This is a genomic window from Streptomyces sp. NPDC056296 (genome assembly GCF_042268605.1).
Lineage (GTDB): Bacteria > Actinomycetota > Actinomycetes > Streptomycetales > Streptomycetaceae > Streptomyces.
On sequence record NZ_JBHJRX010000034.1, the window covers coordinates 50,824 to 95,917 of the forward strand.

Here is a 45,094-nt window from a genome sequence, read left to right on the forward strand (position 1 = left end):
TACGCCTTCTGATCCACAAAAACGTTTGGGGGTCCCTGCCGTCCTGGGGCCCCCACTCTCGGCAGCAGGGTGATCCGATGCAACGCGTCTGCTTTCTTCTCAAGGTCCGCTCCGGGACGGTCGCCGAATACCGCGAGCGCCACAGGGACGTGTGGGCCGACATGCTCGCCGCGCTCTCCGAAGCCGGCTGGCGCAACTACTCCCTCTTCCTGCGGGAGGACGGCCTACTCGTCGGCTATCTCGAGACCGACGACTTCGAGGCGGCCCGGGCTGCCATGGACGCGACCGAGGTGAACGCGCGTTGGCAGGCCGAGATGGCGCAGTTCTTCGAAGCCCTGGACGGGCAGGCCCCCGACGCCGCCATGCGTCCCCTCACCGAGGTCTTCCACCTGGCGTGAACCGGAGTTCCGGCTTCGTAGGACGAACGCTTCCCCGGACCGGCTCGATGGGCGGGGACAGAGCAGCAGGAGACACACATGACGCACTCCACGCCGACGGTCGGCATCAAGGACGTGGCGCGGGAGGCCGGCGTCTCCGTGGGCACGGTTTCCAACGTGCTCAACCAGCCCGGCCGGGTCTCGCAGCGGACGCGACGTCATGTGGAGCAGGTGATCGCGCGGCTGGGTTACGTGCGCAGTGAGTCCGCCCGGCAACTGCGGGCGGGCCGCAGCCGTGTCATGGCGCTGCTCGTCCTCGACATGGGCAATCCGTTCTTCGTCGACCTGGCCCAGGGAGCCGAACGCACGGCACGGGACGCGGGACTGGCCGTCACCCTGTGCAACAGCGCGCAGAGTGTGCGGAAGGAGGCCGAGTACCTCGAACTCTTCGCCGAGCAGCGGGTCCGCGGGGTGCTGGTCACCCCTGCCGACCCGAGTGGGCGCAGCCTGGGCGACTTCCGCCGGCACGGAATTCCCTACGTTCTGGTGGACCGGGTGGCCGACGACGCGGAGGGCTGCTCCGTCTCGGTCGACGACGTCACCGGCGGCGCTCTGGCGATCCGTCACCTCACGGGCGCCGGGCACAACTCCATCGCCTACGTCAGCGGACCGCCGCATCTGAGGCAGGTGCAGGACCGCCGGACCGGGGCGCTGGAGGCCGTCGCCCAGGCAGGCCTGCCCCCCACGGCGTTGCGGGAGATCCCCACCGAACGCCTCGACGTGGCCGCCGGACGTGACGCGGGTGCCAGACTGCTGGGTCTGGCCGAGCGGCCCACCGCCGTCTTCTGCGCCAACGACCTGCTGGCCCTCGGGGTGCTCCAGTTCATGTACACGGCCGGGGTCAAGGTCCCCGACGACCTGGCCATCGTCGGGTACGACGACATCGAGTTCGCCGCCGCGGCGACCGTACCGCTGACCTCGGTCCGACAGCCCGCACGCGCCATGGGCGCCATGGCCGCCGACCTGCTTCTCCAGGAAGCCGGTGACCGGGCGGACGAGCACCGTCACGAGCACGTCGTGCTCCAGCCCGAGCTGGTCGTCCGCGGTTCGAGCCTGCCCGGTCGCTGAGGCCCGCCGCGCGGCCGATATGTTGGTGGAAGGGGAAACCCAGCCCGGGACCGGCGTTCTTCACTCGTTGCCGAACAGAGTTTGTACTCACTGATGACAAACTTATGGACTCGGCGAGCAAAAGGCTCCTATGGTATCCGACGCCCGGTCGTCTTCAGGCATCTCGCGCACACCACGCGTCACCCCCGGGGAGGATGCATGAGTTCACGGTCCCGCTCCAGAAACCGCGGACGGCTGGCCGGTCTGGTCGCCGTCTCGTTCCTGTTCGGCTGCTTCACCTCGGCGCCCGCCGGCGCCGCCGACACCGCCGACGACCTGCCGCCGCAGGAACCCGGCGTCACACTGCGCGTCTTCGACATCGGACAGCCGATGGACGAGATCTGCGTGCTCAAGCCCGGACAGACCCCGAACGTCGACAAGTTGATGCCCGTCATCGACTTCTCCACGGCCGAGGACTTCGGCATCGGTGACAACTTCGTCTCGCAGGTGATCGCGAACATCGAGGTCCCCGAGGACGGGGCCTACGCCTTCCGGCTGACCAGCGACGACGGCTCGCGCCTGACCATCGACGACCGGACGGTCATCGATCACGACGGCCTCCACGCGGCCGAGCCCAAGGACGGCACGGCGACACTGACGGCCGGTCACCACGCCCTGCGCGTCGATCACTTCGACCGCACGAACGACCAGCAGGTGACGCTGGAGTGGAAGCCGCCCGGCGCGGCGGACTTCTCCCTCGTGCCGAACTCCGCCCTGAGCACCGACGCCGACGTCGTACGGGTCACGGCCCCCGGCCGCAAGCAGTGCGAGAGCGGCACCGACACCCCCGGCGACGGACTGCCGCTGGACGGCGTGCACCCCGACTACACGCTGACGGACCTGCGGCCCGACGGCTTCGAGCCCCAGGTCACCGGCATGGACTGGCTCCCGGACGGCCGCATGGCCATCACCACGTGGGGCGGCACCGACAAGACCGAGGGCGAGGTGTACCTCCTCGACAACGTCACCGGCGCGACCGGCCCCGACAAGGTGACGGCGAAGAAGGTCGCGAGCGGCCTCAAGGAGCCCATGGGCATCAAGGCCCTCGACGGGGCCCTGTACGTGTCGCAGAAGCACGAACTCACCGAACTGCGCGACACCGACGGCGACGATGTCACCGACGAGCGGCGCACCGTGGCGACCTGGCCGTACGGGGGCAACTTCCACGAGTTCGCCTTCGGCCTGCTCTACCGCGACGGGCACTTCTACCTCAACCTCTCCGTCGCGATCAACTACGGGGGCGCGACGACGGACCCGCAGCCGGCGCCGAACCGGGGCACCACGATCAAGGTGAACAGGAAGACCGGCAAGGTGACCTACCTTGCCGGAGGCCTGCGCACCCCGAACGGCATCGGCTGGGGCCCCGGCGGCGACCTCTTCGTCGCCGACAACCAGGGCGGCTGACTCCCGGCCTCGAAGCTGGTCCGCATCAAGCCCGACCGCTTCTTCAACCACTACACCAACCCGGCCGGCCCGTTCGACGACCAGCCGGTGACCGAACCCGTGCTGTGGCTGCCGCAGAACGAGATCGCCAACTCCCCCAGCACCCCGATCCTGCTCAAGAAGGGCCCGTACGCCGGCCAGATGCTGTTCGGCGACGTGACCTACGGCGGACTGCAGCGCGCCTTCCTGGAGAAGGTGAAGGGCAAGGACCAGGGCGCGGTCTTCCGCCACACGCAGGGCCTCGAAGCGGGCGTCAACCGCATCACGCAGGGCCCGGACGGCGCGATCTACGCGGGCGGCCTGGGCGCCGGGGGCAACTGGGGCCAGGAGGGCAAGCTGACCCACGGTCTGCAGAAGCTCACCCCTAACGGCGGCAAGGCGTTCGACATCCGGGCCATGCGCGCGAAGCGGGGCGGTTTCGAGCTGGAGTACACCCAGCCGCTGTCCCAGGAGACGGCGGACAAGCTCGCCGAGAGCTACCGGGTCGAGCAGTGGCGCTACGTGCCGACACCGGCGTACGGCGGTCCCAAGGTCGACGAGGAGACCCTCGCCGTGACCTCCGCGCGGCTGTCCGAGGACCGGAAGAAGGTCACGCTGCGGATCGCCGGCCTCAAGCCCGACCGTGTGGTGCACGTCCGCTCACCGCGTCCGTTCAGCTCGGCCGAGGGTGAGACGCTGTGGAGCACCGAGGCCTGGTACACGCTCAACGCCATGCCCGGCAAGCAGCCCCCGACGACGGCGTACGAGGCGGAGGAGGCGAAGCGCTCCGGCGGTGCCGGCGTCAACACCGACCACACGGGCTACTCCGGCAGCGGCTTCGTGGACGGCTACGGCACCCAGGGCGCGGCCACCTCGTTCACGGTCGACGTGGACAGGAAGGGCACCTACGACGTGGCCCTGCGGTACGCGAACGGGCCGAACCCCTTCACCGGCACCAAGACGGTGAGCGTGTACGTGGACGGCCGGAAGGTGAAGCAGTCGAGCCTGCTCAGTACGGGCGGCTGGGACGACTGGTCCACGCGGACCGAGTCGCTGAAGCTGCGCAAGGGCGCCAACACCATCACCTACCGGGTGGACGAGGGCGACACCGGGCACGTCAACCTCGACATGATCAGTGTGCATCCCGAGGGTGAGCGCATCGTCCTGTTCGACGGCGCCGACCGCGCGGCCTGGCAGCAGACGGACGGCCGCACCGCGCAGTGGCCGCTGACGGACGGCGGGATGGAGGTCTGCTGCGGCGACCTGCGCACGAAGCAGGCGTTCGGTGACTTCAAGCTCCACGCCGGGTTCTGGCTGCCCGAGCTGCCCCCGGACGTCACCGGCCAGAACCGGGCCAACAGCGGCATCTACCTTCAGGACCGCTACGAGATCCAGATCCTGGACTCGTTCGGTGACACCACGCCGGCGGACAACGAGGCCGCCGCGATCTACCAGCAGAAGGCAGCCGACGCCAACGCGGCCCGCCCGCCGGGCACCTGGCAGACGTACGACATCACCTTCCGCGCGGCGCGCTTCGACGACCAGGGCGCCAAGACGCAGGACGCGCGCGTCACGGTGGTGTGGAACGGCGTGACCGTCCACAAGGACGTGGCGCTCGTCGGCGCGACCGCAGGGGGCGCTCAGGAGGCGCCGACGGCGGGTGCGCTCCGCCTTCAGGACCACGGCAACAAGGTGCGGTACCGCGATATCTGGATCGAGCCGCTGTCGTAGCGACTCACGAGGCGGTGGCCGACCCGGACGCGCCCGGGCCGGCCACCGCGCGGCCGGCTCACGTCGGCCCGGCTCACGTCGGTGGCGCGAGCGACAGTTGCGCACGCGGCAGAGGCGAGAGCGCCTGCTCCGACCAGATGACCTTTCCGGTCTCGGTGCAGCGGGTTCCCCAGCGGTCGGCCGGCTGGGCCACGAGGAACAGGCCACGGCCTCCCTCGTCGGTCGTGGCCGCGTAGCGCCGTACCTGTGGCACCAGGGAGATCACCGCGGCCACGGCCAGCAGCACCACCAGCACACCGCACGACTGCCCGGCCTCACCACCCGGCGAGTCGGCATGTCAAGCCCGCGTCGCTCCCGCCGCGATCAGCCCCGCATCCGGCGTACGGCGAGCCAGCCGACCGCCGCGCCGACCGCGTACCAGAAGAGGTCCGGTGCGTTGAAGGTCGAACCGAGGACCAGGCGGGCAGCCGTGCTCCGCCGGGAGAGATCGGCCGGCAGGTCACTGAGCTGCAAGAGCTCGACACCCCAACTGACAGCCAGGGCGACTGCGGCGGCCCTCAGTGGCGTCACACGCGGCGCCACCAGGATGACGAGAGCGCACATCAGAAGGGTGTAGAGGGCGTCCCCGCCGTACTTGACCACGCCTCCCGTCGCCACGGCCCTGAGCCCCGTTCCGGCACCGACGATCAGCAAGGCGGCCACCGTAGCCGCCAGACGGATCCGTACCGGATCGCCGACGTCGGTGCGGGTGCTGGAAGTGGAGGCCATCCGGTCATTGTGCTGGAGACGGATCTGAAGCCGGCGGCGGGGCAGGGCTCCCGGCCCCCTGCCCCGAGCCCCGGCCGCTGCGTCTGGGCTCAGCAGGTGGGCACGCCCGGGAGCCAGGTTTCGGCGTCGCCGATGAAGATGTTGGAGACGTAACCGCCGTAGTCGGGCAGGTACGACCACCCGTCGCCGCTGTAGCCGTCGTAGGTCACGAGCTGCCCGTGGACCTGGCACCTCACCCGCACGGTCGTGGGGCCGGACAGGATGGCCACGCGGGTGGAGGTGGTCGTCGCCTGCTGCCGGACGCTCACGTCGGTGCCCCACGTCGGGAACGACGTGGTGCCGTCGGCGTCGGTCCAGAGATAGGTGACGGTCACCCAGCCGTTGTCGTCGAGGCCGACGTTGTAGAAGGTTCCGTCGGCCAGGTCGATGCCGGCCGGATTGGCGACCTTTCGGCCGAACTCGTCCCGGCCGCCGTTGTAGCCGCTCTCGTAGGCCGCCTGCGCCTGGGGCAGGCCCCGTGGCAGGTCCTTCCACTGCTCGCGCTGCGCGGAGGGGTTCCAGTGGTCGTCGTGCGTGTTCCACGGACCGACGTCCCACACCGGTGCCGTCTCGCAGCGGACCGGCCCGCACACCTGCACCGAGTACTGGCCGCTGCCCTTGGGCGACAGGGCCCTTCGCGAGGGGAGCGCCACGAAGTGGTCGTTCTCGCGGATGACGTGGCCGTTGGCCGTGGTGTGCCCGACCAGGCCCTCGCGGGTGGCGTAGACCCGGGCCGAGAAGGCGGAGGCCGCCTTCGGCGCGGGTCCGACGGGGGCGCTTCCCGTGTCGTCCGCTGTCAGCGTCAGGGCTCTCACGACCGCTGTGGCCCCGCCCTCGGCGTTCCACAGGGTGAGCCGGGCCTGGACGTCGACGACGTCGCGCGGCAGTTCCACCGCGGTGCCGGTCACCGCCTGACGCCACTCGGTCCAGGCTCCGTCGGCCGTCCGGCCCCGCACGTCGACCTCGACGCTCGCCGCCTCGGGCACCGTCGCGTCGAGGTCCACGGCGACCCGGTTCACCGGCCGGTCCACGCGGTGCGCCTCCAGCACGGCGGAGGCGTAGCCACCGTCCCGGCCCAGGGAGGCAGGGCTGATGGAGGCGTCCCGCACCCGCAGCGCGCCCGCGTCGTACTCGACGTTGACGTCGTCGGCGCCGGTCGGGGACAGGTCCGGGCGCCAGGATTCCGACGTGGACGAGGAGGCGGCACCGGCGGCCGGGGCCGTGGCCAGTGCCGTCCCGGTGAGGGCGAGGGCGAGCAGGCAGACCGTGCCGCTCAGTGCGCGCGAGGACCGCGTTCTGCGGCGCGCGGCCGAGCTCCCGCGCCGGGTGGAAGGGGTCAGCATGTGGGCACTCCAGGGAGCCGGGCGTCATTGACGCCGATGAGGGTGTCGGAGATGTGACCGCCGTGGTCGGGCAGCCACGACCAGGCGTCGTTGCTGTAGCCGTCGTACTCCACGAGTTCGCCGCGGACCTGGCAGGCCACGCGGACGGACGCAGGTCCGGGCAGGCTCGCCACCCGGGCGGAGTCCGTCGACGGCTGCTGCCGGACGCTCGCGTCCGTGCCCCACGTCGGAGACGGTGAGCCCGTGGCACCGTCGTCGCCGCGCACAGGCTCATGCGGTAGGCCCGGTCCCGGCGGCAGCGGTCCCGGCAGCGCCGGTCGGCGGACGCGTCGCTCCGGGGTGGAGAGGCTTTTCGGACGAACCGGCCAGGGAACACGGTCGCTGACCGCGCACCGCGAGACACAGGAGACCGACGTGGCGGACGACCAGCACGCTCAGCAGGATCCAACCGAGCAGTATCCCCGCCCCGACTTCGCCTCGCAGGACCAGCCGCACCCCGGCTGGACCGGGCCGATGGACCCGCCGCCCGACCACGGTGAGGAGTCCTACCGCGGGTCGGGCCGTCTGGTGGGTCGCAGGACCGTCATCACGGGCGGTGACTCCGGCATCGGCCGAGCGGTGGCTCTGGCCTTCGCGCGCGAGGGTGCCGATGTGCTGTTCACCCACCTCGCACAGGAACAGGACGAGGCGCGGGAGACCTCCCGCCTGGTGGAGGACGCCGGGCGGAAGGCCGTCGCCGTCTCCTGCGACATCCGTGAGGAGGAGAACTGCCGGTCGTTGATCGACCGGGCCGTGGCCGAGTTCGGCGGGATCGACGTCCTGGTGAACAACGCGGCCTACCAGATGGCCCAGCCGGACGGCATCGAGGCGATCACGACGGAGCAGTTCGACCGGGTCCTGCGGACGAACCTCTACGGCATGTTCTGGCTGACGAAGTTCGCCCTGCCGCACATTCCCGAGGGCGGCAGCGTCATCAACACCACCTCGGTCCAGGCGTACAAGCCCAGCCCGCACCTGCTGGACTACGCGACGACCAAGGGCGCGATCGTGACCTTCACCCAAGGGCTCGCCCAGATGGTCGCGGAGCGCGGCATCCGGGTGAACGCGGTGGCCCCGGGGCCGGTGTGGACTCCGCTGATCCCGGCGACGCTGCCGGACACCGCCGAGTTCGGCAAGCAGAGTCCCCTGGGCCGGCCCGCGCAACCGGCCGAGCTGGCACCGGCGTACGTCTATCTCGCCTCGCAGGAGGCCGGGTACATCACAGCGGAGATCCTGAACGCGACCGGTGGCACGCCTCTGCCGTGAACATGGTCCGGTCCGTCCGAGCGAGCAGGGTGCGCCGCGCTCGTACGCCGCGACAGGCGCCGTCGGCCCGCGGTGCGCGGCCACTCCCCCGGACCGTGGGCAGCCCGTTCCGTACCCTGGCGGCATGCGCATGCGCCCCACTCTGAGCTGGACCCCTGCCGAGGACCTGCCGCCGGGCACCACCGATCCGGAGCCGGTCGCCGATGCGCTGCGCACCGGCAGCGTGCTGGTGCTCACCGGGGCGGGCATCTCCACCGAGTCGGGCATCCCCGACTACCGGGGCGAGGGCGGGAGCCTGAGCCGGCACGTTCCGATGACCTACCAGGACTTCACCGCCGATCCCCGGGCTCGACGCCGGTACTGGGCGCGCAGCCACCTCGGCTGGCGCACCTTCGGCCGCGCCCGGCCCAACGCCGGGCACCGGGCCGTCGCCGCGTTCGCACGGCACGGCCTGCTCAAAGGTGTGATCACCCAGAACGTCGACGGCCTGCACCAGGCAGCCGGCAGCGAGGGCGTCGTGGAACTCCACGGAAGCCTGGACCGGGTCGTCTGCCTGTCCTGCGGCGCCTTCAGTCCGCGCCGTGGACTCGCCCGGAGGCTGGAGGATGCCAATCCGGGCTTCGCGCCGGTGGCCGCGGGAATCAACCCGGACGGTGACGCCGACCTCACCGACGAACAGGTCGGGGACTTCCGTGTGCTGCCCTGCACCGTCTGCGGCGGCATCCTCAAACCGGACGTGGTGTTCTTCGGCGAAGCCGTTCCGCCGCGGCGGGTCGAGCACTGCCGCACGCTGGTCCGCGAGTCGGCCTCACTGCTGGTACTGGGCTCCTCGCTGACGGTGATGTCCGGACTCCGGTTCGTCCGCCAGGCGGCCCAGGACGGAAAGCCGGTGCTGATCGTCAACCGGGACCCGACACGGGGCGACCGGCACGCCCTCACCCGGGTGGCGCTCCCGCTGGGAGCCGCCCTCACCACGGTGGCCGAACAGCTGGACATCTCCCTCGACGGCCGGGCGGCGGGCCGGGGGAAGCCGTGACGGCTTGATCACTCCTTGCGAAATACCTAGGCTCCAGGCCATGGAGACGGGGGGACCGGATCACGGTCGGAGTGCTCGGTGGCGTCGGCCGGTCGGGCGGCGTGGGGTCGCGGCCGTGCTGGCCGGGGCGGCAGGGATGGCCGTACTGGGGGTGGTGTTCGTCGTTCTGCCGACTGTGGTGGTCGAGCACGATCTCGCCGGGGCCGGCGTCACCGCTCAGGATCGGCTGAAGGCGGTGAACGATGTCCGTACGACACTTCTGCAGGTACTCGCCGGTCTCGTCGTGCTCTTCGGCGCGTACGCCACGTGGCGCCAGGTGCGGGTGAGTCAGGAAACCCTGCGCGCCACTCAGGAGGGCTACGTCACCGATCGGTTCAGCCGGGCGGTCGACCAACTCGGCGGTGACAAGCTGGATGTACGCATCGGCGGGTTGCACGCCCTGCGGCGGATCGCCGAGCAGTCCGCGCGCGACCGGGACGCCATCATCTCGATCCAGGCCGCGTACCTGCGTACTCATCTGCCCTGGCCGCCCGCCGGAGCCGGATCGCCGGCCGCGGACGTGGCCATCAACGACATGGCACCGCCGGAGACCCGCGTCGCCGACGCCCAGGTGGCGCTGACCGGGCTCGGCAGTCTGTGCCGGCACCGGGAGGAGTCCTGGGTCAATCTCAGCTTCACCGACCTGCGCCGGGCCGACTGCGACGGCCTGTGGTTCCCCGAGGTCAACTTCGACCGCGCCTGCATGGAGGCGGCGGGCCTGTACCACGCCAATCTGACCCAGGCATCCCTGGTCTCGGTCAATCTGCGGCACGCCGATCTCACGACGGCGATTCTCCGGCGGGTCCGTTGCGTCCTGACCGACCTGCGGGGCGCGAAGATGGTCGAAACCGACCTGCGCGACGCCGACTTCACCGAGACCGACCTGCGCGAGACCAACCTGCGCAAGGCCGACGCACGCGGCGCCGTCTTCCACCGCGCCGACCTCCGCTTGACCGACCTGCGCGGCACCGACCTGAGCACCGCCGACCTCGCCGGAGCACGCCTGACCGGTGCCCTGGCCAGCGAGCGCACCCGCTGGCCCGCCGGCTTCGACCACTCGGCCGCCGGAGTCGTCGACACCGAGGACCCCGGCACCGAGCCCTCGCCCCTGCTCCAACCGCCGGGCATGACGTGGCAGGCCCCGCCGCTGCGGTCCGCACCGTGACAACGCCCGTCCCCGGTACCTGACGAGCGGGTACCGCCGAGCCTCCGTCACTGCCCCGCGATGCCGTCGCCGTCACCGGCCACGGCGATGTCCGTACGGGAGCCGACGTTGAGCTTGCGCATGATGCGCGCCACGTGGTGCTCCACGGTCCGGGTGGACAGCACCAGGCTCTCGGCGATGTCGCGGTTGGCTCGACCCTGGACGACGAGCCGGGCCACCTCCTGTTCGCGCGGGGAGAGTTGGTCGCCGTAGCCGAGACGTCCGCGGCGGTGTGTGGTGACGATGTCGTGGCGGCGCAGCAGCCGGTGGCATCGGGCGACGTCCCAGCGCGCGCCGAGCTTCTGGTACTGCTCAATCACCTCGTGGATCGTGCCCACGGCTGCCTGTCGCCGCTCGGACGCGTCCTGTTCCGCCGCCTCCGGGTCAGGCAGCAGGCACCGCCCTCTGGCCTCGGCGGTCCGAGCCGCGTCGAAGGGGCGGCCGAGGCGGCGCCACTCCGCTTCCGCCTCGGCCAGCAGGAGGGCCGCCCGGTCGTGCTCCCGCTCCTCCTCGGCCAGCAGTGCCCGGCACACCGTGAGCGCCACGCGGGCGGCCGGCGCGTCACGTTCGGCGGTGCCCGCGTCGAAGTCCGCGACGATCCGGTGAGCCCGCGCGGTCTGGCCGCTGCCGCACAGGGCCTCGACGGCCGTGGGGACGACCTCGGTGGCCCATACCCAGCCGCCGGTCCGCTCCAGGTGCCGCAGGGCGCCTTCGACGGCGTCGCACGCCTGCCCGGGCCGGCCGGCCTCCAGGTGGACGCGGGCGATGGCCGCGGCGGACGCGGTGACGATGACGCCGGTGTCGTAGCGGGTCGTACGGGCGGCCTCCGCGAGGTCGCGGCGGGCACGGGGGACGTCACCCAGCACGTGCAGGGCGGTCAGCCCGCGCACCAGCATCGCCTCCGCGGTCAGGTCGGGTATCTCCTGGTACAGCCGTGTGGTGTGGTCGGCGTCCTGGTGCAGGCGCTCCCACCGGCCCTCGTGCCAGGCCAGCACCAGGCGCCCGGTCTGCGTGAGCCCCTCCAGGTACGGGCTGCTGGTGTCGGCGAGTCCGGCCGCCGCGCGGAAGAGGAACTCCCTCGCCTTGTCGGCGTGCCCCAGGGCCATCGAGGCGTGCGCCAGGTTGGTCCAGCCCCGGGCGTACTGCGCCGCCTCCATGACCGACCCGGCGGGGCCGCGCAGCGCGTCGGCCGCCGCCCACGCCCGGTGGTCCCCGAGCAGCATCAGCGCGGTGGCGCGGTTCGCGGCCATCGCAGCCCTGGCCACCGGGTCCGTGACCCGCCCGGCTACCGCCTCCGCCCGTTCCAGCCAGGCCACGTGCCGTCGCACCGGCCAGCCCTGGATGGACGGAATGGCGGCGACCAGCATCGCCCGTACCGCGGTCTGCGGGTCCGAGACCTCCAGGTCGGGGATGGCGCGGGCGACCTCGTCGAGGCTGTCGAGTGCGCCCCCGCTCTGGTTGCGCAGGACCACGGCGAGGTGGAGGCGCATCTCCCCGCTCAGCCGGGGCGGCGGCGCGTCCTCGTCCAGCACCCGCCGCACCGCGTTCACCACCTGCTCCCCTGCTCTGGCCAGTTGCGCGGTACGGGCCAGCTTCGCGGCGGTGCGGATACGGCCCCCGGCTCTCGGTTCCTCGGCGACCGCCTGGGTGTAGAGGGTGGTCGCGGCGGTGTAGTCGCCCTCGGCCGCGGCCCGGTCCGCGGCCGCGACGAGGCAGCGCAGGCCCTCCTTCGTGCGGCCCGCCGCCCGGTAGAGCCGGGCCAGTTCCGCAAGCGGCGGCGGTGTGCCGCAGCGCCGCAGTGCCCGTGCGGCCCGCAGACTCAGCCACGCCAGTCTCGGCCCCGGCATGTCGTCCAGCACGGCTTGACGGTCCAGCGGGTGCCGGAACCCCGGGTGCGGTCCGTCGGCGCGGAGCACCGACCGCCGTACCGCCTGGGCGACGGCACGCTCGGTCCGCCCGGGTTCCAGGTCGGCCACCTCGGCCAGGACGTACACGGTGACGGGCAGGTTCAGCACCGCCGCCGCCTCGACGACCCGTTGCGCGTCGTCGGTGAGCGGGCCGCGCCGCTGCGCCAGATCGCGCCTCAGTCGCGCCGGCACCCGGGCGGCGCGCACCGCCCGCACGATGCCCTCGGCCGGTGCGACGCTCTCGGCCGGTGCGACGCCCTCGGCGGCTCCCGTGGTGTCGCCTTGGCACAGGGCTCGCAGCAGGGCCTCCGCCGCGGCCGGGAAGCCGCCCGTCCGTGCGTGCACCGCCGCCGCGGCCCCCGGCTCCGTCGCCCGCTCCCCCAGTCGGCGCCGGACGAACTCGCCCGTCTCCTCGGGCGTCCACGGCCGCACCTCGACCTCCTCGACGAGCACGTGGTCCGGTACGCGGATGCCGAGGGCCGGCAGCCCCGGGGCCCGGCGCTCGGTGAGGACCAGTCGTAGCCGGGTCGGCAGGTCCGCCAGCAGCCGGTGCAGCAGGTCCCGGGTCGCCGGGTCGGCCCAGTGGACGTCCTCCACGACCATGACCACGGGGCCGTGGGCCGCCAGCAGCAAGCGGACCGCGCGCGGCAGCAGCCCGCGCCACACCTCCGGATCGGCGGCCGCCTCGGGCGGCTTCGGGAGCCGGTCCGCCAGCTCGGGCACCAGTGTGGCCACCACCCCGGTCAGCGGGGGCAGGGGCGTTTCCGCCCCGTCCGCGCGGTACGGCAGCCCGGCCAGGGCGTCGGCGATCGGGGTGAGGGCGGTGTCCTCCGACACGTCGGGGCAGACACCGCGCAGGTGCGCGCAGTCCGGGAACTGGTCGTCGGCCAGCGCCTCGTCCACCAGCCGGGACGCGCCCGCACCGGCCTCGCCGCGCACGACCACGACACACGGTGGCCGGCGGAGCGCCGCACGGACCCGGGCCACCTCGGCGGCGCGCCCGACGAACCCGACGGCGGTACCCACGTCCGCGCAGGCCGTCCCTCGGAGACCGGCGCCGTCACCTGCCCCGCGTTCGGGGAAACGTTTCTCCACAGGTGCCTCCTCGGCGCCGCCCACCACGCTCGTGCGCAGGTGGTCTACCGGTGGGCGGACTCCGGTGCAATAGGTGTCCACCACCCAGGCAATGGTGACGCCGTCCGCCCGGCCCGGTCCCGTACGCGGGCCGACCCGTCGTCGCCGTTCTTTGGGTAGGGCTACGGATTGCCGGGGTGCGGTCGGACGCCCGAAGCTCTGAGCGGTCGGCCGCCGCGACGGCCGCCCGTTCCATCAGACGCGGTGTCGCCCGGCGCCCCACTCCGCGCGGCACCGCCCACCCCCCTGCCCCACCGCTCGTGGACCGCCCAGGACACCGATGGTGACTTTGTCATGCACTCGCCATGTCCTGGGCGGCTCACGCCGCGCCGGGTGCCGTCGTCCGGATCCGAGCCGTTTCCGGACCGCTCTCAAGGGAGAAACCATGGAGTTCGACGCTCGCGTCGTCCGGCGCGTGCTCGCCGTCGGCGCCAGTGCCGCCCTGCTCTTCGGGGCCGCCACGACCGCCGGGGCCGCCCCCGTACCGCCCGGCGACGGCGAGGGACGCATCGTCGGCGCGGACCGTCCGGGCGCGGTCGACGGTTCCTACATCGTCACCTTCGAGGACTCGGTCGCCCGGGCCGACGTGCCGGCCTCCGCGAAGGCGCTGGCCAAGCGGCACGCGGGCAGCCTGCGTTACACCTACACGGCCGCCCTGCGCGGCTTCGCGGTCAAGATGAGCGAGGCGGAGGCGAAGGAGCTGGCCGCCGATCCGTCCGTGGCCCGCGTGGAGGCCGACGGCGTCGCGTACGCGGTCGACACGCAGACCAACCCGCCGTCGTGGGGGCTGGACCGCATCGACCAGCGCGACCGGCCGGTGGACTCGCGCTACACGTACTCCACCAAGGCCTCGAACGTCACGGCGTACATCGTGGACACCGGTATCCGCATGAGCCACCGCGACTTCGGCGGCCGTGCGGTCAGCGGCTACGACTTCATCGACAACGACCGCGACGCCTCCGACTGCCAGGGCCACGGCACGCATGTCGCCGGCACCGTCGGCGGCGCCTCGCACGGTGTCGCCAAGGGGGTCGAGCTGGTCGGTGTCCGGGTGCTGAACTGCCAGGGCACGTCCGGCAGCACCTGGGGGCCGGTCCTCGCCGGCATCGACTGGGTCACCAAGAACGCGGCCGAGCCCGCCGTGGCCAACATGAGCATCGGAGGCGGCCGGACCCAGTCCGTCAACGACGCGGTCGCCGCCTCCATAGCCTCCGGCGTCACCTGGGTCGTCGCCGCCGGCAACAACAACGCCGACTCCTGCCAGTACTCCCCGTCCTCGACGCCGTCGGCGATCACGGTCGGGGCCACGTCCGCCAACGACGCCCGCTCGACCGGCTGGTCCAACGGCCAGGGCTCCAACTACGGCTCCTGCCTGGACCTCTTCGCTCCGGGCAACGCCATCGTGTCCACGTCCAACGCGGGCGACACGGCCTCCCAGTCGATGAGCGGTACGTCGATGGCCGCACCGCACGCGGCGGGCGCGGCCGCACTGCTGCTGTCGGCCAACCCGACGTGGTCCCCGGCCCAGGTACGCGACCGGATGATCGCCGACGCCACGTCCGACCGGATCAGCGACGCCCGGTCCGGCTCGCCCAACAAGCTGCTCCACACCGGCGGCACCACTGAGCCGCCCACCGGCCCGCTGTTCGAGAACGCGGACGACCACACCATCCGTGACAACGCCACCGTCGAGTCCCCCCTGCCGGTCACCGACGTCGACGGCAACGCCCCGGCCGACCTCTCGGTCAAGGTCGACATCCGGCACACCTTCCGCGGCGACCTGCGGGTGGAGCTGGTCGCTCCCGACGGCACCACGTATCGACTCAAGGACTACGACAGCAACGACAGTTCGGACAACGTGCAGGCCACCTACGGCGTGAATGCCTCCGCCGAGACGGCCGACGGCACGTGGAAGCTGCGTGTGAGCGACAACTGGGTCAACGACACGGGGTACGTCAACGCCTGGTCGCTCCAGTTCTGACCACCCACTCCCCGCAGTGACACGGGCTCCGGGCCGCCCCCTCCCCTGGGCGGCCCGGAGCTGACCGGTTGCACCGGTGATCTTCGACTACGTACGCTCCGTGGCGTATCGGGCAGCTGTTCGCCGCCCACGGGCCAGAGAGTGAGCAGACCTATGCAGCCGACGTTCGTACTGGTGCACGGAGCCTTCGCGAACTCCTTCTCCTTCGCACCGCTCCAGGCCGAACTCGGCCTACTCGGGCACCGCTCGGTCGCCGTCGACCTCCCCGGTCACGGTTTCGCGGCGACCTACTCGGGTGCCTATCAGGCGCCGCAGGACCCCGAAGGTCTCGCCACCACGCCGGGCTCCATCAAGGGTGTCACGCTCGCCGACAACGCCGCGCATCTCGTCGGCGTCCTGGAACGGGCCAAGGAGAACGGGCCGGTGATCCTCGTCGCGCACAGCCGCGGCGGTGTCACGGCCACCGCCGCGGCCAACGCGCGCCCGGACCTCATCGACCGCATCGTCTACGTTTCCGCCTGGTGCCCGGTCGACCTGGACGTCAACGACTACTACGCCGAACCGGAGATGGCCACCGTCGACGCCGCCTCCCTGGGCCTGGCGATGGCCGGGAACCCGGCCGAACTCGGTCTGCTGCGCGTCAACTTCCGCACCGCCGACCGTGACGCCCTCGCGGCGTTCCAGGCCGCCTTCCTCTCCGACGGCACGGAGGAGGAGTTCCTGACCTTCCTCAACACCTTCCAGCCGGACGAGAACCTCGACGTCGGCACCTCCGCCGACCGGGCGCAGGCGGCGACCTGGGGCCGCGTCCCGAAGACCTTCGTGCGTCTCGCCGACGACGCGAGCATGCCCCTCGCCATGCAGGACCGGCTGATCCGCGAGGGCGACGCGCTGACTCCGGACAACCCGTACGACGTCCGCACCCTCGACGGCAGCCACCTGAAGTGGCTCGTCGACCCGGCACCGGCGGCCCGCGTCCTCGGGGAGCTCTCCGCACTCACCGCCCCGAAGGGCTGACCGCACGGCGAGCCCTGCCACCTCCCTGAGCGCCCGCCGGCCGAAGTTACCTGTGCGTTCCGCACGTCGGAGACGTGACAGCGGTGACTGTCGGGGACACGGCGGCGCGTGACAGCGTCTTGCCCGGCACCGACCCGGTGAAGGGAGCAGGCGTGAACAAGGGCTACGCCGTGTACTGCGACGCAGACCCGCACTTCTACGACGCGCCGCATCGCACCGGCCCCGGCACCCGATCGGCGGGCACCCGGTACGCTGCGGCCACCCTGCCCGTACCGGCGGGATGGCAGCGCGGGGAGAGCGGCGACTGGCTCGCTCTGCGCCCGCTGGACGCCGTACTGCCGGCGCAGGGCTGGAAGATCCACGTCTCCGCCTGCCTCGACAACGCCGAGTCCGTCCTGGAGCGCGTACGGCACCACTGCGTCGAGCGCGGCATCGCCTTCAAGTTCGTACCGAGCCGGTATCTGCTGCACCAGCGCAACGCCAAGTACGCGGACCGGGCGGGCAGCGGCAAGTTCGTCACCGTGTACCCGGCGGACGAGGAGCAGTTCGAGCGCCTCGTGGGCGAGTTGGCCGCTCTGCTGGACGGCGAGCCCGGACCGCACATCCTGAGCGACCTCAGGATCGGCGACGGCCCGGTGCACGTGCGCTACGGCAGCTTCACCCGCCGCAACTGCTACGACGAGAGCGGGGAACTGCGGCCGGCCGTGGCGAACCCCGAGGGAGTACTCGTCCCCGACTTCCGCGGCCCGGTGTTCCGCGTCCCCGACTGGGTGAGCGTGCCCGCCTTCCTCCAGTCCCACGTCGACGCGCGGGCGACGGTGACCCTGGCCGACATCCCGTACACCGTCGAGTCGGCGCTCCACTTCTCCAACGGCGGTGGCGTCTACCGGGCGCGGGACACCCGTACCGGCGAGGTGGTGGTCCTCAAGGAGGCCCGTCCGTACGCCGGCCTGGCGGCGGACGGCGCCGACGCGGTGACCCGGCTGCATCGCGAACGCCGGGCCCTGGAACAGCTGTCGGGGCTGTCCTGCACGCCCGAGGTGCTGGACAGCTTCGCCGTCGGGGAGCACCACTTCCTGGTGCTGGAGTACCTCGACGGCAAGCCCCTCAACACCTTCTTCGCCCGACGGCATCCGCTCATCGAGGCGGACCCCGACGAGCGACGGCTGGCCGAGTACACCGAGTGGGCGCTCGATGTCCACGCCCAGGTCGAGCGGGCCGTCGAGGAGGTGCACGCGCGGGGCGTGGTCTTCAACGACCTGCACCTCTTCAACATCATGATCCGCGACGACGGGCGGGTGGCCCTGCTGGACTTCGAGGCCGCCCACCGCGTCGACGAACCGGGCCGGCAGACGGTCGCACACCCCGGCTTCGTGGCGCCTGCCGGCAGACGGGGCACCGCCGTGGACCGGTACGCGCTGGCCTGTCTGCGCCTGGCCCTGTTCCTGCCGCTGACCAGTCTGCTGGCCCTGGACCGGCGCAAGGCGGAGCACCTCGCCGACGTGGTGGCGCGGCAGTTCCCCGTGGAGCGCGCGTTCCTCGACGCGGCGCTCGCAGAGATCGCCGACACCTCCGACACGGCGGCCGACGAGACCGTCGACACTTCCGACGCGGCCGACGAGCCTGCCGACGCTTCCGACGCGGCGCTCGCCGAGATCGCCGACGCTTCCGGCCGGCGGCCGGCGACACGACCCGCGAGCGAGGACTTCGTTCCCGTGGCACCGGGCGACTGGCCCCGCAGCCGGGATTCGATGACGGCGGCCGTCCGCGCGTCGGCCACTCCGTCGCGCGAGGACCGCCTCTTCCCCGGCGACGTGGCCCAGTTCGCCACCGCCGGCGGGGGACTCTCGTTCGGCTACGGAGCGGCCGGTGTGCTGTACGCCCTGGCCGAGAGTGGGGCTGAGCGCGACGAGAGCGAGGAGCGGTGGCTGCTCGACCGGACCAAGGAACCGCCCTCGGGGATGCCGCTCGGCTTCCACGACGGGATCGCGGGAGTCGCGTGGGTCCTGGACCACCTCGGCCATCGGGCCCCGGCGCTGGATCTCACGCGGCTGCTTCTCGAGCATCCCCTCGACGGTCTCGCCGCCGACCTCCACAGCGGGACGGCCGGAGTGGGCCTGGCGCTGGACTCCCTGGCCGCCTCCACCGGCGACGCCGCCCTGCACGACGCGGCCATGCGGTGTGCCGAACTGAGCGCCCGGTCCCTACCGGCCGACGCACCGGGCCGAGGGCCCGAACACCGGGCCCGAGCCGGTCTCCTGTACGGCGCCACGGGCAGCGCCCTGCTGTTCCTGCGCCTGTACGAACGCACGGGTGACACCGGCCTGCTCGACCTCGCGGGCACCGCACTGCGCCAGGACCTCGCGCGCTGCGTCCGCGGCGCGGGGGGCGCTCTCCAGGTGGACGAGGGCTGGCGCACCATGCCGTACCTCGGCGCGGGCAGCGTGGGCATCGGCATGGTGCTCGACGACTACCTGGCGCACCGCGCCGACGAGCGGTTCGAGCAGGCACGGGAGGAGATCGTGCGCGCGGCACAGGCCATGTTCTACGCCCAGCCGGGGCTCTACCGCGGCGTGGCCGGCATGGTGCTGTACCTCGGCCGTACGACGGCCACCGGGCCGGGCACCGGCCCCGAGGCCGTCCGGCGCCAGATCGACGCGCTGACCTGGCATGCCATGGCCTACCGCGGTCATCTCGCCTTCCCCGGCGAGCAGATGATGCGCCTGTCCATGGACCTCTCCACCGGGACCGCCGGATGCCTGCTGGCCGTCGCGTCCGTGCACGGCGACCGGCCCGCCGGTCTGCCGTTCCTCCCACCGCCGCGGCGAGTGTCGCGGCCCATGAGCCGGCCCCCTCAGGGGTCGTGAAGTAACCATCCGTTGTCGTACGAAGGGAAAAGATCATGAACCTGTTCGAGCTGCAGTCGATGGAGACCCCCAAGGAAGAGGCCATGGGCGACGTGGAGACCGGCAGCCGCGCGAGCCTGCTGCTCTGCGGCGACAGCAGCCTCAGCGTCACGACGTGTAACTGACGTCCGAGTCGGCCCGCCGCGGGGAACGCGGCGGGCCGCGCGCCGCGGTACCGGCGCCCAGGCTCCCCGCCTGGCGCCGGTGCCGCGCCTCGTCGCCGCCGCGAGCGGCACCGACCACGAGGAGGGCAGCTGGTGGGAAGCTACCCGCTTTGGCGGCGGCCGACGCGTCAGGGGCACGACTCACCGGGCTCACCCCCCTCGCCCGGCACCGGTCCAGGACGTGTGCCCGAACTGCTGGTCCTGGTGTGCTCGGTGGCGGCGGCAGCGGTCGCCGTCGTCCAGCCCCTCGTCCTGGGCCGCACACTGGATCTGCTGCTGCACGACGGCGCCGCCGGCCCCTGGCTCCTGGCGAGCGCCGCACTGCTCGTCGGCGAGGTCCTCCTCGACGGTCTCACCGCGCTGCTCACCGGCCGGTGCACAGCCGACTGGACGGCCTCGATCCGCTCTCGCGCCCTCAGAGGTCTGTTGTACGCCGTGCCGGATCTGGCCCGCCCCCATTCTCCCGGCGACGTCGCGACCCGGCTGACCCTCAACGCCTCCGACGCGGGCGCCGCGCCGGCCGCCAGGGCCGCGCTCGCGGCCTCGCTCCTCACCCCGGCCGGCGCGCTCGTCGCACTGGCCGTCGTCGACATCTGGGTCGCCGTGTGCGTGCTGGCCGGACTACCGCTGCTGGCACTGGTGTTGCGAGCGTTCGCACGGGACACGGGTACTTCGGTCGGGGCCTACCAGCGGGTGCAGTCGGACATCGCGTCCCGGCTGCTGGAGACCATGGAGGGCGCGGAGACCATCGCCGCCGCCGGTACCGCCGCACGTGAACGCGAGCGCGTGCTCGGCCCGTTGAGCGAGCTCGGCACGCTGGGCGCACGCATGTGGACGCTGCACGGCAGGGCGCTGGCCACCGGCGGTGTCCTCGTCCCGCTGCTGACGGTGGCCGCCACCGCGGTGGGCGGCCTGCGGCTCGGCGCCGGGGCCCTGACCGTCGGCGAACTGCTCGCGGTGAGCCGGTACGCGCAACTGGCCGCGGGGTTCGGCGGGGCCGCCACTCTGGTCGGCGCGCTGGTGCGGGGCCGCACGGCGCGGGAACGCACCACGACGCTGGAACGCCTGCCCGCCCTGGACTACGGAACCCGGACACTGCCCCCGGCGGGCCCGGGCACCCTCGAACTGCGCGGTGTACGGGTCGTCCGGGACGGGACGGAAGTCCTGCGGGCGGACCACGTGGTGGTGCCGGGCGGCCTGACCGCCGCGGTCGTGGGACGCAGCGGCGCCGGCAAGTCCGTCCTGGCCGCCGTCGCCGGCCGACTCATCGAGCCCGACCAGGGACACGTCCTGCTGGACGGCACACCGCTCGAACTTCTCACCCGCTCCTGCCTGCGTGCCGAGGTCGGCTTCGCCTTCGCGCGTCCGGTCCTGGGCGACCGCACCGTCGCCGAGGCGGTGGCGTCCGGACCGCGCACCGTGTCAGCCCACCAGGTCCGGGCGGCTCTTCGCCTCGCGGACGCCGAAGCCTTCGTACGCCGGCTGCCGCGGGCGTACGACACCCGGCTCGCCGACACTCCGCTGTCCGGCGGCGAGTACCAGCGTCTGGGCCTTGCGCGGGCCTTCGCCCACGCGGGCCGGCTGCTGGTGATGGACGACGCCACCTCCAGCCTCGACACCGCCACGGAACACGCGGTGGAACAGGCACAGCGCCGCTCGCCCCGAGGCGCCACCCGGCTGGTCGTGGCGCACCGCCCGTCGGTCGCGGCCCGGGCGGATCTCGTGATCTGGCTGGACGACGGCCGGGTGCGGGCGGTCGGCAGCCATCGGCGACTGTGGGAGGAGGCGGCCTACCGGGCGGTGTTCGGCACGTATGAGAACGGTGTCGGGCCGGTCTCCACCGAGGACGGCCTTGACGGAGGCATTGACGGAGGCCTTGACGGAAGCGCTGACGGAAGGGTCGACAGAAGCCTTCACGACCGGAGCGGCTTCCCACGCGAAGAGGCGCGACCGTGACGTCCACCGGCAAGGCGCCAGGGCCTGCGGCGAAGCCCCGCCGCGAGCCGGGGCCCCTGCGACGGGTCGGGCCGCCCGCCCGGCGCTTCCTGTCCGCACGCAGGACGGTCCTCGCGCGGCTCGCGGCGTGGTCGCTGGCCGAGTCGGCTCAGACCTTCTTGATCGGCTACGGGGTCGCGCGCGCCGTCGACCGCGGGTTCCTCGCCGGTGACACCTCCACGGGTCTCGGCTGGCTCGCGGTGGCCGCCTTCGCCGTAGTGTGCGGCGCGCCCGTGATCAGGGGCGTCTTCGCCGAGTTGGCCGGACTGACGGAACCACTGCGCGACCAGCTGGTGCGGCGGGCGGTCGACCAGTCCATGGCCCGCGCCCTGGCCCGTCCCGGTGGCTGGGACCGCGCCGCCGTCTCGCGGCTCACGAACCAGGTCGAGATCGTGCGGGACAGCTTCGCCGGGATCGTCCTCACCCTGCGCTCGTTCGTGTTCACCGCGGCCGGAGCACTGATGGGACTGTTCACGCTGGACCCGGCGCTCCTGGTGGTCGTCCTGCCACCGCTCGCCGGTGGCCTGGTTCTGTTCCTGGTGACACTGCGGCCCATGGCGGCGGCGCAGCGTCGGGCTCTCACCGCGGACGAGGCGCTGGGCGATCACGCCACGCGTACCCGCGGGGCGCTGCGTGACATCACCGCCTGCGGTACACAGGCGGAGACGGCACGGAACGGAGCACGGCTCGTCGCGGACGCCGCCGCCACGTCCCGTGTCCTCGCCCGCTGGGCCGCGGTGCGCACCCTCGCCCTCGGCGTCGCGGGGCAGCTCCCCGTGCTGCTCCTGCTGGTCGCCGTGCCGTGGCTGCGCGGCAGGGGTGTCACGACCGGCGCTCTGCTCGGGGCGTTCACCTACCTCGCCCAGGCCCTGCTGCCCGCCCTGCACACCCTCATGACCGCGATCGGCGCCGCGGGAACCCGGCTGCTCGTGGTCCTGGACCGGTTCATCGTGCCTCAGGCGCGGCCGTCCCTCTCCGGTGCGGCGCCATCTGCTGCGCCCCTGCCCGGGCGTACCGGGCCGCCGCAAGGGGCCCGCTCTCCGCTCCCGCCGATTCCGGCGCCGGCACAGCAGGCTCCCGCGGTGGAACTGCGCGCGGTGACCGTGGGCTACGGCGCCCGGGCGGAGCCGGTCCTCGACGCGCTCGATCTGCGCGTCGAGGAAGGCGAACACCTGGCCGTCGTCGGTCCCAGCGGCATCGGCAAGTCGACCCTCACCCGTCTCATCGCCGGGACCTGCGCGCCGTGGAGCGGTGCGGTGCGGGTGGCCGGCCGGACGGTCGCCGGCCCAGGGGCGGCGGAACCGGCCGCGCTGCGCGTCCTGGTGCCCCAGCAGGCGTACGTCTTCACCGGTACGGTCCGGGACAACCTCGCCTACCTGAGGCCGGACGCCTCCACGAGCGACATGGAGGCCGCCGTCCGGGACCTCGGAGCCGCTCCCCTCGTCGAGCGCCTGGGCGGGTTCGACGCGCCGCTGCGACCCGACGACCTCTCGCAGGGCGAGCGCCAGCTGATCGTCCTGGCGCGCGCTCACCTGTCCACGGCTCGGCTGCTCCTGCTCGACGAGGCGACCTGCCATCTCGACGCGGCGTCCGAGGCGCGCGCCGAGGAGGCGCTCGCCCGGCGTCCGGGAACACTGCTCGTCGTGGCACACCGCATGTCGTCCGCGGTCCGGGCCGACCGGATTCTGGTGCTGGACGGCGTCCGGGCGGCCCACGGCACTCACCGGGAGCTACTCGAGCGATCGCCCCTCTACCGCGACCTGGTGGGGCACTGGAACCGAACCGGGGGGTGACCCGCGATCCGTGTCCCCCGTACTCGCGTGCCCGCCGCCGTCACATCCAGCCGGCGCCCTGGACGATGCGAATCGCGTCCACGCGGTTGCGCGCGCCGACCCTCCGGATCGCGCTGGCCATGTAGTTGCGGACGGTCCCCCGGGAGAGATGCAGGCAGGCGGCGATCTCGGCGACGGAAGCCCCCTGCGACGCCTGGAACAGGACGCTCAGCTCACGGGCGGTCAGTGGCATCTCGGAGGCCCGCAGCAGTGCGACGGTGAGCCGCTCGTCGAGGAACCGCTCCCCCTTGGCCACCGTGTGCACCGCGGCGATCAGCCGCTGCGACGAGGCGTCCTTGTCCACGAAGCCGAGCGCTCCGGCGTCGAACGCTCTGCGCAGCACCCCCGGCCGCTCCGGAGCCGCGAGGACGACCAGCCGCGCCCCGCACCGGCCCCATACGGGCACTCGGCCGGCCTCGCCGGGCGGTCCTTCCAGACAGTCCCCGTCGACCACGCACACGTCCGCGGGTAAGTCGTTGTCGTCCGGGCCGTCCCCGCGGGACGACATGGACGAGACCTCCAGTCCGTCGGCGGACCGCAGCAGTTGCACCAGCGCCGACCGCAGCAGCGTCGCGTCGTGCACCACAAGAACGCGGACCATGTACAACCCCCTATTTTCCCCGGCCGCCCCAGGCCGCCGGGCTCGTCCCCCAACCGGTCCCCAGCCGTCTGCCCCCGGGCGCTGCCCAGGAAGCACGGAGCTCGATCACGCCCGGGGCCCACCGTCGGCAATACGCCGTTCTGAGGGCCGTCAGGAAGGGAGAGGCGATGTGGAATCGGGCCGGAACACGCCGGTGGCACGCGTGGGCCGCCTCGGCAGCACTCCGTGGCGACCTCGCCCGTGGGCTGTTCAGATCGCGGTCGGTGGTGCCGGGTGGCCGACGGACAGCGCGACGCGGCCGGGCCGTGCCGTTCGCTACCGGAGAGTCACAGACCGAAAACAGGCGAAGTGAATGTGGCCCGAATGCCCAGTGCACCCGTCCGGCGTGTGATCGCCCCGCGTGGCGATGCCGGCGGCGTTTCCCGCCGCGGGGCCATAAGGATGGCCGGAGGCCGTGTCGAGCGGCCGTCGCGGACCCGGTCGGCCATCCTGGGCCACAAGCGGCGCCCTTCCCCACGATGAGGAGCACGGCCATGCCGACGGACCCGGTTGGACGTTTCCTGGCGGCTCTGGACCCGGAACACCGGGATGCCGTCAGTGCGAAGCCTCGCGAGGAGCAGGAACGACTGGCGGATGACTGGGAACGGGAACTGCGGGCGGACACCGATCTCGACACCCTCGACGAGCTGTCCCCGCCGGCGGCGGAGGCCGAGGCCGCCAGGCGTGTCCTGGACGACCGCTGACCCCTTTCTTGCCTTTCTTGCCTTTCTTGCCCTGCTCGCCCTTCCTGCCCATGGTCTTCACTCACCGGACGCCTCCTCCTGACGACCCCGTGTTCCCGGGGCCCCCGGCGTTCAGATGCTGCAAGGCCTCGACCAGCTCCTGGCAGGCCCGTTCCACCGACCGTCTGGTGTTGATCTGTTCGCTGATCACGGAGGACAGCAGGAGCGCGGTCAGGCCCAGGGTTCCGTTGAACGCCTGAAGCTTCATCATCGTCTCGATGTCGGTCAGCCTGGCGAAGGAACCGGCCCCTTCCCTTGCCGCGACGGTGGCCATCACGGAGGCGAAGAGGGCGCACGGCATGCCGCCCGCCAGCTGGAAACGCAGCGCGGCCCAGATCAGCAGCGGATACACCAGGAACAGGACGCTGACCGAGCTGTAGGTGACCAGTGGCACCAGGACGCACACGACGAGCGCGAGCCCCGCGACCTCGCCCCATCGGCCGGACGGGGGCGGCCAGCGGGCCCGGTGCAGCAGAAGCAGCAGCGGAGTGACGATCACGACGCCCATCGCGTCGCCCACCCACCACGCCAGCCAGACGAGCCAGAAGTCGTCGGCGGCGAGTTTGTCCGTGACGACGAGTACGCCGACGCCCACGCCCGAACTGATCAGCATGGCTGTCAGCGCCCCCAGGAACACGAGCATCAGGCCGTCGCGCAAGCGGCTCAGACTCACGCGGAATCCCACCGCGCGCAGCATCAGACAGGCGCACACGGGCGCGAGGGTGTTACCGATCACGATCCCGGCGGCGGACAGACGGGGTGCGGTCAGAGACGCGACGACCAGCAGGGCGCCGATGGCGATACCGGGCACGCACCGCAGTCCGAACAACAGCAGACAGGCCACCGCGACACCGGTGGGCGGCCAGATGGGGGTGACCACCGCGCCGTCCGCGACCAGTTGCTGCGAGAGCCCCAGTCGCCCCGCCGCGTAGTAGCAGACGGCGACGAGCAGCGTCTCGCAGACAAGGACGATCGGTCGCGGCCAAGCACGGATACCCACCACAGCAGCCATCAGACACCGACGCCGACGCATCAGCGAGGCGAGCCGCGCTTCGTCCCGCCCTACGGCGTAACAGCACGTCCGTCATGGCCGACGACGAGCACGGCCGCGTCGTCCTCGTGCCCCACCAGCTCGGCGTTCTTGAGCACGGCGGCGGCGAGCGAGTGCGCATCCATTCCCGCGACGGCGGCGACGCCCGCCAGCCGCACGACCCGTGCGAGCCCTTCGTCGACGCTCAGGGAAGGCCCTTCCACCACGCCGTCCGTGAGCAGGACGAATACTCCGCCCGTGGTGAGCCGGTACCGGGTCACCGGATACTCGGTCCCCTTCAGGATGCCCAGCGGCGGTCCCCCTTCGTCCTCGGAGACCTCCGCCTTGCCGTCCGCCGTGGCCCATACACAGGGAATGTGCCCGGCCCGCGCGCTCTCCAGTACGCCGGTGGCAGGGTCGAAGCGCATGAAGGTGCAGGTGGCGAAGAGGTCCTTGTTCAGGGAGAGGAGTAGGTCGTTCGTACAGGCGAGCAGGTCGCCGGGCTCACTCGTCACGGAGGCGAGCGCCCGCAGGCCCACGCGGATCTGTCCCATGAAGGCCGCCGCGTCGATGGCGTGGCCCTGGACGTCTCCGACGGAGAGGCCGATACGGCCGTCGGGGAGCACGAAGGCGTCGTACCAGTCCCCGCCCACGTTGAGTCCGGCGTACGCGGGTGAATAGCAGGCGGCGAGGTGAAAGCCCGGGACCGCGGGCAGGTCCGCGGGAAGCATGTCGCGTTGCAGCGCGACCGCCAGCTCCACCTGGGACCGGCGCAGCTCGGCGAGCTCCCGTGCCTGAGTGGTCAGCGATGCCAGCCTGGCCAGCAGCTCTTCACCGTCAGGTGCGGGACGCTTGCGGAACATCCACCACTCCCGGGCCATCCGATCCGCCTGTCCTCGCGGCGGCGCCTCTAGAAGCCGGACAGTCCAAGTCTCTCATTCGCCTCGAAAACCGGCATAACGAAGCCGAACCGATCGGGAGCGAGAGGCTTCCAGCTCAACTTAGGTTAGCCTGACCTGCATGGCGAAGGTCCGTCGGCTCATGCCACAGCAACCCGGAATGTTCCGCGCCCGTGTGGTGCGCACCGAACGCGTCTCCCCGTCCATGCAACGGGTGACCGTCGCCGGAGCGGAACTCGCCGAGTTTCCGTGGCTCGGGTACGACCACTGGTTCCGTCTGTTCCTCCAGCTTCCCCATCAACGCCGCCTCCGGCTGCCGGAGTACACCGGTTCCCAGTGGTGGCAGCCCTACCTCGCCATCCCCGAGCACGAACGGCCCCACTGCGCCAACTACTCCGTGGCCGACTTCCGCCGGCAGGCGGCGGAGATGGACATCGACTTCGTCGTGCATCGCGGCCCCACGGGCGAGATCGAGGGCAGGGCCGCGATCTGGGCCTGCCACGCCGGCCCGGGAGACGCACTCGCCGTGCTCGACCAAGGCATCCTCTTCGACCGCCCGCACGACGCCTCCGAGGTCACCATCGTGGCCGACGAGACCGGGCTGCCCGCCGCGGCGGGCATTCTGCGCTCCCTTCCCGGCGGGATCACCGGACGGCTCATCCAGGAGGTTCCCACCGCGGACGACAGGCGCGTGCTGGACGGCCCGGCCGGCGTGACCGTCTCCTGGGTCGTGCGTCAGGACAGCACCTCCGTGCCCGGCGCCGCAGCCCTCCGTGAGCTGCGACGGCTCGCCTCCACCGACGCGACGGGGTACGCGTTCGTGGTCGGCGAGTCGACCCTGGCCACCGAGGGCCGCAGACATCTGCACCGACTGGGGCTGCCGAAGGACCGCATCACCTTCTCGGGCTTCTGGAAGCACGAAGCGGCTCAGGCCGCCTGATGAGGAAGGGCCGCGACCGGAAGCCCACTTACCGCGCCTGCCCCGCGATCATGATGAGATTGCCGCAGGTGTCGTCGAAGACGGCGGATACTTCGGGGCCCATCTCAAGGGGTTCCTGGGTGAAGTGCACGCCCAGGCCACGCAGACGCTCGTACTCCGCCTTCACATCGTCGACGGCGAACTGGGCCAGCGGGATGCCGTCCTCGACGAGCGCGTCGCGGTAGGCCTTGACGGCCGGGTGGCCGGCGGGCTCCAGGAGGAGTTCGGTTCCGTCGGGCTCGTCGGGCGACACGACGGTCAGCCACCGGTCCTGCTCCCCCACCGGCACGTCGTGCTTCGTCACGAAGCCGAGGATCTCGGTGTAGAAGCGCTGGGCCTTGGCCTGGTCGTCGACGAAAACGCTGGTCATACGGATCTTCACGGGGTGCTCTCTTCCGGCTCCGGTGGGGACGTGTCGGGCCCGAGCCATCGCTCAATGCCCCGCCGCAGCGGGGCCGTGTTCAGCTCGTGGAACTTGTACCGGCCCTCCCGCCTGGTCTCGACGAGCCCGGCTGCCTCCAGCACCGCGAGGTGCTGGGAGATCGCCTGGCGCGAGATGGCGAGCTGGTGCTTCATGCTCAGTCTCGAGCAGATCTCGAACAGTGTCTGTCCGGACTTCTCGGCCAGCTCGTCGAGGATGGTACGGCGGGTGGGGTCGGCCAGGGCTTTGAAAAGGTCGTCGGCCACGTCCACAGGATAGGCAAGCAATCACTTGCCTATCAAGTCGTACTACCGGACCTCGGTCGCGACCTCCCAGGCGAACCCGTCCGGATCGGTGAAGGAACCGTCGCCGCCGCCGATCGTGAGCCGGTGCGATCCGGTGCCCTCGGGAGGGACTCCGGCGTCCTTGGCGAGGGCGCGACGGCCGTAGAGCGCCAGCTTGACGGAGTTCGGCTGTGTCTCGAACTCCACGTACTTGCGCCCGAAGCTCTTGCCCACGGTGAGGCCGCGAGCGACGTAGAACTTCTTGGTCGCCACGACGTCCTCGACGCCCAGCAGGAGGACGAACCGGTCGATCTGCCGGGTGGCCGGGCCGGTGTCCTTCTTCGCGGAGGTGGCGATCTTCCAGAGCGCCCCGTCGGGGGCTCGTACGACGCCGCCGTAACCCCAGAAGGACTTCGTGGCCGGCTTCACCACCGACGCCCCGGCAGCCACCGCCGCGTCGATGAAGCCGTTGACGGTGCCCGGCTGGGACACGGTGAGTGACAGGGTGAAGCCGCGGAAGCCGGTGGTGGGAGTCTCCGACGCCCGTACTCGTACCTGGCTGCCCAGGCCGAAGGCGGCATCGTAGAAGCGGGTGGCGGCGGCGGGGTCGTTCGCGCCGAGGGTGACGGAGTCGATGGAGGTCATGCGACGAAGGTATGCGCGGCCCCGGCCCACGTGCTTCTCCGATCCTGACCGCTTGGCGCGGCCCGTCACCGAGAGCGGGGCCGGCACTCTCCTGCGGACCGCCGAACGCGACCCCGCATATTCGCGTGCTCCGTACGGGAACAAGCGTTATCTTCGTCGGCATGAACGTCATCGGCCGAAACATCTCCGCGACCGCGCGAGCGACCAGCTCGCCGGTTGCCGCCGCCTGACCTTCTCCTCTCCCCACCGGCGACCGGAAACGGCCCGTCGGTGGTTTTCTGTGACGTTCCGACGTCCTCGCCTCTGAGTGACGACCACGCGGTCCCGTTGTCCGGTGCCTCTCCCGCTGCGACGCGAAGGAGTCACCCTCATGAACACGGAGCGCATCGTCCGCACGTTCGTCGAGTACTACGAGGAACACGGTCACCGCCGGATCAGCGGCTCGACACTGCTGCCTCCGCCCGGCGACACCGTGCTGTTCACCACCTCCGGCATGCACCCCATCACCCCGTATCTGGAGGGCCGTCCCCACCCGCTGGGCCGGCGGCTGGTCAACGTACAGCGCTGTCTGCGGACCACGGACCTGGAAGAGGTCGGCGACAGCACCCACTTGACGGTCTTCGAGATGCTCGGCACCTGGTCACTGGGCGACTACGGGGGCCCGCGGAGCCTCGACTGGGGCTACCGGCTGCTCACCGAGGGGCTGGGGGTCGATCCGGGCCTGCTGCACGCCACCGTGTACGGCGGCGACGACCAGGTCGGGCCGGACACCGATTCTCTGCGCCTGTGGCAGGAGCTCGGCGTGCCCGTCGAGCTCACGGTGGAGGACAACTGGTGGTCGAACGGGCCGACCGGCCCCTGTGGGCCCGACTCTGAGATCTTCCTGTGGACCGGTGACACCCCACCCCGGTCGACGCCCACCCGCGACGACCGCTGGGTGGAGGTGTGGAACCACGTGATGATGCGCCACCGTCGACTCGACGACGGCCGCCTCGTGCCGCTTCCGCAGCGCAACGTCGACACCGGACTCGGCCTGGAGCGCCTCGCCTCGCTGCTGCAGGGCAAGTCGTCGGTGTTCGAGTGCGATGTCTTCGACCCCTGGCGGCGTGTCGTGCCGTCCCTGTGGCCACTGGACGAACCGTCGCTCCGCCTGGTCTACGACCACCTCCGTTCGGCCGTCGTGGTCGTCGGCGACGGGGTCCGCCCGGCCAACACGGGACGGGGTTACGTGCTGCGGCGCCTGCTACGACGGATGCTCACCGTGCTGTGGCGGGACGATCCGTCACGCGGTCTCGGCGACCTGCCGGACGAGCTGGTCTCGCACACCCTCGACCACTTCCGGCAGGAGGGGGAGCCCGGCCACGTACGTGGAGTCCTGCTGGAGGAGGAGCAACGGTTCGGTCGGCTCATGGAACGCGGCCGGATGGTGCTGGCCCGGCCCCGGTTCCGGGGGCCGCTGGGCGATGAGGATTTCCACTACCTGCACGACACCCACGGCCTGCCGCGCGACCTGGTGATGAGCCTGCGGCAGGAGTGACGGTTCGCGGGGCCCTGGCGCTTCGATGTCAGTGGACCCGCGTACGGTCTGCGCATGGCTGACCGGAACCCTCCCCTGAGCTCGGTGCACGACTTCTCCACCTGGGCGCCCGTACTGCGGCTTCTGCGCGACAACAGCCCCCGACAAGCGACCGTTTCCTCGCCGCTGCGCGTGACGGGACGCATCGGCCGACAGGGCTGGAGTCTGCCGCTGCGACGACAGGCGCCCCCGAATGGGCAGGCCGCCCAGGCGGAGGACGTGCGGGACGAGACGGAGGCCGTGGAGCGTGTGCGTCAGGCACTCGTGGAGGCCGGCATCGACGAGATCTCGTTCACGACGAAGATAGTGCCGGCCGGGGAGACCGCGATCCGTCTGCTGGCACGCAGTCCCGCCACGGAGTCCGGACTCGATCCGCATCCGGGCGCGCTGCTCCTGGTCGAGGGCGCCGTTCCGCAGCCCTGGCGCTGTCTTCCCGACCCGGTGCCCGGCGCGGTGCCGGCCGCTTCCGCGGCCCCGGTGCTGCTGGAGCGGACACTCCGTGAGCGGTTGCCCGACGCCGTCGGCGCGACCGAGACGGAGATCGAGAATGTCGAAACGCGCCTCGGCCTCGCCCTGCCCGAGGAGCTCAAGGCGCTCTACCGGGTGACACGGGCCCGGTGGGAGGACTGGGGCGACGACCACGCGGCACCGGCGCGGGAATGCGCCGCGGTCGGCTGCGAACTCTTCCCGTTGGACGACGTGTACGTCGCCGACGCGTCGTCCCGTCATAGTCTTTGGAAGTTCGCGGCGATGGAGGCGGTCGTCACTCCGCCCCACGCCGCCGTGCAGGGCCTGGTCGGCTCACCCGGCTGGCTCGTCTTCGGGGACAACGGCGGTGGCGACCGGCTGGCGGTCGACCTGACGCCCGGCCCGCGCGGACACCTCGGGCAGATCATCATGATCGGCCACGAGGAGAACGTCGGTGCCTCCTTGGTCGCGGACTCGCTCACCGACCTGGTGCTGGACCGGCTCGGCGAGCCTCTTGACGGCTCGTGCGAAGACGGGCCGCCGGCCGTCGCCCACGTCAACATCCGGAGCCTGCCCAGCATCGAGGCCGCCGCGCACCCCGGCCTGGAGGTCCTGTCCATCGGCGTGTGGGAAGCCGAGCCGCTCAGCCTCGCCCCGGTCGTCGGACTGCCCCGTCTGAGGACCCTCGTCGCCCATCCCGGTACGCTCGCCGATCCGCTGGAAATCGTCGGACTCACCGCACTGGAGTACCTGGAGATCGGCCCGGAGGAATGGCGCGTCCTCCTGGACGCGGGCGCCGTCCCCCGCGGTCTGTCGGCCGCCGCCGTCAAGGTGCACGGTGACCAGGACGTGGCGCCCGTCAGGTCCGTCGTCAACGAACTCCTGGCCATCTGGGGCCGGCCCCCGATCATCCAGACCACCCTCCGGGGCGACCTCGGCCCCGTGCCGTAGCCGGCGGAGTCGGGCTCCCGGAAAGACCGGGAATCCTGTGGCCTACTGCCCTGTTCGACCCACAGACGTTCTTTCGCCCCTGCTGCGTACAGGAGACGCTCGCATGTCAGAGCTGGAGATCGATGCCATCGTGTTCGACGTGCTCGGCACTCTCGTCGACGAACCCGGCGGTGTCCGCGTCGGCATCCGTGCGCTCGACCCGTCTCTCGACGACTCCGAGGTCGAACGGCTTCTCTCGCTGTGGCAGCGGCACGTCGGCCGCGAGCAACGTCGGATCGTCGCCGGCGCCCGGCCCTACGTCACGAGCGACCTCCTCGACCTGGAAGCCGCCCGGCTCGTCGCCGATGCCGTCGGAGTCGGCGACCCTACGGCCGTAGCGACGCTGGCCCGGTCGGGTCGCAGGCTCGCGCCGTGGCCCGACACCGTGGCCGGGCTCGCCCGACTCGCCGAACGGTTCCCGCTGATCGGGCTCTCCAACGCCGGCCGGGCGGCGCTGCTGGACATCAACGCCCACGCCGGACTGCGCTGGCACCAGGCCCTGTCCGCCGAAGACGCCCGGACGTACAAGCCGGACCCGGCGGTCTACCGACTGGCCGTCACCGTTTCCGGACGACCGCCGGAGCGGCTCCTGATGGTCGCGGCCCACGCCTGGGACCTGCGCGCGGCGCAGGGTCTCGGCCTGCGCACCGCCTACGTCGCCCGTCCCGTCGGCGACCCGCCCGCGTCCTCGGACCGCTTCGACCTGCACGCCGACGGCCTCGCCGGGCTGGCCGACCGGCTCGACCACGCCCCGGGGGACGTCCGGCGGGGCATGCGGTCGTAGAATCCGCCTGTTTCCCAAGTCGGGTTTTCGGCAGGCCAGGCCGGCCAGTCCTGCCGACCCGATCGAACGCCGGATGCGAGGAGTTGGCCATGGCCCCACAGGACGTACCCGGGGCACAGGTCGCGCAGGAGACGGCCCAGCGGTTGCGGACTATCGGCGACGAACTGGCGGACCGCTTCTACGAGCGGGCTGACGTGGTGCGGACACTGGTGGTGACGCTGCTGGCCGGGCAGCACTCGTTGGTGCTCGGCCCGCCCGGAACCGCGAAGTCCGAGATGGCCCGCGAACTCACCGGCAGGATCGAGGGTGCGTCCTACTGGGAGATCCTCCTGTCGAAGTTCACCGCGCCGACGAGGATGTTCGGCCCCATCGACGTCGCCGCGCTGGCCCGCGGCGAGTACCGCCAGGTCTACGACGGCCGCGCCACGACCGCGCACGTCGCGTTCATCGACGAGATCTTCAAGTGTTCCACGGCGGCACTCAACGAGACGCTGGGCTATCTGAACGAGCGGATCTACCACCCCGAGAGCGGCGGCACACCGATCCGCTGTCCCCTGATCGGAGCCATCACCGCGAGCAACGAACTGCCCAGCGGAGAGGATTCGGCCGCGATCTACGACCGGCTGCTGGTGCGGGTCGAGGTCAAGTACCTGGAAGACCCGTCGAACTTCGCCGCGCTGGTCCGCTCCGCCGTCAGCCGCCCGGCGGCACCGGCACGCACCACGGTCGAACTCGCCGCGTTGGAGCACGCCGTGGCCGAAGCCGTCCCGGCCGTGGACGTCCCCAACGTGATCGTGGACGCGGTGTGTACGCTGCGGGCCGCCCTGCGCCGCAAGGAACTCGTGGCCTCCGATCGCCGCTGGCGGCAGGCGGTGGGCCTGCTCCAGGCGTCCGCGTACCTCGACGGCCGCCCGGCGGTCGCCGAGACCGACCTGTCGGTGCTGACCCACGTGCTCTGGAACTCCCCCGCCGAACGCCCGGCCGTCGAACGCGAGGTGCTGCACCTGGTCAACCCGGACGCCAAGGAGGCGCTCGACCTCGCCGACACCATCGACGAGTTGGAGGCCCAGCTCGACGCCATGGCCGGGCAGTCCCGCGAGGCACTGAGCGAGTGGGTCATCAAGAAGGCCCACAATCAGCTCGCCATGGCGGGGAAGCAGTTGGAGAAGCTGCGCGAGGAGGCGGCGAGCGCCGGCCGCTCCACCGCCGCCATCGACCGGGTCACCGGCCGCCGGCGCGCCGTACGCGCCCGCGTTCTCACCGAGGCCCTCGGCGTGGACGCGAGCACGGTGCAGGCCCAACTCTGAACACCGGGGCGACAGAGATCATGGACGCGACACCGGGCAGACTCGACGCATGGGCGAGCCGGGCCGCGAAGTGGCTGGTCAGGTCCTCCGCGGCTCCGACGCGGCACACCACGGCCGTGGTCGCGGACCGGTTCGACCGGATCACATGGCGCGAGACCTACGAGCAGTCGACCGGACTATGCGATCTGGCCGAGGAACTGAAGGTACGCCACGATCACACCGCCGACCTCCTGACCGACGTGTTCCTGGCCGCGTACAAGGCCGGCCCGCGGTTGCGCGAGCCGGTGGAGATGGACCCCGCCCGGCTGGTCAACCACCAGGCCATCACCTCGTTGGTGGGCTCACCGGAGTTCGCGGAGCTGCACCGGGAGACGGTCGGCGACCCCTACGCCGCGGCCATGGCCGTACTCGCCCAGGCCACCGCACTGCGCCGGATGCTGGACGGCTCCCGGGACGCGCGGGAACGGGCGGAGCAGGCGAAGAGGGCCCGCCAGGACGCCGACGGCGCCGCGGCCGCCGTGGGCGAGGCGCTCCGGCGGGCCGCCGCCGAGGCCGGTGAGGACGGCACCGTACCGGCCACCGACGCCGTACGACGGGCGATCGAGGCCGCCGAGGCCTCCGACGCCGCTGCGCAGGAGGCCGCCCGAGGCGCCGCGCAGGCTCTCGCGGTCGCGGTTCCCGGCATCCGCGCCGCCGCACGGAACGCGGCGGCGAAGGCCGCCGAGGCCGCGCGGGAGGAGGCCGCGCTGATGCGGGCATGGGGCGTCGGCCCCGGCGAGCTGGAGCGGATGCCGTTCGGCCGGCGCGCCCGGCTCGCCGAGCGGCTGCGCACCGGCCGCCTCGCCCAGTGGGCCGAACTGATCGGCCGCTTCCGGCAGATGGCCGACGGTGAGCGGGCCCGCAAGGTGGAGAACACCGCCGGCGAGCTGGTCGGCGTCACACTCGGCGACGACCTCTCCCGCGTCATCCCCTCCGAACTGGTCAACCTCGGCCTGCCCGAGATGCGTGCGGTCTTCGCCGCGCGTTACGCCGCGGGGGAGCTGATGCTCTACGACAGCCAGGGAGAGCAGGCCACCGGCCAGGGCGCCATCATCGCGTGCGTGGACACCTCGCACTCCATGTACGAGGCGGGGCCCGGTGGAATCACCCGGGAGGCGTGGTCCAAGGCGTGCGCCCTGGCGCTGCTGGATCAGGCCCGCCATGCGGGGCGTGACTTCGTCGGCATCCTGTTCGCCGCCGCCGACAAGCTCCAGGTCTTCCGCTTCCCCGCCGACCAGTCCGCCGACGTCGCGCGGGTCATCGACTTCGCGGAGACCTTCCTCGGCGGCGGCACCAGCTACCAGAGGCCGCTGACCGCGGCCCGCGAACTGCTGGAGGAGGAGTTCAACGACGCGGCCCGCAGACGCGGAGACATCGTGATGCTCACCGACGACGACTGCGGCGTCACCGAGGAATGGATGCGCGGCTGGAACGACGCCAAGCACTTGCTGGGCTTCCGCGTCTTCGGCCTGGCCGTCGGCGCCCCACGCGTCGCCGAGGCCGACTCGGTCCTCGACGCCCTGTGCGACAACCTGCGTTCCGTCGAGGACCTCACCGACGTCCACGCCGCCGCCGACCTCTTCCGCGTGATCTGACGCGGAGTACGCGATGTGCAGCTGCCCTGGGGTCCTTGACGGGTTCGGGCCCCTCGTTGATGAACGGGTTGCCGACCACGCGCTCCCAGCTCTCCCGCGGCTGCGAGATGACGTACCGCGCGCCGGTCGGTGTGGTCGGGCTGCTCATCCGCGCGATATAGAGGTTCTGCTCGACATTGGTGTCGCCGGCCCAGCCCGACCAGACGAACCAGCGCCGGCCGTCGAAGGTGAACAGGGTCCCGTCGATGGCCCATTTGTCGTCCGGCAGAGCCAGCCGCGTCTCGGCGGTGTACCCGCTGTCCGGAGCGGCCGAGCTGATGACGCACGTCCGGTGGGCCGCCCCTCGACCGGCCGTGAAGTAGACGTCATAGCGGCCGCCGTCCCGCACGATCTCGGGAGCCCACACCTCGCCGCGGTCGCGGGTGTCAGACCAGACCTGTCGGGCGGGTGCCGAGGCCAGGCCGGCCGTCGACGCGGCCTGGCGTACGGCGAGGCCCCCACCGGTGGACTGCACCGAGACATAGGTGCCACCGACCCGGATCACACTGGGGTCGGCTGCCCGGAGACCGGTCTGGTCCGCCTGTGCGGACCCGGCGGACGACAGGAGCAGCAGGACGGCGAGGACACCGGACAGGGCGGCCGCGACGGCGCCGGGTCAGGTCCTCAAGGCCCACCACGCGTTTCTCTGAGTCGAACGCCCCGCGCGCACGTAGTGGGTACGGGAGGACTCTCGCCCTCCCGGCCCGCGTCGCCCGAAGACGCACCGACCGATTCGAGGAGAGCGCACCGATGAGCACCGCACGCCTGAACGACCGGCTGACCAGGCAGCAGCCCCTGGTTCTCGGACTGTTCCGCATCGTCCTGGGCCTGCTGTTCAGCAGCGAGGGCGCTGCCACGGTCTTCGGGCTGCTGGACCGGCCGGCCAGCCCCGTGGGTGACTGGCCGTTCTGGTACGCAGGGGTGATCGAACTGGTCGCCGGTGCCCTGGTGCTCATCGGCGTGGCGACGCGGAGCGCCGCGTTCCTCAGTTCGGGGATCATGGCCTTCGCCTACTTCACCGAGCACCAGCAGGACGGCCTCTTCCCCCTACAGAACGGCGGCCTGTCCCCGGCGCTGTTCTGCTGGGGGTTCCTGCTGCTGGCCTTCTTCGGACCGGGCTCCCCGTCCCTGTCGGGGATGCTCCGCCGTGCCCAGCCAGGTGGCGCCGTCGTCGGACAGTAGGACCCATGCTCTCGAACGAATTCCTGGCCACACGTTCGCCTCAGGTCATCCTCTGGCCAGCCGTTCGTGCATATGCAGAACGAACGTGCGGCGCAACCTCTCCCCAGGGCATCGCCGTTGGGTATGCATGGAACCTCCAATCGAGATCAGCTACAGCGATGTCGGCGGCTGGACATCGACTCCATGGGCCTGGGCGTCCTGGTCGGCGTCCTCAAGCGCATCCTGACGGTCCATGGCGAGCTCAAGCTGGTCATCACCGACGCCAACACCAAGCAGCTCTTCGCCCTGACCGGGCTGCGGCACGTCTTCCCCCTCTACGACTCGGTGTACCAGGCGAGACGGACATCATGAGACCGAACCCCGAGTTCGTCGCCCTGACGCGATGCGCCGCGGCGACCGATCGTGGCCGAAGAACGACGTACGCCCAGGGGTGCCGTCTTGACTGGTGAATCGCCGACCCCCATATTCACCAACACCCCGTCGTTCACTCTCATTCGAGGTGATCAGTGAGAAGCCTCAGAGCCTGGGCCGCCCTGTACGCGGCCACTGCCCTCGTCCTTCTCACCACGGCCCTGATTCCCGTCTCCTCCCCCGCGGCAGCCGCCCCACCGGACAAGCCGGCCTTCGCCACCCACCCCGCCAAGGCGGTGCTCGCCCGGCTGTTGCCGCGCCACGTCTCGCAGTTCCGCCTCGTTCCGGTGAGTCGCCCGGCGTCCGGGGACTACTTCAGCGTCTCCGGCCGCGCAGGCCACGTACGCGTAGAGGGCACCAGCCCCGCCGTGATCCTCAGCGGCGTCAACTGGTATCTCAAGTACACGGCCAAGGTGGACATCGGCTGGCCCGGGCGGAGCACGGCGAGACTGCCCCGCACCCTGCCCGTGCCCACGGGCACCGTCCGCAAGCACGCTTCGGTCCCGCACCGCTTCGCGCTCAACGACACCGACGACGGCTATTCCGGTGCCTACCGCGACTGGGCGTCCTACGAGAAGCAGATCGACCTCCTCGCCCTGCACGGTGTGAACGAGGTCTTCGTCCAGATGGGCGCCGACGCCGTCTACTACGAGACGCTCCAGGAGTTCGGCTACTCCGAGGACGAGCTCAGAGCCTGGATCCCCGGCCCGGCGCACCAGCCGTGGTGGCTGATGCAGAACATGTCCGGCTTCGGCGGCCCCGTCTCCGAGCGACTCCTCCAGGAGCGGGCAGACCTCGGCCGCAGGATCGCGAACCGGCTGCGCCAGCTCGGTATGACTCCCGTACTGCCCGGCTACTACGGCACCGTGCCTCCCGGGTTCACGGAGCGGAACCCCACCGGGCCGGTCGTCCCGCAGGGTGACTGGGTCGGATTCGAGCGGCCCGACTGGCTCGACCCGCGCAGCGAGGTGTTCCCCAGGGTCGCCGCCTCGTTCTACCGCCATCAGCGTGAGCTGTTCGGCGAGTCCACCATGTACAAGATGGATCTCCTGCACGAGGGCGGGCGGCCGGGGAACGTGCCTGTCGGGGACGCGGCCCGAGCCGTGATGGACGCTCTCCAGACCGCGCGACCCGGCGCTGTGTGGACCCTGATCGGCTGGCAGAACAATCCCTCGACACAGATCATCGACGCCGTCGACAAGAGCAAGCTGCTCATCGTCGACGGACTGTCCGACCGCTACAACGGCCTCGACCGGGAAGCCACCTGGCACGGCGCGCCCTACGCGTTCGGTACGATCCCCAACTTCGGCGGTCACACCACTGTCGGTGCCAACACCGCGGTCTGGGCCGAGCGTTTCGACCAGTGGCGCACCAAGCCCGGCAGCTCACTCTCGGGCATCGCCTATATGCCGGAAGGCACCGGCGGCAACCCGGTCGCCTACGAGCTGTTCACCGAACTGGCCTGGCGGACGGGCCCGCTGGACCACCGGGCGTGGTTCGACGCGTACGCGGAACGCCGCTACGGCGGTGCCGACCCGCATGCCGCCCGGGCGTGGGAGCTGCTGCGCAGTGGCCCGTACAGCACGCCGTCCGGGACCTGGAGCGAGTCCCAGGACAGCCTCTTCACCGCCCGCCCCCGGCTGACGGCCACCAACGCGGCCAGCTGGAGTCCCGGTGCGATGCGCTACGACCCGAGCACGGTGCGCCGGGCGCTGGCCGAGCTGCTCCAGGTCGCACCGGCGCTGCGTACCACCGACGCCTACCGCTTCGACCTGGTCGACGTCGCCCGTCAGACCCTGGCCAACCGCAGCCGGACCCTGCTCCCGCAGATCAAGGCCGCCTACGACGCCAAGGACCTGTCCGGTTTCCGGGAGCGGGCCGCCGAATGGAAGAGCGACCTGGCCCTGCTGGACCGGCTGCTCGCCACCGACACCCGATTCCTCCTCGGTCCGTGGCTGGAGGACGCCAAGTCCTGGGGCCGCACGAAGGCGGAGCGGGCCACCGCCGAGTTCGACGCCCGATCGATCCTCACCACCTGGGGCCACCGCTCCGGCAGCGACGCGGGCGGCCTGCGGGACTACGCGAACCGGGAGTGGTCCGGGCTGGTCTCCGACTTCTACGCGATGCGCTGGACGACGTACCTCGACTCCCTCGACACCGCGCTGGCGACCGGCCGGGCGCCCGTCGCCATCGACTGGTTCGCGCTCGAGAACGCCTGGAACCATCAGCGGGACAGCTACCCCGTCCGAGCGTCGGGCGACCCCGTGGCACTGGCCACCGCGGTCCTCGACGCCCTGCCCACGCCCGCGCCGTCCGGGCCACCGTCCGGGGCCGGGGGCAAGGCCTGACGGGACGTTCTCGGTCCTCGCACAGCCGATTCACCGATCCACTCCGCCGGTTGGTCGAACGACTCGAGAGGCTGGGAGGCTGCAGTGAAACAGGTGGGCAAGAGACGCGTCGGTGTGGTCGTGGCGGTGCTGAGCGGTCTGGTCCTGGCAACGACGACGGCCGCGTACGCCGACGAGGACACCGACGGCCGGCCGGACGCCATCGCGCACCGCGGCTCGTCCGGCATGGCACCCGAGAACACCCAAGCCGCCATCGACCTCGCCGTCGACCAACGCGCCGACCACGTGGAAATCGACGTCCAACGCACCAAGGACGGCAAACTCGTCAACGTCCACGACTGCACCATGGAACGCACCACCAACATCGAAGACGTCTACCCCGACCGCCCCCGCTACCGCGTCTCCGACTTCACCTGGACCGAACTACGCCGACTCGACGCCGGCTCCTGGTTCCACCACGACTACACCGGCGAACCCCTCATCACCGTCGACCACGTCATCTCCCGCATCAACAACACCCGCACCGGACTCCTCGCCGAAATCAGCCCCTGCGGCCACTACACCGACCTCGCCACCGACCTCGCCCAAAACCTCCAGAACAAACCCCGCTACGTCCGCCGCGCACTCGCCCGCGACCAACTCGCCGTCCAGTCCTTCCAGACCGACGACGCCCGCCAGTTCCACACCCACATGCCCGACATCCCCATCGGCCTCCTCGACGCCGACCGCCCCACCGACACCGAACTCCTCGAACTCAGCGCCTGGGCCGACCAGGTCAACCCCCAGCACACCGTCACCGACCAGAACCTCGTCGACCGCATCCACCAACTCGGCATGGACATCAACGTCTGGACCGTCGACGAACCCGGCGCCATACGCACAATGACCGCCCTCGGCGTCGACGGCATCATCACCGACTACCCCCAAACCCTCACCCAGCGCTGACCAGCGAAGCAGGCCGCGCGTGCGGTGGCTTCCGCGGACCTCCGCGGTGTGGAATGGCCCGGTGAACTCTTCCGCACCCGGCCCCGAGCGCCCCGAACGCGCCCGCCCCTCCTCCCACAGCCTGACCGGTGTCGGCCTCGCCGTCCTCGATCCCGCCGGACGGGTCCTGCTCGGCCTCGGCCATGACGGCCGCTGGGAGCTCCCCGGTGGCAAGGTCGACACCGGCGAGGACTTCGAGACGGCCGCCGCCCGTGAACTGGCGGAGGAGACCGGCCTCGCGGTGCCGGCGACGGACGTACGGGTACTTGCGGTTCTCGTCGACGGCCTGGGCGGGCTGACCCGGGTGACAGCCGCAGCCGTCACCCGCCGGACGACGGGTACGCCCCGGGTCACCGAGCCGGACAAGATCGTGCGCTGGGAGTGGTTCGCCCGCCGGGCGGTGCCCTCCTCACTCTTCCCGCCGTCCGCCTCGGTCCTGGACTGCCTGTGGCCCGAGGCGGTACCGCGAGGAGCCGCCGGGGTACGTCGCTACGAGGTGCTCGCCGACCGGGTGCGCGGGAGCGGGCCGAGTAAGTTCAACTGAGTACTTCCCTGAGTCGGTCGCATACCCGCCGCACCTCCGCCGCCTCGGGGAAACACCCCGCCTCCCCCATGGCCACCTGAAGCCCGGGGCCGAAGGCGGCGAACCGGGCCATGTCCCGTGCGCCCACGGGCTGTACGACGAAGTGGATGTGACCGGGCACCCCGCCGGCGTGCGACCACAGACACACGTACACCTGCTCCGGGGCCATCACCTCGGTGACGGCGGCGCTGACCCGCTGCAGCAGGGGGCCCAGCTCGCCGGACTCCTGCACCGTCAACTCGGCCACGTGCAGCACGTGCCGGGCCGGCTTGACCACCAAGGTGCCCAGGCCGAGCGGTCCGACGCAGTGCTCAACCACCCATGACTCGGTCCGCAGCACGCTACCGCCCGGCAGCGGTGCCCTGCCGAGCATGAGGTCGCAGGCCTTACATCCGCCGCCCGCACCCGTGTCCACAGCCATGCCGCTCCCCCTCCGCAGACGCCTCCCTGATGCCACGCCGGCATTCGATCACGGCAGCCCGCCCATGAGAAAGGTGCTCCGCGCGCCGCCCCGGCGTCAGGCCGTGCCGGCTCGTGGCCCGGCGGGAACGGCGCCGCGGCGCTGACCGCCTTCGGCATGATCGGAGTCCGGGCCCAGGAGCCCACCGAGGACGAGGTGCCCGCCCCTCTGCGGCCCGGACGCGACAGCAGCCCGGAACCGGCCCCCACCGTGTAGGCGGCAGCTCTCCGGAAAACCGGGCGAAACAAATTCGGCGGCGATGTCGAGAACCCGTGATCGGCTCCGTCCCCGGGGTGAACGCGACCACAATGGGTCGTACCAGCACCGAGGAGAACACCATGGCCAAGTACCTGCTGCTCAAGCACTACCGCGGCGCTCCGAGCCCGGTCAACGACGTGCCCATGGACCAGTGGACGCCCGAGGAGATCTCGGACCACGTCCAATACATGAACGACTTCGCTGCCCGGCTCGAGAAGACCGGCGAGTTCGTCGACGGTCAGGCGCTCGCCCCGGAGGGGACCTTCGTCCGGTACGACGGTGAGGGGCGCCCGCCGGTCACCGACGGCCCGTTCGCCGAGACCAAGGACCTCATCGCCGGCTGGATGGTGATCGATGTCGACAGCTACGAGCGTGCCGTCGAGCTGGCCGGGGAACTGTCGGCCGCGCCGGGTGCGGGCGGGAAGCCGATCCACGAGTGGCTCGAGCTGCGCCCGTTCTACGGCGTACAGCCCACCGTCACGGAGTGACCTCGTCGATGAACGAGGCACTGCTCCGGAGCCTCACGCCGAGCGTGCTCGGGATCCTCGTCCGCCGCGGAGCCGACTTCGCGGCGGCCGAGGACGCCGTACAGGACGCGCTGGTCGAGGCGGTCCGCGTCTGGCCGGACGACCCGCCCCGGGATGCGAAGGGCTGGCTGGTCACCGTGGCCTGGCGCCGGTTCCTCGACGCGACCCGGGCGGACGCCGCCCGACGCCGACGTGAGGACCTCGTCGACGAGGAGCCGGCGCCCGGGCCCGCCGCGGCGGTGGACGACTCGCTCCGGCTCTACTTCCTGTGCGCCCACCCGTCGCTGACGCCGTCGTCCGCGGTCGCGCTCACGCTGCGCGCCGTCGGCGGGCTCACCACCCGCCAGATCGCCCGGGCCTACCTGGTGCCCGAGGCAACCATGGCGCAGAGGATCAGCCGGGCCAAGCGCACCGTCTCCGGTGTGCGGTTCGACCAGCCCGGCGACGTCGCCACCGTGCTGCGCGTCCTCTACCTGGTCTTCAACGAGGGCTACTCCGGCGACGTCGACCTCGCCGCGGAGGCCATCCGGCTGACCCGGCAGCTGGCGGCCTCGATCGACCACCCCGAGGTGGCGGGGCTGCTCGCCCTGATGCTGCTCCACCACGCCCGGCGGGCCGCCCGGACGGCGCCCGACGGCAGTCTGGTGCCCCTCGCCGAGCAGGACCGCGGCCGGTGGGACACGGAGTCGATCGCCGAAGGCGTCGAGATACTGCAGGCGGCCCTCGCCCGCGACCGGCTGGGCGAGTTCCAGGCCCAGGCCGCCGTCGCGGCACTCCACGCGGACGCGCCCACCGCCGGGGAGACCGACTGGGTGCAGATCGTCGAGTGGTACGACGAGCTCGCGCGCCTCACCGACAGCCCGGTCGTCCGGCTCAACCGCGTGGTGGCCGTCGGTGAGGCCGACGGGCCGCGCGCCGGCCTGGCGGCGCTCGCGGGTCTGGACGACTCACTGCCCCGCCACACCGCGGTGGCGGCGTACCTCCACGAGCGCGACGGCGACCTGGTGACCGCGGCACGGCTGTACGCCGAGGCGGCCCGGAAGGCGCCCAACCTCGCCGAGCGCGACCACCTGACGCGTCAGGCCGCCCGGCTCAACGCCCGCCGGCGCCGCTGACGGGTCGCGCTCGGAGCGTCCGCGGCAGACTCGGCGCGGCCCGTCGCGTGGGGGCCGAGCACGATTCCCGGCTATTCCCGGCTCGCCACTCATTGACATGAACGCGTCCCAGCGCAACGCTGAGAGCGCTCTCAGAATCGGTACGGACCAATTCCCCCCACACCCGCACGGAGGTGGAGAGTGCTCTCAGGCCTCAAACACCGTCTGCTCGCCGTGGCCATGGCCACGGGCCTGGCCGGCGCCCTGCTCACGTTCGGCGCCTCACCACCCGCGGACGCCGCGGTGCCCGCCACCATCCCACTGAAGATCACCAACAACTCGAGCCGCGGCGAGCCGGTCCACATCTACAACCTGGGCACCTCGCTGACGACGGGCCGGCAGGGCTGGGCCGATGCGAACGGCGCCTTCCACGCCTGGCCCGCCGGCGGCAATCCCCCGACCCCCGCCCCGGACGCGTCCATCCCCGGACCGGCCGCCGGACAGACCAAGACGATCCGCGTTCCCAAGCTGTCGGGACGCATCTACTTCTCGTACGGCCAGAAACTCGACTTCCGGCTGACCACGGGCGGCCTGGTGCAACCGGCCGTGCAGAATCCGAGCGACCCCAACCGCAACATCCTGTTCAACTGGTCCGAGTACACGCTCAACGACTCCGGGCTGTGGCTGAACAGCACACAGGTCGACATGTTCTCCGCGCCCTACACGGTCGGCGTGCAGCGAGCCGACGGCAGTGTGGCCAGCGCCGGACGGCTCAAGGCAGGCGGCTACAACGGAGTGTTCAACGCGCTGCGGGCGCAGCCCGGCTGGGGCGGGCTGATCCAGACCCGGTCCGACGGCACCGTCCTGCGGGCACTGTCGCCCCTGTACGGGCTGGAGACCGGGGCGCTGCCCGCGTCGGTCATGGACGACTACATCAACCGCGTCTGGCAGAAGTACACGTCGGCCACGCTCACCGTCACGCCGTTCGCGGACCAGCCGGGCACCAAGTACTTCGGGCGCGTCTCGGGTGGTGTCATGAACTTCACCAACAGCGCCGGGGCGGTCGTCACGAGCTTCCAGAAGCCCGACGCCTCCAGCGTCTTCGGCTGTCACAGGCTGCTGGACGCCCCCAACGACCAGGTGCGGGGACCGATCTCCCGCACGCTGTGCGCCGGCTTCAACCGCTCCACGCTGCTGAGCAACCCCAACCAGCCCGACGCCTCGGCGGCCAACTTCTACAAGGAGTCCGTGACCAACCACTACGCCCGGATCATCCACGACCGGATGGCCGACGGAAAGGCGTACGCCTTCGCCTTCGACGACGTCGGCCACCACGAGTCGCTGGTGCACGACGGCAACCCGGCACAGGCCCAGCTCACGCTGGACCCGTTGAACTGAAGAACCGGTGACCGGGTCCGGAAAAGAACAGCGGGGTGGCGGA

General features: G+C 71.6%; 37 protein-coding genes and 3 pseudogenes. 27 read left to right on the top strand and 13 right to left on the bottom strand.

Annotation, left to right across the window (positions count from 1 at the left end; translation table 11 throughout):
* The first annotated feature begins 77 nt into the window (after positions 1-77).
* The 3 genes and pseudogenes from ACFCZF_RS24500 (at position 78) to ACFCZF_RS24510 (ending at position 4,697) form a co-directional block, all read left to right on the top strand.
* A complete protein-coding gene (locus ACFCZF_RS24500; RefSeq protein WP_376673475.1) occupies positions 78-398 on the top strand; it encodes an L-rhamnose mutarotase in 321 nt (106 codons plus the stop codon).
* A 78-nt stretch (positions 399-476) separates the two neighbouring features.
* Positions 477-1,505 (top strand): LacI family DNA-binding transcriptional regulator, encoded by a 1,029-nt coding sequence (locus ACFCZF_RS24505; protein ID WP_375918274.1) that lies wholly within the window; start codon positions 477-479, stop codon positions 1,503-1,505.
* A 198-nt stretch (positions 1,506-1,703) separates the two neighbouring features.
* Positions 1,704-4,697 (top strand): annotated as a pseudogene (locus ACFCZF_RS24510) (family 16 glycoside hydrolase).
* Between the two features lie 73 nt (positions 4,698-4,770).
* Here the strand turns inward: ACFCZF_RS24510 and ACFCZF_RS24515 are convergent.
* From ACFCZF_RS24515 to ACFCZF_RS24530, 4 genes and pseudogenes are all read right to left on the bottom strand, one after another.
* A pseudogene (locus ACFCZF_RS24515) lies at positions 4,771-4,935 on the bottom strand (ATP-binding protein); the annotation flags it as partial.
* Between the two features lie 125 nt (positions 4,936-5,060).
* Positions 5,061-5,465 carry a DUF2809 domain-containing protein gene (locus ACFCZF_RS24520; RefSeq protein WP_375924545.1) on the bottom strand — a complete coding sequence of 135 codons (405 nt, stop codon included), beginning with the start codon at positions 5,463-5,465 and terminating at the stop codon, positions 5,061-5,063.
* An 89-nt stretch (positions 5,466-5,554) separates the two neighbouring features.
* On the bottom strand, positions 5,555-6,847 hold the full coding sequence (locus ACFCZF_RS24525) for a hypothetical protein (protein WP_376673476.1): 1,293 nt from the start codon (positions 6,845-6,847) through the stop codon (positions 5,555-5,557).
* Entirely contained in the window at positions 6,841-7,113 is a 273-nt protein-coding gene (locus tag ACFCZF_RS24530; RefSeq protein ID WP_376673477.1) for a hypothetical protein, read from the bottom strand. The genes ACFCZF_RS24525 and ACFCZF_RS24530 overlap by 7 nt, the downstream gene beginning before the upstream one ends.
* A 148-nt stretch (positions 7,114-7,261) precedes the next feature.
* On the opposite strand from ACFCZF_RS24530, the gene ACFCZF_RS24535 reads away from it, so the two are divergent.
* From ACFCZF_RS24535 to ACFCZF_RS24545, 3 genes are all read left to right on the top strand, one after another.
* Positions 7,262-8,152, top strand: a complete 891-nt coding sequence (locus ACFCZF_RS24535; RefSeq protein WP_376673478.1) for an SDR family oxidoreductase — start codon at positions 7,262-7,264, stop codon at positions 8,150-8,152.
* A 124-nt stretch (positions 8,153-8,276) separates the two neighbouring features.
* Complete coding sequence (locus tag ACFCZF_RS24540) at positions 8,277-9,188, top strand: NAD-dependent protein deacetylase (RefSeq protein ID WP_376673479.1); 912 nt, start codon at positions 8,277-8,279, stop codon at positions 9,186-9,188.
* 136 nt (positions 9,189-9,324) lie between these two features.
* A complete protein-coding gene (locus tag ACFCZF_RS24545; RefSeq protein ID WP_376673480.1) occupies positions 9,325-10,392 on the top strand; it encodes a pentapeptide repeat-containing protein in 1,068 nt (355 codons plus the stop codon).
* Between the two features lie 47 nt (positions 10,393-10,439).
* On the opposite strand, the gene ACFCZF_RS24550 is transcribed toward ACFCZF_RS24545, so the two are convergent.
* Positions 10,440-13,433 carry a LuxR C-terminal-related transcriptional regulator gene (locus ACFCZF_RS24550; RefSeq protein WP_376673481.1) on the bottom strand — a complete coding sequence of 998 codons (2,994 nt, stop codon included), beginning with the start codon at positions 13,431-13,433 and terminating at the stop codon, positions 10,440-10,442.
* A gap of 424 nt (positions 13,434-13,857) precedes the next feature.
* On the opposite strand from ACFCZF_RS24550, the gene ACFCZF_RS24555 reads away from it, so the two are divergent.
* From ACFCZF_RS24555 to ACFCZF_RS24580, 6 genes are all read left to right on the top strand, one after another.
* Positions 13,858-15,453, top strand: coding sequence for a S8 family peptidase (locus tag ACFCZF_RS24555; protein ID WP_376673482.1), 1,596 nt, complete (start codon positions 13,858-13,860; stop codon positions 15,451-15,453).
* 153 nt (positions 15,454-15,606) lie between these two features.
* On the top strand, positions 15,607-16,470 hold the full coding sequence (locus ACFCZF_RS24560; protein ID WP_376673483.1) for an alpha/beta hydrolase: 864 nt from the start codon (positions 15,607-15,609) through the stop codon (positions 16,468-16,470).
* A gap of 152 nt (positions 16,471-16,622) precedes the next feature.
* On the top strand, positions 16,623-19,337 hold the full coding sequence (gene lanKC / locus ACFCZF_RS24565; RefSeq protein WP_376673484.1) for a class III lanthionine synthetase LanKC: 2,715 nt from the start codon (positions 16,623-16,625) through the stop codon (positions 19,335-19,337).
* 35 nt (positions 19,338-19,372) lie between these two features.
* Positions 19,373-19,501 (top strand): SapB/AmfS family lanthipeptide, encoded by a 129-nt coding sequence (locus ACFCZF_RS24570; RefSeq protein WP_121750866.1) that lies wholly within the window; start codon positions 19,373-19,375, stop codon positions 19,499-19,501.
* 222 nt (positions 19,502-19,723) lie between these two features.
* A complete protein-coding gene (locus tag ACFCZF_RS24575; RefSeq protein ID WP_376673485.1) occupies positions 19,724-21,496 on the top strand; it encodes an ABC transporter transmembrane domain-containing protein in 1,773 nt (590 codons plus the stop codon).
* On the top strand, positions 21,493-23,328 hold the full coding sequence (locus ACFCZF_RS24580; RefSeq protein ID WP_376673486.1) for an ATP-binding cassette domain-containing protein: 1,836 nt from the start codon (positions 21,493-21,495) through the stop codon (positions 23,326-23,328). Before ACFCZF_RS24575 ends, ACFCZF_RS24580 begins: the two co-directional genes overlap by 4 nt.
* A gap of 40 nt (positions 23,329-23,368) precedes the next feature.
* Here the strand turns inward: ACFCZF_RS24580 and ACFCZF_RS24585 are convergent, their stop codons facing one another.
* The gene (locus ACFCZF_RS24585; protein ID WP_376673487.1) at positions 23,369-23,968 is read right to left on the bottom strand and encodes a LuxR C-terminal-related transcriptional regulator; all 600 of its coding nucleotides are present in this window, start codon (positions 23,966-23,968) and stop codon (positions 23,369-23,371) included.
* A 533-nt stretch (positions 23,969-24,501) separates the two neighbouring features.
* Between ACFCZF_RS24585 and ACFCZF_RS24590 the strand changes: the two genes are divergently transcribed.
* Entirely contained in the window at positions 24,502-24,711 is a 210-nt protein-coding gene (locus ACFCZF_RS24590) for a hypothetical protein (RefSeq protein WP_375923998.1), read from the top strand.
* A 61-nt stretch (positions 24,712-24,772) separates the two neighbouring features.
* Here the strand turns inward: ACFCZF_RS24590 and ACFCZF_RS24595 are convergent, their stop codons facing one another.
* Both ACFCZF_RS24595 and ACFCZF_RS24600 read right to left on the bottom strand, forming a co-directional pair.
* On the bottom strand, positions 24,773-25,762 hold the full coding sequence (locus tag ACFCZF_RS24595) for an MASE1 domain-containing protein (protein WP_376673488.1): 990 nt from the start codon (positions 25,760-25,762) through the stop codon (positions 24,773-24,775).
* Positions 25,763-25,812: 50 nt separating this feature from the next.
* Entirely contained in the window at positions 25,813-26,643 is an 831-nt protein-coding gene (locus ACFCZF_RS24600) for a PP2C family protein-serine/threonine phosphatase (protein WP_376673489.1), read from the bottom strand.
* A 157-nt stretch (positions 26,644-26,800) separates the two neighbouring features.
* On the opposite strand from ACFCZF_RS24600, the gene ACFCZF_RS24605 reads away from it, so the two are divergent.
* Positions 26,801-27,619, top strand: coding sequence for a siderophore-interacting protein (locus ACFCZF_RS24605; RefSeq protein ID WP_376673490.1), 819 nt, complete (start codon positions 26,801-26,803; stop codon positions 27,617-27,619).
* A gap of 28 nt (positions 27,620-27,647) precedes the next feature.
* On the opposite strand, the gene ACFCZF_RS24610 is transcribed toward ACFCZF_RS24605, so the two are convergent.
* Genes ACFCZF_RS24610 through ACFCZF_RS24620 form a run of 3 tightly spaced genes read right to left on the bottom strand, consistent with a single transcriptional unit; the run spans position 27,648 to position 29,008 of the window.
* Entirely contained in the window at positions 27,648-28,040 is a 393-nt protein-coding gene (locus ACFCZF_RS24610; protein ID WP_376673491.1) for a VOC family protein, read from the bottom strand.
* On the bottom strand, positions 28,037-28,345 hold the full coding sequence (locus tag ACFCZF_RS24615) for an ArsR/SmtB family transcription factor (protein WP_376673492.1): 309 nt from the start codon (positions 28,343-28,345) through the stop codon (positions 28,037-28,039). The genes ACFCZF_RS24610 and ACFCZF_RS24615 overlap by 4 nt, the downstream gene beginning before the upstream one ends.
* 42 nt (positions 28,346-28,387) lie before the next feature.
* Complete coding sequence (locus ACFCZF_RS24620) at positions 28,388-29,008, bottom strand: glyoxalase (RefSeq protein ID WP_376673493.1); 621 nt, start codon at positions 29,006-29,008, stop codon at positions 28,388-28,390.
* A 370-nt stretch (positions 29,009-29,378) separates the two neighbouring features.
* On the opposite strand from ACFCZF_RS24620, the gene ACFCZF_RS24625 reads away from it, so the two are divergent.
* From ACFCZF_RS24625 to ACFCZF_RS24645, 5 genes are all read left to right on the top strand, one after another.
* The gene (locus ACFCZF_RS24625; RefSeq protein ID WP_376673494.1) at positions 29,379-30,545 is read left to right on the top strand and encodes an alanine--tRNA ligase-related protein; all 1,167 of its coding nucleotides are present in this window, start codon (positions 29,379-29,381) and stop codon (positions 30,543-30,545) included.
* Between the two features lie 54 nt (positions 30,546-30,599).
* Positions 30,600-32,003 carry an SMI1/KNR4 family protein gene (locus tag ACFCZF_RS24630; RefSeq protein WP_376673495.1) on the top strand — a complete coding sequence of 468 codons (1,404 nt, stop codon included), beginning with the start codon at positions 30,600-30,602 and terminating at the stop codon, positions 32,001-32,003.
* Between the two features lie 103 nt (positions 32,004-32,106).
* A complete protein-coding gene (locus ACFCZF_RS24635; protein WP_376673496.1) occupies positions 32,107-32,826 on the top strand; it encodes a haloacid dehalogenase type II in 720 nt (239 codons plus the stop codon).
* A gap of 89 nt (positions 32,827-32,915) precedes the next feature.
* Positions 32,916-34,133: an AAA family ATPase gene (locus tag ACFCZF_RS24640; RefSeq protein ID WP_376673497.1), complete on the top strand. Its 1,218-nt coding sequence runs from the start codon at positions 32,916-32,918 to the stop codon at positions 34,131-34,133.
* A 20-nt stretch (positions 34,134-34,153) separates the two neighbouring features.
* Entirely contained in the window at positions 34,154-35,767 is a 1,614-nt protein-coding gene (locus ACFCZF_RS24645) for a VWA domain-containing protein (protein ID WP_376673498.1), read from the top strand.
* Here the strand turns inward: ACFCZF_RS24645 and ACFCZF_RS24650 are convergent.
* Positions 35,765-36,401 (bottom strand): annotated as a pseudogene (locus ACFCZF_RS24650) (family 43 glycosylhydrolase); the annotation flags it as partial. The gene ACFCZF_RS24645 and the pseudogene ACFCZF_RS24650 sit on opposite strands and share 3 nt — an antisense overlap.
* A gap of 155 nt (positions 36,402-36,556) precedes the next feature.
* Here ACFCZF_RS24650 and ACFCZF_RS24655 point away from each other — a divergent pair.
* The 5 genes from ACFCZF_RS24655 to ACFCZF_RS24675 all read left to right on the top strand — a co-directional run bounded on the left by ACFCZF_RS24655 (position 36,557) and on the right by ACFCZF_RS24675 (position 41,275).
* Positions 36,557-36,988 (top strand): DoxX family protein, encoded by a 432-nt coding sequence (locus ACFCZF_RS24655; RefSeq protein ID WP_376673499.1) that lies wholly within the window; start codon positions 36,557-36,559, stop codon positions 36,986-36,988.
* 183 nt (positions 36,989-37,171) lie between these two features.
* The gene (locus ACFCZF_RS24660; RefSeq protein ID WP_376673500.1) at positions 37,172-37,339 is read left to right on the top strand and encodes an STAS domain-containing protein; all 168 of its coding nucleotides are present in this window, start codon (positions 37,172-37,174) and stop codon (positions 37,337-37,339) included.
* Between the two features lie 155 nt (positions 37,340-37,494).
* A complete protein-coding gene (locus tag ACFCZF_RS24665) occupies positions 37,495-39,747 on the top strand; it encodes an alpha-N-acetylglucosaminidase (RefSeq protein WP_376673501.1) in 2,253 nt (750 codons plus the stop codon).
* 93 nt (positions 39,748-39,840) lie between these two features.
* Positions 39,841-40,692: a glycerophosphodiester phosphodiesterase gene (locus ACFCZF_RS24670; protein ID WP_376673502.1), complete on the top strand. Its 852-nt coding sequence runs from the start codon at positions 39,841-39,843 to the stop codon at positions 40,690-40,692.
* 61 nt (positions 40,693-40,753) lie between these two features.
* Entirely contained in the window at positions 40,754-41,275 is a 522-nt protein-coding gene (locus ACFCZF_RS24675; RefSeq protein ID WP_376673503.1) for an NUDIX hydrolase, read from the top strand.
* Here ACFCZF_RS24675 and ACFCZF_RS24680 read toward each other — a convergent pair.
* Positions 41,268-41,735: an HIT family protein gene (locus ACFCZF_RS24680; RefSeq protein ID WP_376673504.1), complete on the bottom strand. Its 468-nt coding sequence runs from the start codon at positions 41,733-41,735 to the stop codon at positions 41,268-41,270. The genes ACFCZF_RS24675 and ACFCZF_RS24680 overlap by 8 nt on opposite strands.
* Before the next feature lie 377 nt (positions 41,736-42,112).
* On the opposite strand from ACFCZF_RS24680, the gene ACFCZF_RS24685 reads away from it, so the two are divergent.
* From ACFCZF_RS24685 to ACFCZF_RS24695, 3 genes are all read left to right on the top strand, one after another.
* Positions 42,113-42,520 (top strand): YciI family protein, encoded by a 408-nt coding sequence (locus tag ACFCZF_RS24685; protein ID WP_376673512.1) that lies wholly within the window; start codon positions 42,113-42,115, stop codon positions 42,518-42,520.
* Positions 42,521-42,528: 8 nt separating this feature from the next.
* Entirely contained in the window at positions 42,529-43,674 is a 1,146-nt protein-coding gene (locus ACFCZF_RS24690; protein ID WP_375925475.1) for an RNA polymerase sigma factor, read from the top strand.
* Positions 43,675-43,854: 180 nt separating this feature from the next.
* Complete coding sequence (locus ACFCZF_RS24695; RefSeq protein WP_376673505.1) at positions 43,855-45,051, top strand: glycoside hydrolase family 64 protein; 1,197 nt, start codon at positions 43,855-43,857, stop codon at positions 45,049-45,051.
* Positions 45,052-45,094: the final 43 nt, after the last annotated feature.

Excerpts from the sequence above, each read along its gene's own strand:
- ACFCZF_RS24500 (WP_376673475.1), top strand. The coding sequence starts at position 78 with ATGCAACGCGTCTGCTTTCTTCTCAAGGTCCGCTCCGGGACGGTCGCC.
- ACFCZF_RS24505 (WP_375918274.1), top strand. The coding sequence starts at position 477 with ATGACGCACTCCACGCCGACGGTCGGCATCAAGGACGTGGCGCGGGAG.
- ACFCZF_RS24520 (WP_375924545.1), bottom strand. The coding sequence starts at position 5,465 with ATGGCCTCCACTTCCAGCACCCGCACCGACGTCGGCGATCCGGTACGG.
- ACFCZF_RS24525 (WP_376673476.1), bottom strand. The coding sequence starts at position 6,847 with ATGCTGACCCCTTCCACCCGGCGCGGGAGCTCGGCCGCGCGCCGCAGA.
- ACFCZF_RS24540 (WP_376673479.1), top strand. The coding sequence starts at position 8,277 with ATGCGCATGCGCCCCACTCTGAGCTGGACCCCTGCCGAGGACCTGCCG.
- ACFCZF_RS24545 (WP_376673480.1), top strand. The coding sequence starts at position 9,325 with ATGGCCGTACTGGGGGTGGTGTTCGTCGTTCTGCCGACTGTGGTGGTC.
- ACFCZF_RS24555 (WP_376673482.1), top strand. The coding sequence starts at position 13,858 with ATGGAGTTCGACGCTCGCGTCGTCCGGCGCGTGCTCGCCGTCGGCGCC.
- ACFCZF_RS24560 (WP_376673483.1), top strand. The coding sequence starts at position 15,607 with ATGCAGCCGACGTTCGTACTGGTGCACGGAGCCTTCGCGAACTCCTTC.
- ACFCZF_RS24570 (WP_121750866.1), top strand. The coding sequence starts at position 19,373 with ATGAACCTGTTCGAGCTGCAGTCGATGGAGACCCCCAAGGAAGAGGCC.
- ACFCZF_RS24585 (WP_376673487.1), bottom strand. The coding sequence starts at position 23,968 with ATGGTCCGCGTTCTTGTGGTGCACGACGCGACGCTGCTGCGGTCGGCG.
- ACFCZF_RS24590 (WP_375923998.1), top strand. The coding sequence starts at position 24,502 with ATGCCGACGGACCCGGTTGGACGTTTCCTGGCGGCTCTGGACCCGGAA.
- ACFCZF_RS24595 (WP_376673488.1), bottom strand. The coding sequence starts at position 25,762 with ATGGCTGCTGTGGTGGGTATCCGTGCTTGGCCGCGACCGATCGTCCTT.
- ACFCZF_RS24600 (WP_376673489.1), bottom strand. The coding sequence starts at position 26,643 with ATGTTCCGCAAGCGTCCCGCACCTGACGGTGAAGAGCTGCTGGCCAGG.
- ACFCZF_RS24605 (WP_376673490.1), top strand. The coding sequence starts at position 26,801 with ATGGCGAAGGTCCGTCGGCTCATGCCACAGCAACCCGGAATGTTCCGC.
- ACFCZF_RS24620 (WP_376673493.1), bottom strand. The coding sequence starts at position 29,008 with ATGACCTCCATCGACTCCGTCACCCTCGGCGCGAACGACCCCGCCGCC.
- ACFCZF_RS24625 (WP_376673494.1), top strand. The coding sequence starts at position 29,379 with ATGAACACGGAGCGCATCGTCCGCACGTTCGTCGAGTACTACGAGGAA.
- ACFCZF_RS24630 (WP_376673495.1), top strand. The coding sequence starts at position 30,600 with ATGGCTGACCGGAACCCTCCCCTGAGCTCGGTGCACGACTTCTCCACC.
- ACFCZF_RS24635 (WP_376673496.1), top strand. The coding sequence starts at position 32,107 with ATGTCAGAGCTGGAGATCGATGCCATCGTGTTCGACGTGCTCGGCACT.
- ACFCZF_RS24640 (WP_376673497.1), top strand. The coding sequence starts at position 32,916 with ATGGCCCCACAGGACGTACCCGGGGCACAGGTCGCGCAGGAGACGGCC.
- ACFCZF_RS24645 (WP_376673498.1), top strand. The coding sequence starts at position 34,154 with ATGGACGCGACACCGGGCAGACTCGACGCATGGGCGAGCCGGGCCGCG.
- ACFCZF_RS24655 (WP_376673499.1), top strand. The coding sequence starts at position 36,557 with ATGAGCACCGCACGCCTGAACGACCGGCTGACCAGGCAGCAGCCCCTG.
- ACFCZF_RS24660 (WP_376673500.1), top strand. The coding sequence starts at position 37,172 with ATGGGCCTGGGCGTCCTGGTCGGCGTCCTCAAGCGCATCCTGACGGTC.
- ACFCZF_RS24680 (WP_376673504.1), bottom strand. The coding sequence starts at position 41,735 with ATGGCTGTGGACACGGGTGCGGGCGGCGGATGTAAGGCCTGCGACCTC.
- ACFCZF_RS24685 (WP_376673512.1), top strand. The coding sequence starts at position 42,113 with ATGGCCAAGTACCTGCTGCTCAAGCACTACCGCGGCGCTCCGAGCCCG.
- ACFCZF_RS24690 (WP_375925475.1), top strand. The coding sequence starts at position 42,529 with ATGAACGAGGCACTGCTCCGGAGCCTCACGCCGAGCGTGCTCGGGATC.